Source organism: Promicromonospora panici, from assembly GCF_900608595.1.
Taxonomy (GTDB): domain Bacteria; phylum Actinomycetota; class Actinomycetes; order Actinomycetales; family Cellulomonadaceae; genus Promicromonospora; species Promicromonospora panici.
The window spans coordinates 287668-344551 of sequence record NZ_UWYY01000002.1 but is presented as its reverse complement, the minus strand read 5'-3'; the positions used below and the strand labels follow the sequence as shown (position 1 = coordinate 344551).

The window sequence follows — 56884 nt, the reverse complement described above, 5'->3', positions numbered from 1 at the left end:
CGAACGCGTGCGCCCAAGCCACCTCCGGGCCCCGGCGCCTTACGAGCTCATGACGATCTGCGCCCGACGCCGGCACACAGCGATCCGCGTGCCAGGCTGGGCGTATGACCCAGGCAACCGAGAGCCCCGCGAACCCGCGGGCCGATCGCTCTCCGCACGACGCCGGATGGGCCGCCCTCGCCGGCATCCTCGCGGGCGCCGCCGGACTGGCCCTCGCGGAGCTCGTCGCCGCTCTCGTCGCGCCCGCCGCGAGCACCCTCTTCGCGGGCGGCGCCGCCGTCGTCGACGCCGTGCCGCCGTGGCTCAAGGACTTCGCCGTGCAGGCGTTCGGCACCAACGACAAGGCGGTACTGCTCGCATCGATGGGCGTGGTGCTGGCCGCCGGCGCGGCGCTCGCGGGCTGGCTGGAGCTGCGTCGTCCGCCGGTGGGCGCGCTGCTGATCGCGGCCGTCGGCGCCGTGGGGGCGATGGTCGCGGTGCTCCGCCCGGAGGCGACGCCGTTGTGGGCGCTGCCGAGCATCATCGGGATCGGCGGCGCGGTGATCCTGCTGCGGATGGCGATCGCCCGGTTGCGGCCCGCGGCTGACCTGCGCAGGCAGGAGGGCACCACCGTGGACCGGCGCGGGTTCCTGGCCGTCACGGGCGTCGCCGCGGGCGTCGCGGTGCTGGCTCTGGTGAGCTCGCGCGTCGTGTCGGCGGGCGCGGCGGCGGTGAACGTGGTGCGCGAGAAGATCCGGCTGCCCGCCGCGCGCAAGGCCGCGGACCCGGTGCCTGCGGGCGCCGACCTGGAGCTCGACGGCCTGACCCCGTACATCACGCCGAACCCGGAGTTCTACCGCATCGACACCGCGCTGCGCGTGCCGCAGCTGGACCCGGCGGACTGGTCCCTCGAGGTGCACGGGATGGTCGACGAGCCGTTCACGATCACCTGGGACGAGCTCCTCGCGCTGCCACTCGAGGAGCACCACGTGACGCTCGCCTGCGTCAGCAACTCCGTGGGCGGCGATCTCATCGGCAACGCCCTGTGGCTGGGCTACCCGATCCGCTCCCTGCTGGAGCGTGCCAAGCCGCAGCCGGGTGCGGACATGGTGCTCTCCGTGAGCGACGACGGGTTCACCGCGGGCACGCCGCTGGAAGTGCTCCAGGACCCGGACCGCGCCAGCCTGCTCGCGATCGGTATGAACGGCGAGGCGCTCCCCGTGGACCACGGTTTCCCCGCGCGGCTGGTGGTGCCTGGCCTGTACGGGTACGTGTCCGCGACCAAGTGGGTGACGTCACTGAAAGTCACCACGTTCGAGGCCGACCAGGGCTACTGGACGCCCCGCGGCTGGTCCGCGCTGGGACCGATCAAGCTGCAGTCGCGCATCGACGTGCCGCGCGGTTCCGCGGCGCCCGGCGCGGTGACGGTCGCCGGCGTCGCCTGGGCACAGCACACCGGTATCGCCGAGGTGGAGGTCCGGGCCGACGACGGCGACTGGGTCCCCGCCGAGCTCGCCGAGACGGTGGGCCCGGACACCTGGCGCCAGTGGCGGGCCTCGATCGACCTCGACGCCGGCGACCACACGCTCGCGGTCCGCGCCACGGACGCCGACGGGCTGGTCCAGACCGAGGCCGAGGCCCCGCCCGCTCCGGACGGGGCCACGGGCTGGCACACGGTGCAGGTCAGCGTCGGCTGACCCTCAGCGTCGGGTGGCCGTGAGCAGCAGGTACTCCCAGCCCATGGCGCCGTCGGCGTCCTGGAAGCGGGTGGCCAGGTCCAGCAGGGCGGCGTCGAGCTCGGCGGTGCGCGCCGCGTCGTCGGCCACGTTGCGGTAGACCGCGATGGTGGGGCCGTACAGAGCCTTGAAGAAGTCGCGGAACTCCGCACCTGAGGCGAACCGAGTAACGGGCAGCGACCGCACCTCGGCACGCACGTCCGTGACCCCGTCGCCGAACAGGGTGCGGACGTGCGCCTCGTCGCCCCACAGCGGGGGCGGTTCCGCGCCGGGCGGCGGGGCGGGCGCGTACGGCTTCATGGTGGCGAACATCTGGCCGATAAACCCGGCGGGCGTCCAGGCGATGAGCGCGATCGTCCCGCCGGGGCGGGTCACGCGGAGAAGCTCGTCGGCGGCGGTCTGATGGAAGGGGGCGAACATGACCCCGACGCAGGACAGCACGGTGTCGAACGCCCCGTCGTCGAAGGGCAGCGCGTGGGCGTCGGCCTCGGCCCAGGTGAGCTCGGCGCCGACGGCCGCGGCGGCCGCTCGGCCGGCGTCGAACAGCTCGGGGGTGAGGTCCGAGGCGATGACGCGGGCGCCGGCGAGCGCGGCGGGGATGGCGGCGTTGCCGGAGCCCGCGGCGACGTCGAGCACGCTGTCGCCCGGCCGCACGCCGGCGGCCTCGACGAGGACTGGCCCCAGGCCGGGGATCACCTCGGCGGCGAGCATCGGGTAGTCGCCGAGCGCCCACAGCGCGCGGTGCTTGGTGCGGACGGCGGTGAGGACGTCGGGCGGGACGACGGCGGTGTCGGTCATGAGACTGCTCCTTGTCTGGGAATCCTTCTGGGAAGGGCTGGGAGCTTCACTCTCCGTCCGGGAGGCGGGTGCCCTCCAGTGCAGCATCTGTACCGGGTGAGGTTCCCGGTCTGTACTGGTGCGCGGGTCGCGACGGGGCGTTGACTTGGAGCCGCGTGGGGACGTGCGAGGAGGCACCATGACGACGTACGGCCAGTTCTGCCCCGTGGCCAAGGCCATGGAGGTGCTCGACGAGCGGTGGACGCTCCTGGTGGTTCGTGAGCTGCTGTCGGGCAGCACCCGGTTCAACGAGCTGCGTCGTGGTGTTCCCAAGATGTCGCCGGCGCTGCTCGCCAAGCGCCTGCGCAGCCTGGAGCGCGCCGGCGTGGTGCGGCGCTTCGAGGCGGGCGGCCACTCCAGGTACCTGCTCACCCAAGCGGGCGAGGAGCTGCGGCCGCTCGTGGAGGGCCTGGGTGCGTGGGGCGTGCGGTGGGTCGGCGGGCTCGGCGAGGCCGACCTGGACCCGCACCTGCTGATGTGGGACATCCGGCGCACGGTGCCCGTTGCGGCCTGGCCGCGCGAGCGCACGGTCGTAGCGTTCCGGCTCGACGGCGTCCCCGGGCCCGTCGCGCGCTGGTGGCTCGTGGTGCGCGACGGCGAGGCCGACGTCTGCGACTACGACCCCGGCTTCGAGGCGACGGTGACGGTGTCGGCCCCGCTGCGCACGCTGGTCCGGGTGTGGCGGGGCGACCTGTCCTGGCGGGACGCGTTGCGCGGGGAGGCCGTGAGTCTGGACGGGCCCGCGCAGGTGCGACGGGAGCTGCCCGGCTGGCTGGGGCAGTCGGCCCTGGCAGGGGTGCCGCGGCCGTAGCGCGACATCGGCGGCGACAGATGACTCTCGGCGGCGCTCGTCGTCCACACGGAGAACGACGAGGTACGAGCACAGTCTTGACCTCAACCAACGTTGAGGTAATGGAGTACTCCCATGAGCAACGATCAGCAGGCGGCCGACGCCGCCCCGCGTCTCCACCTCTCAGACCCGCCCGTGCGGACGTTCGTCCAGCTCCTGGTGAACGTGCTGCTGGTCGGCGTCATCAACTACACGGTGTGGTTCGCCATCACGTTCTTCGTCTTCCTGGAGACCCGCTCCGTCTTCGCGACCGGCGTGATCGCGGGCCTGTTCCTGGTCGCCATGGTCGCTACGGGTGTGTGGTTCGGCAGCCTCGTGGATCACCACCGCAAGAAGACGGTGATGCAGGCCTCCGCCCTGGTGTCGCTCGTCTTCTACGTGACATGCCTGGTCATCTACCTCGTCACCCCGGCCGAGGAGTGGACCGACCCGGGCAGCGTGCGCCTCTGGATCCTCATCGTGCTGCTCATGGGCGGCGTGATCACGGGCAACCTGCGATCGATCGCGCTGCCGACGGTGGTCACCGCACTCTTCGACGAGACGCTCCGCGACCGTGCGAACGGTCTGGTCGGCACGGTCCTCGGCATCTCGTTCCTCGTGACATCGGTGATCAGCGGTCTGCTCGTCGCCTTCGACGGCATGCGGACCTGCCTGATCCTGGCGATCGCCGTCCTGGCCGTGGCTATGGTGCACATGTACTTCGTCAAGGTCCCCGACACCCTGTCGCACGCGGCGGCCGAGGGCGAGCCCCGGAGGGTCGACCTCAAGGGCACCATGAAGGTGGTCGGCAAGATCCCGGGCATGTGGGCACTCATCGCGTTCACCGCGCTGAACAATCTGCTGGGCGGCGCGTTCATGGCACTCATGGACGCGTACGGGCTGTCGATGATGTCTGTGCAGGTGTGGGGCTTCGTCTGGGGCGCTCTCAGCGCCCTGATGATCCTGTCCGGCCTGCTCATCGCCCGCACCGGGCTCGGGTCCAACCCCGTGCGCACCATCCTGCTGGTCAACCTGGCGCTGTGGGTGGTGACCGTCGCCTTCCCGATGCGGGCCTCGGTGATCTGGCTCGTGGCGGGGCTGGCCGCGTACATGATCGCGATGCCGTACGTCGAGGCATCCGAGCAGACCGTCCTCCAGAAGGTCGTGCCGTACGAGCGGCAGGGCCGCGTGTTCGGGTTCGCGCAGTCGGTGGAGCAGGCCGCCTCGCCGCTGACGGCGTTCCTGATCAGCCCGCTCACCCAGTTCTTCTTCATCCCCTTCATGCGCGACGGCGGCACGGGTGCCCGCTGGATCGGCGACTGGTTCGGCACGGGCGACGCCCGCGGGATCGCGCTCGTGTTCGTGCTCATCGCCGTGCTGGGTGTGTTGCTGACGGTGTACGGGTTGTCGAGCAAGTACTACCGTCTCCTGAGCCGCCGCTACCGGGAGGCCCCGTCCGCCGGCCCGGAGCCAGCCGAGCCTCCTGCCGAGCCGGCCCGCCCAGGCTCCGTCTGACCCCCGGGTTGACCACAGCAGTTCCTGCCAGAAACTGGGCCGTTTGGCAGCAACTGCTGTGGTCAACGATCGGCGATCGGCGATCGGCGACAGCTGGCTCGGCGGCTCAGCTCAGGGCGAGCGTGGCCAGGAAGTCCTCGACGAACTCGGGGTCCGCCGTCGGCAGGTTCATCGAGATGATGTACCGGCCAGGACCGTCCTCCCGGTGGACGAGGATCCTGACCAGTCCGCGGCCGGGGTCCGCCTCCGGGGCCCCCGCGATCTCGCTCAGCGGCGCGCTGTCATCGACGGTCGCGACGCTCGCGCCGGGCAGGTCGAACGACCTGGCGTCGGGACCCGGCGTCTGGGTCAGGCCGGCGGCCTTCGTGTCGTAGAACTCGTAGTCGGGCGTGACGTAGGCCATCCGGAGGAACGGCGGCGAGTCGGGGTCCTCACTGCTGTGCCACATGTCGGACGTCACGCCGGGCTCGTCCTGGACCGGGCCGCTGGTCACGATCTCGGGCGGCAGGGCGTATGTGAGGCCCTCGAGCTCGTTGACGTACCACCCGGCGGGCACGTTCCCCGACTCCAACGCCCGCACTGCGGCCGCCTCCACGTCCCGGGCCCGCCGCTCCTCCGCTGACATCGACGGATCCGCCGACGCCGACGCCGCCGACCCGCCCGGGAGGAGCACGCCCGGCGCCGTCGGGCTGCCGAGGGCGAAGGCGGCGCCCGCGACGGCGGCCACCGTCATCACGCCGCCACCGGTCGCGAGGACCGCGCGGCGGGTGCGCGTACGGCGGATCGCCACGCGGGACATGGCGTGCGGGTTGGCTGAAGTGGGCGGTACGACGCCGGTGCTGAGGTCGCGCAGGTGCGCCACCCAGCTCTCGTCGACGGTCCCGTTCGCGGTCCCGTCGACCGTCTCGATGATGGTGCGACTGTTCCTGGTCATGCGTCCTGTCCTTCCGAAAGCAGCTCGCGCAGGCGGGCGAGGCCGCGTGCGCCTTGGGATTTCACGTTGCCGACGCTGACGCCGAGCTCCTCGGCGACGTCGGCCTCCGACCGGTCGAGCAGATGGCGCAGCACCACGACGCGGCGCTGGCTCGGGCCGAGCTGCCGCAGCGCGCGCACGAGCCGTTCCCGCTCGGCGATCTGCGCCCCGCTGTCGGCGCCGGGGGAGCGGCTCGCCTCGTGTGCGACGACGACGTCCTCGGGCGACTGCAGGACCTCGCGGCGCGTGCGCCGCCAGCCGTCGATCCGTGCGGTGGCCAGCACCCGGCGGGCGTACGCGAACGGGTTGCCGTCCTTGAGCCGGGACCAGCGCCGGTAGGTCCGCTCCAGCGCGATCTGGGTGAGGTCGTGGGCGCGGTGGTCGTCGCCGCACAGCAGGTAGGCGATCCGGTGCAGGGCGGCGGTGCTCTCCACGGCGAAGAGCCGGAACTGCTCCTCGGCCGACACCCCGGTGCGGACCACGGTGAATCTGGCCTCGGCGGTGACCGGTGGTCCGGTCGCCTCGCTGATTGCGTTCATGTCCCCTGGACGCACGCGGGGTGCGCTGAGGTTGCACGCCGGGCTTTTCCGGTTGCCACTGGCCGGTACGATTGCCTGACAGGCATCGACCCGGCTATCACCGGTGAGCCTCCGGAAGAACAGGTCACCCTGCCGCCGTCGGGCAGCAGAAACCCCAGTAGAACCGGACGGGTAGGCCCGTCACAGCCGTCAACGAGCGGTCGCGCGCGGGAGCGAGCGGCAAGCGGGGTGGTACCGCGGCGCACTCAGGTGTGGCGTCCTCGCAGCAGATCTGTATCGAAGTCCACCTGCTGCCGAACCGCTGAACCGCCAGGAGCAAGAAGAACCATGGCCTATCCGCTGCACCGTCACAGCGACGCCGAGGGCGCCGTGCCCGCATCGCCCAGCCTGCCCGACCTCGAGCGCGACATCCTCGAGTACTGGGAGAAGGACGACACGTTTCGCGCGTCCGTCGAGGCTCGTCCGGCCGGCGAGAACGGCTCCAACGAGTTCGTGTTCTACGACGGCCCGCCGTTCGCGAACGGCCTGCCGCACTACGGCCACCTGCTGACCGGGTACGTGAAGGACGTCGTGCCGCGCTACCGGACCATGCGGGGGCAGCGCGTCGAGCGCCGCTTCGGCTGGGACACCCACGGCCTGCCCGCGGAGCTGGAGGCCATGAGCCAGCTCGGCATCAAGACCAAGGAAGAGATCGTCGAGGTAGGCATCGACAAGTTCAACGAGGCCTGCCGCTCCAGCGTGCTCAAGTACACCGACGAGTGGCGCACCTATGTCACGCGCCAGGCCCGCTGGGTGGACTTCGACAACGACTACAAGACCCTGAACCCGACGTTCATGGAGAGCGTGCTCTGGGCCTTCCAGTCGCTGTTCGAGAAGGGCCTCATCTACGAGGGCTTCCGCGTGCTGCCCTACTGCTGGAACGACCAGACGCCGCTGAGCGCGCACGAGCTGCGCATGGACGACGACGTCTACCAGCAGCGGCAGGACCCGGCCGTGACGGTCGGTTTCCCGGTGGTCTCGACCGCCGGCGATGACGGGGTGCTCCGCGCGGGCGACCACCTGCTGATCTGGACCACCACGCCGTGGACCCTGCCGTCCAACCTGCTCGTCATGGTCGGGCCGGACGTCGACTACGTGGTCGTCGAGTCGTCCTTCACCGGTACCCCGCAGCGGTACGTGCTGGCCGAGGCGCGCGTGGACGCGTACGCGCGGGAGCTGACGGACGAGGGCGCGGAGGCGCCGAACGTCGTCGGGCGGCTCAAGGGCAGGGACCTGCTGGGTGCGACCTACACGCCGCCCTTCGACTACTTCGAGGGCCACCTGGGGGCGCACCGCGTGGTCGAGGCCGACTTCGTCACGACCACCGACGGCACCGGCCTGGTGCACAACGCCGGCGCCTTCGGTGAGGAGGACAAGCAGATCACCGACCGGGAGGGCATGGAGCCGGTCATCCCCGTGGGCCCGGACGGGCGGTTCACCTTCCCCGTCGAGGAGTACGCGGGCTTGCAGGTCTTCGACGCGAACGCGCCGATCATGGACCACCTCAAGGCGCGCACGCGCGGTGCCGCGGACGACGAGGCGGGGCGGACGACGTCGGGCACGGTGCTGCTGCGCCGTGAGCAGTACGCGCACTCCTACCCGCACTGCTGGCGCTGCCGGCAGCCGCTGATCTACATGGGTGTGTCCTCGTGGTTCGTCGAGGTGACGAAGTTCCGGGACCGGATGGTCGAGCTGAACGAGCAGATCACCTGGGTGCCGGAGCACATCAAGCAGGGCCAGTTCGGCAAGTGGCTGGAGAACGCGCGCGACTGGTCGATCACGCGCAACCGGTTCTGGGGCTCGCCCGTGCCGGTGTGGAAGTCGGACGACCCCGCCTACCCGCGCATCGACGTGTACGGGTCGTTCGAGGAGCTCGAGCGCGACTTCGGGCGGCTGCCGCGGGACAAGGACGGCAACCCCGACCTGCACCGCCCGTTCGTCGACGAGCTGACGCGGCCCAACCCGGACGACCCGTCGGGGCAGTCCACGATGCGCCGCGTCGAGGACGTCCTGGACGTGTGGTTCGACTCCGGCTCCATGTCGTACGCGCAGGTGCACTACCCGTTCGAGAACGCCGACTGGTTCGAGCACCACTACCCGGGCGACTTCATCGTCGAGTACATCGGGCAGACGCGCGGGTGGTTCTACACGATGCACGTGCTGGCCACGTCCCTGTTCGACCGGCCGGCGTTCCAGACCGCCATGTCGCACGGCATCGTGCTGGGCTCCGACGGCCGCAAGATGTCGAAGTCGCTGAAAAACTACCCGGACATCAACGAGGTCTTCGACCGTGACGGGTCCGACGCGATGCGCTGGTTCCTCATGGCGTCGCCGATCCTGCGCGGCGGCAACCTCGTGGTCACCGAGGAGGGCATCCGCGACGCGGTGCGCCAGGTGCTGCTGCCGCTGTGGAGCACGTACTACTTCTTCACCCTGTACGCCAACGCAGCGTCCGACGGCGCGGGCTACGAAGCGCAGCCCCTGACGGCGGAGCGCGTGGCCGGGCTGCCCGTCATGGACCGCTACCTGCTGGCGCGCACGCGCGGGCTGGTCGCGGACGTGACCGAGCAGCTCGACGAGTACGACATCGCCGGGGCCTGCGAGTCGGTGCGCCAGTACCTCGACGCCCTGACCAACTGGTACGTGCGCACGCAGCGCGACCGGTTCTGGGCCGAGGACGCCGACGCCTTCGACACCCTCTCGACGGCGCTCGAGGTACTGAGCCGGGTGATGGCTCCGCTGGCTCCGCTGCTCACGGAGGAGGTCTGGCGCGGCCTGACCGGCGGTCGTTCCGTGCACCTGGCGGAGTGGCCGTCCATCGGCGTCCCGGCCGAGGCACCGGAGGGCACGACCATGCGCTGCGCGGAGGCGGACGTCCTCGTGGCCGACGACGCGCTCGTCGCCGCCGTCGAGTCCGCGCGGGCCGTCGTGTCGCAGACGCTGGCGCTGCGCAAGGCGAACAAGCTGCGCGTGCGGCAGCCGCTGCGGTCGCTCGTGGTCGCCGTGGCCGACCCGGACGGCGTCGCGCCGTTCACCGGGCTGCTGGAGACGGAGCTGAACGTGAAGGAGGTGCGCCTCGTCGCGTTCTCGCCCGAGGTGGCCGCCGAGTTCGGCATCACCGAGCGGCTCGCGGTCAATGCCCGGGCCGCCGGGCCACGCCTGGGGCGCGGGGTACAGGCCGTGATCAAGGCCGCGAAGTCCGGTGCCTGGTCCACGACCGACGCCGGTGCGGTGGTGGTCGCGACGGACGGTGGCGACGTCGAGCTGCTGGAGAGCGAGTACGAGCTGACGACGGTCGTGGGCGGCGACTCCGCCGAAACGGCAGACGTCGCGGCGGCTGTGCTCACCGGCGGCGGCTTCGTGGTGCTCGATCTCGCGCTGGACGACGCGCTGCGCGCCGAGGGGTACGCCCGCGACGTCGTCCGCGACGTGCAGGACGCGCGCAAGGCGGCCGGCCTGCAGGTCGCCGACCGCATCGCGCTCGGCCTGACGGTGCCGGCCGAGTGGGTGGCCGCCGTCGAGGAGCACCGCGAGCTGGTGTCGCGCGAGACGCTGGCGACGAGCCTGACGGTGACCCCGGGCTCGGCCCGCGAGGTCTCGGTCACGAAGGCCTGACCCCCTCTGCCGAGGTAGAACCCTGCCGAGGTAGAACCCTGGCGAGGTAGGACTCTGGCGAGGTAGGACTCTGGCGAGGTAGGACTCTGGCGAGGTAGGACCGAAGTGAAGAGCTACGGTCCTACCTCGCCAGAGTCCTACCTCGGCACAGCGAGTGGGATCGTCAGTTGTCGAGGCGAGCGTTCCAGTGGTCCAGGATGTCGACCATCGGGATGCCGTAGACGTAGGAGAAGCACTGGGTCGACACGGACGTCCGGCCGCAGCTGCGGCGGTTCGAGCCGCCGTCGATCATCCCGCGGGCGTACGCCTTGCCGTCGATGACCGCATAGATCGGCCCGCCGCTGTCGCCCCCGCCCACGACGACGCCGCCGTCGTCCCGGCTCGCGCGGAAGCCGTGGCAGGTGGTGTCGCCGCAACTCCACGCGATGTCGGTGGAGCGGATCGTCGCGCAGTGCTCCCCGGTCACCGCCCCCGAGCTGCAGACGGTCTGCCCGACGGCGGGCCGCTCCACCCCGGCGACCGGGAACCGGTAGCGCGAGTTGACGCTCGTCGCGTTCCAGGGTCCGCCGAACGTCGACCGCGCCGTCTCGGGGTGGCCGCTCGGGTTGATGAGCTCGGCGTCGAGGCTCGTCGTGCGGTTGGTGACGGTGCCCAGCCGCTCGCCGGCGCCGTCCCGGACCAGTGAGCCGACGCCCTCGTTGCAATGCGCGGCGCTGATGATCCGGCGGTGTCCCGCACCCGTGACCACGGAGAACCCCGTGGTGCAGTAGTCGGTCCCGTCCTTGGTCGCCATCGCCCCGCCGGCGTGCCACGGCGCATCGTCGTCGCGGCGGCTGCCCGCCGTGGACTCGACCTGATCGTCGATCATCGTGAGCTGGACCGGCACGCCGGCGATACTCTCCAGGCGCTGAGCCAGGGCGGGCGTGCGGGCCGCGGCAGAATCGTGGCTGACCTCGACGACCAGCCCTGCGTAGTCGCTCGTCGGGAGCGCGGCGAGCACGGCGTCGGGGCCGTGCAGCGCACGCTGGCTGTCCATCAGGCGGGTGCTGGCGGCGCGCAGGTCGGCTTCACTGAGCGCCGTCTGCCGGACGTCGACGGTCACGCCGGCGGGGACCCGCTCTGTCAGGTTGCTGACCACTGATGGCGCGTCGCCCTTCCAGGAGACGGTGACGCTCCCGGTGTCGTAATCCACGGCGACCCCGGCATAGCCGGGAACCCCTGCGAGCGTGGTGGCGGCGCCGGCCGCACGGTCGACGGCTGTTTGGATATCTGCGAGATTCTGTTCGGCCTTGTTCGTCTCAGGCTGGCTGACGTCGCTGGTCCCGGCCGCCGCGGGAGCGGCGAGCGCCGTGGTCAGCGCCATGGCGCCGACGACGATCGCGCGTCGGAACGTGCTGTTACGCCTCATGCTGTCGTTTCCCCCTGACGGACCGAGCACCGCCGGCCGACGCTGCGCAGTCATCGTTCTTCACCGGGTGAAACCTCGCAACACGATGTGTGATGCGCAGGGGTCTCAAGGTTGGACCAATCAGACATTGCGGTGACCGCCGCGTAGGCTGCCGCCGTGACTGATGCCACGATGTCGTCCGGTGACCACTGGACCCAAACATTTCCCCAGGTCGCAGAGCGTGCCGCGGCGCTGCTCGGTGTCGATCTCGCGACGGTCGCGATGTATCACCGCGTGGTTCCTGAGGGAGTCCATGTATGGGTTCCAGGACGCGGCGGCGCGCAGGGGATCTTCGGGTTCGACGGCTCTGCCTATGTGCGTGAGTCGACTTTCACCGGGGAAGAGCTCCTGGCGGGCTTCCGCGAGGGGAGACGGAACGACGGGACCCTCGGCGAGGCCCCGATCAACCACGCCGCGTCGGCGGTCGCCTCGATGGTTGGTGTGCTTCGAGGAGAGGCGGCACGTCAGGCGACCCCTTCCGGGCCGGGCGAGCAGGAGCTCGCCGAGCTGATCGGCGCTCCGTTCCAGCAGACCACGCCTGACGAGCTCGCCGAGCGACTGCGGGCACGGGGGAAGGGGTCGTACGCGATCCTCGGCATCGACCGTGCACAGGGTCCGGGGCACTGGTACGTGGCCTACTTCGACGGGAGCGACGTCACGCTGCTCGACCCGATCGCGAACCGGACGGTCAACTGGCCACCAGCGGGTGACGTGGTCGGCTGGTGGGCTGACGGCGAGCCGACAAGGGCCCCGGCGACGGTCGTGCTCGAGGCGCGTTCCAGTCACGGCAGGCGGGTCTGGCTCCGGACGACGCCGCTGCTGGCCCCCTTTGCTCGCGGCCTCGTGGACTGGTTCGCTGGGCAGGCGCCCGAGCGCGTCAGGGTGGGGCCCGGAGTGTGGCACGGCTTCTGGTGGTCAGGCCTGGCGCAGAGCGGCGACGACCTCAGGATCGCTGCGACCGACCTCACCAAGCCGGGGATCGAGACCATGACGTGGGACGTCGATCCGATGCTCGAAGCTCTTCGGCAGCAGATCGAGATGGCGGCGTTCTGCAAGGTCACGCGCGAGTCGATCCACTTCAACCAGCAGGTGCGGGTCTATGAGGGCGTGTTCGACGCCCCCGAGATCCACGTCAGGCGTTACGCGGCGAGCGACGACGCCACCGGATGGGTCATCACGCCCTTCGCCGAGCAGCCGCGCGGGGGCACCGTGCTCGTGCCCGCGCACGAGATCTGGCGCAAGGCTCCGCACCTCGTCCGCTATCTCGGGCTGCCGACGGGTTTCCACGCCGTGTGGTCGAACGGAGGCACCAGCCACATCTGGGATCCGGCTGGGACCCTGGTCTGGGACGCTGAGGCCCGCGCCGCTGCCTCCCGTGCGTGATGGGTGCCCAGACCTCACGCGTGATCCTCCATCAGATGTCAAACGACTTGCGGTCGGTGGCGTCGTGCGCAAACATAGTGGGTGCGAAGGGCAATAGCCCTGAGAAGTGAGCCCGGGAGCCTGCCCGATTAGGCGGGAGGCCCGGGCTTTGCGCTGTCTGCGACCGCATCGATGCTGTGAGCGATGAGCGGCATCACGCGGTCTTTCCAATTGCCGCCGTGCTGCCAGCACCAGGCAATCGCGTCCGCAGCCCAGAGCAAAGCATCCTCATGGCGGTCTCGGTGCTCGTAACGCACGGTGCTCTTGGCCAGCTCTTCGAAGAGCCAACGACGATCACTGCGCTCGATCGTCTGGTCCCGCTCCAAGACGATGGCCTGAGCCTCCAGGTGAATCGCTTGCCGCGCCAGAGCGCGGATGCATGCTTCGCGTGGTGGAACTCGCGGATGGGGTCGATTCGTGATGATCATCGCGATCACGCCATGCACAAGTAGCGCATCGATGACCGCAGCGCGCTGTGTGTTGTTCGCCTTGTGGAAATGGATGCTCCTGCTTCCGGGAACGCGCAGGCCACGAAGCGTGGAACGGAGGGTGTGTACATCGCGCGCCGCGACGAAGTCCACCGCGAGGACGTAGTTTCGCGCCTTTGTCTCGTCTACGTAGATATTGCAGCGTCGTGGGATGCGATCAGATGGATCAGTGGCCATGGTGCCGTTCGTCTGCCGTGGTAATAAGACGAGAAGGCGAGCCCCGCAGCAGGGGTCTCGCCTTCTCTTAGGTCTCTCCACAGCGTACCGATGACCAGAGGAGTTGTCGCGACGAACTAGATCGTGCTACATGAAGTTTGCTTTCATAGGTGTACTTATCATAACTGTACTTATGAAAGGCTCGACCCCGCTCATCAAGGCGTTCAGGCCGACGGCGGCGCGAACGCCGTCTCGGTCGGTCTGAGGGTCCGATGCACTCATGGCGACGGGCTCGGACTTCGTCGGGCACGCAGTTTCCGGACGCGGTGGAGGACAAGCACGGGAAGACCCACCGACCGCCCACCTGGTCCGAACGTCCGAAGGCCCTCGCGATGCGAGGGCCTTCTAACCGGTAGCCGAAGCATCCGGGGCACGACAACGCTCGCGCATGTATGGGTAGGCGTCAAGTCAAACGGGGCGATGTGATGGTCGGTTTCGGTCGGCTCGATCATCGGGGATCCGATGCCCTGTGTCTGCAACCTCCACGCCCGAGCGAGCGCGGTCCACGCGTCCGGCGGCTCGTCGTGACCCGCTGGGGGGTCAGTCTCGGAGCCGTCTCGCCCGACTGTTGCCCATCCGAAGCCGACTCAGGCCCAGCGCGGCGGTCGCGACCGCCCCGCAGGCGAGCAGCGCCCAGTTCGGGTCATTGAGGGCAGCGCCCGCGAGCGCGAGGGAAGCGACAGGAATGACGAGGCTGTTGAGGTTCCGAGCCAATACGGACCGTGTGCTGCGGCGGACAGTGACGACGGCCGCTGCGGGCAGGTCGGTCATGTGCCGCAAGGCGGTAGGGACCCGTATCGCCAGGTGTGGCGGCATGTCGTGTGCCGGTAGGGGCTTCGTCGGGTCGGACGGGCCGGCCGTCGGCCGAGCCACACCGGGGTCGTGGTCAGCGACCGCTGCCACCTCGACTTCCGCCGTGCCCCAGCGGAGGATCACCTTGTCGCCAGAGCGGACACCCAACCGCGACAGCGCGACGTCCTGCAGGGTTGCGAAGTGCTGGTGCTCGTCGTCGGGATGCGCGGGTGCTACTCGCATCGACTGCTCCGGAGCGAGGAAGAACCAGCGCAGGCAGCCTTCGGCAGCCGATCTGATGCCGGCGCGGACTGCCGCGATCGTGCGGGCTCTCCCGGTGCGGCCGGGTTCACCGGCGACCGGACGAAAGAACACCGCATCAGAGCCGGCGGCCGTCACGGACACCGGTCCGGTCACCGCCCGTAGATGGTTGGAGATACGGACCGTCCCAGGACGTACATGGTCACGTGGCACCAGCGTGACCCATGCGGCCACGCCGTTGCGCACCATGATCTGGGAGCGGGGAACCGCGGCGGCATCGCGGGACACCTGGACCTCGCCGTTCTCGGGGATGTCGTGGACGAGCGGCAGAACTGGTGTGAGTGGATCCTGTTCGGGAATCACGAGCGAGACCGTTGTATCCAACCCCGCACCCAGACCGAGGCGCTCGATCGCCAGCCGGCTGAGCCAGAACGTCGGCGGATCTTCCGGCCTCACGGGCTGGACGGTGCCGGACGCGACTTCGGCGTCGCGCCAGGCGCGCTCCGCCCATGCCCAGGCCGTCGTTCCGCGCCCGTCGTATTTGATCTCCACCGGGACGGGTCCAGCCGTGGAAGTCAGGAGATGGTCCGGCACGACGACAACGGGAACCGACGACGGGAGTCTGGAGAGCGCGACAGTGCCCTCGATGAGCCGGTGCGGGCTGGGCGAACCGGGATCGACCAACTGCATCTCCTCGCGCGCGGTGAATCGTGCGTTATCGCAGGGTAGAGCACCGTTGCAGCTCTGGTGCCCAGCGGAAACTATCCTCTGAGGGTGGACGACTCCCAGAAGAACCCGCGGAAGAACCGGCGCGGTACCAGCCGTGGTGCCGAGAACGCGGACCCAGCGATCCAAGCGGCGCTCGACACGGTCTACAAGGAGATCTTGTCCCGGCAGCCCGAGCACGACATCGACCCCACCATGGCCCGCGTCCAACGCGTCCTCGAGCTTCTCGGCGACCCGCACCGCGCCTACCGGACCGTCCACGTCACCGGGACCAACGGCAAGTCCTCCACGGCCCGCATGGTCGAGCGCCTCGTGCGCGAGCACGGCCTGCGCACCGGCCGGTTCACCTCCCCGCACCTGACGAGCGTCACCGAGCGCATCGCCGTCGACGGCGAGCCGCTCACGCAGGAGCGGTTCGTCGAGGTGTTCGAGGACGTCGCGCCCTACATCGGCGTCGCCGACCGCGAGTCCCAGGAGCAGGGCGGCCCGCCCCTGAGCTTCTTCGAGGTGCTCACCGTCATGGCGTTCGCCGCCTTCGCGGACGCGCCCGTCGACGTCGCGATCGTCGAGGTCGGCATGGGCGGCAGGTGGGACTCCACCAACGTGGTCGACGGCGAGGTCGCGATCATCACGCCCGTCGCCATGGACCACGAGCGCTGGCTCGGCTCGACGATCGAGGAGATCGCGACCGAGAAGGCCGGCATCATCAAGGACGGCGCCGTCGCCGTGATCGCGGACCAGCCCGACGCCGCCCTCGAACAGATCCTCGGCCGCGCCCAGGCCGTGAACGCCCACCTGATCCGCGAGGGAGTCGACCTCGAGGTGGTGGACCGGCGCGTCGCCGTCGGCGGGCAGCTCGTCGACCTGCGCACCCCCGCCGGCGTCTACACCGAGATCTTCGTCCCCCTGCACGGCGCCCACCAGGCGCACAACGCCCTCCTGGCGCTCGCCGCCACCGAGGCCCTGATGAGCGGCGGGCGCGCGCTCGGCGCGGAGATCGTCGAGGCCGCGTTCGCCGACGTCGACGCGCCCGGCCGCCTGGAGGTGGTGCGCACCAGCCCCACCGTGGTGGTCGACGTCGCGCACAACCCGGCCGGCGCGGAGGCCCTGGTGGAGGCGCTGGAGGAGTCCTTCAACCTGGAGCACATCGTCGCGGTCGTCGCCGTCATGGCCGACAAGGACGCCGAAGGGCTCCTGTCCGTCCTGGAGCCGACGGTCGCGGAGGTCGTGGTCACCCGGAACTCCTCCGAGCGGTCGGCGGACCCGGAGGACCTCGCCGAGGTGGCACGCGAAGTCTTCGGGGAGGAACGCGTACACCTCGCCGGCCGCCTGGACGAGGCGCTGGCGCTCGCGGCGGACCTGGCCGAGGCCAACGACAAGCACGGCGGCGGCGTCGGCACGGGCGTGCTGGTCACGGGCTCGGTCGTCACGGTGGCAGACACCCGCATCCTGGTCGGCCGCGGCTGACCCCGCGAACCTGGTTGTGGGCGTGATGGTTGCGACTACCTGCCCGCTTTGGGCGCAACGATCACGCCCACAACAAAAGTGGTGGTGCTGTACTCCCCGCCGCACCGTGGTGTTGTATGAACTCAGGGAACCTGTGTGCGGACCCGGCGCCGGCGCCGGGTCGCGCAGCCCCGCGAGGAGGTCGCCGTGAAGAAGCTGCTGAACGATCCCGCCGATGCCGTCGCCGACTCCCTGGCCGGCTTCGCGCTCGCGCACGCCGAACTGGTCCAGGTCAGCTCGTCGCCAGTGTTCGTCAGCCGCGCCGGGGGCGCAGTGACGGGCAAGGTGGGGCTGGTCAGCGGCGGAGGCTCGGGGCACGAGCCGCTGCACGCGGGCTTCGTCGGCGCGGGCATGCTCGACGCCGCCGTCCCGGGCGCCGTGTTCACGTCTCCGACGCCCGACCAGATCCTCCCGGCGATCCTGGCGGCGGACGGCGGAGCCGGCGTCCTCACCATCGTCAAGAACTACACGGGCGACGTGCTCAACTTCGAGACCGCCGTGGAGCTCGCGGTCGAGGAGGGCGTCGAGGTCGCCTCGGTGCTCGTGAACGACGACGTCGCCGTCGAGGACTCGCTCTACACGGCCGGGCGGCGCGGGGTCGCCGGCACGCTCGCCGTCGAGAAGATTGCGGGGGCGGCGGCCGACCGGGGCGCCGACCTCGCGGGCGTCGCCGTCGTCGCCGAGCGGGTCATCGCGAACGTGCGGTCGATGGGAGTGGCGGTGGCCGCGCCCGTCGTGCCGCACGTCGGCCGCGCCAGCTTCGACCTGGGCGAGGACGAGATCGAGGTGGGGATCGGGATCCACGGCGAGCCAGGTCGTCACCGGGTGCCCGCGGGCACCGCCGACGAGGTCACCCAGATGCTGCTGGCGCCCGTGGCCGACGACCTCGCCCTGGTCAGCGGTGAGCGAGTGTTGCTGTTCGTCAACGGTATGGGCGGCACCCCACTGTCCGAGCTCTACGTGGTCTATGGTCGAGCGCGGCGCCTTCTGGAGGAGCGCGGCGTGACGGTCTCCCGGTCGCTCGTGGGCAACTACGTGACGTCTCTCGAGATGCAGGGAGCATCGGTCACCGTTCTCCGGCTGGACGACGAGCTGGAGGCCCTCTGGGACGCGCCGGTGAACACTGCAGCACTCCGGTGGTGAAACAGGAAGGGCTGAAGGACATGGCGTTGGACGCGGACTGGGCGGAGCGATGGGTCCGCCGGACGGCGGACGCGGTCGCGGACGCGAAGGACGAGCTCACGGAGCTCGACCGGCAGATCGGCGACGGCGACCACGGCGAGAACCTGCACCGCGGCTTCCGGGCGGTGGTGGTGCGGCTCGACGACGAGGCGTCCGGCCGCGGCTCCGCGGACGAGAGGACCGTCGGCGACGTCCTGAAGCTCGTGGCGACCACCTTGATGTCCACTGTCGGCGGCGCGTCCGGCCCTCTGTACGGCACGGCCTACCTGCGGGCGGCGAAGGTGTCGGGCCGCCCCCAGATCGACCCGCCGGCCGTCGTGGCGGTGCTGGAGGCCGCGCTCGAGGGCGTGTCCTCGCGCGGCAAGGCGACAGTGGGGGAGAAGACGATGGTGGACGCCTGGCACGCGGCCGTCGAGGCGGCCGAGGCCGCGGCGGGCGACGGCGGCTCCGAGGTGGACGTCCTGCGGGCCGCGGCGGAGGCCGCCGACAAGGCCGCGACCGCCACGATCCCGATGGTCGCGACCAAGGGCCGCGCGTCCTATCTCGGGGAACGCAGCGCCGGGCACGAGGACCCGGGCGCGCGGTCCACCGCACTGGTCCTGGGCGCGGCGATGGCCGCCGCCCTGTCCGGACCGACGCCGACCGACCCCCGCAGCGCGGCATGACGGCGCGCGTCGCCCTGGTGCTCGTCTCGCACTCCGCGGAGCTGGCTCGCGGCGTCGCGCAGCTCGCGGAGCAGATGGCGCCCGACGTGCTGATCCGCGGCGTGGGCGGTGGGCCCGACGGCGGGCTGGGCACGTCGCTCGACGCCGTCCAGAAGGCGCTCGCGGACGTCCTCACGATCCTGGCCGACGCCGCGCCCGACGCCGCCCCCGACGGCGGTCCGGCGGGCGCCGACGCCCTCGGCGCCGCGGTGGACGGCGGCGTCGTCGTGCTCGGGGACCTCGGGTCCTCGGTGCTCACGGTCGAGGCCGCGCTGGAGCTGGACGACTCCCTGGCCGAGCGCGTGGTGCTGGCGCGGGCCCCGTTCGTCGAGGGCGCGGTCGCCGCGGCCGTGACGGCGCACGGCGGCGCGGACCTGACCGCCGTGCTCGAGTCGGCCAGCGCATCGGTGCGGATGTTCGCCGCGGTCGAGGCGGCGCAGTCGCTCGAGGAGGACGGGGCGCCGTCGGGCGGGGAGAGCCAGACCTCGCGGACGGTGACCGTGCGCAATTCCCTCGGGCTGCACGCGCGCCCGGCGGCGCTCGTGTCGCGCAAGGTGGCCGAGCTGGGCGCGGCGGTGACCATCGACGGCGTCGACGCCTCCAGCGTGCTGCAGCTCATGGCGCTCGGCGCCACGCAGGGGCGCGAGCTGCGCGTGGAGGCCACGGGGGAGCGGGCCGCCGAGGCGGTGTCGACAGTCGTGGAGATGATCGAGGCGGGGTTCGGCGAGGTGTGACCGGCGCCTCCTCTTTTTGCAGTTGATGTAATTCTGCATGGGGTGCAAGAATCGGACCATGGTTCCCACGTCCCCCCGCGAGACAGCCGCGCCCGCAGACGCCGAAGCGCGCCCCGGCCCGCGTGAACTCGCCTCCGCGCCCGAGGGGGCGCCCGCCGAGCAGGGGCTGCGCGAACGCAAGAAGCGGGCCCGCCGCGCGGCCCTGATCGACGCGGCACAAGAACTGGTCGCGGAGCACGGCCTCGACGCCGTGACCGTCGAGATGATCAGCGCCGAGGCCGGCGTCTCGGCCCGCACCTTCTTCAACTACTTCGAGTCCAAGGACGACGCCGTGCTAGGCGCCGAGGACACCGGCATCCCTGAGGACGTCGTCCGGACCTTCGTCGAGGGCGGCCCCACCGGCCGGCTGCTGACCGACGTCCAGGCGGTGGTCGCCTCGCTGCTCGCCTCGGCCGGCGAGTCCCACGACCGGGTGATGCGGGCCATGGACCTCATGCAGCAGGAGCCGCGCCTGCTGCAGCGCCACGTGATCTGGATGGACCGGCACAAGACCCGGCTCACCGAGCTCTTCGACGCTCGCCGCGCGACCGCCCCGTTCAGCGCCTCCAACGAGCTGCTGACGATGCTCGTCCTGCTCCTTCTCCGCACCGCGCTCGTCGCCTGGGAGCACGCCGGGTACACCGGCGACCCGGCCGACCACCTGCCCGCCGCCGTCGCGCAGCTCATCGACGTCGTCGCGCACGACCTGGACTCCTAACCATCCAGCCCACAGCCAAGCCTGATCCCCAGAAAGGCACACCCTTCATGAGCCACGCCGTCACCACGGCGCCGGACAAGCCGCTGGTCGTCCTCAACCAGCGCACGATCTGGCTGATCTTCGGGGCCCTGATGGCCTCGATGTTCCTGTCCTCCCTGGACCAGACCATCGTCGGCACCGCGATGCCCACCATCGTGGGCGAGCTGAACGGCGTGGAGCACCAGGGCTGGGTCATCACCTCGTACATCCTGGCGATCGCCATCGCCATGCCGCTCTACGGCAAGTTCGGCGACCTCTACGGGCGGCGCTGGCCGTTCCTCGTGGCGGTCGGCCTGTTCGTCGTCGCCTCGCTGGGCGGCGGCATGGCGCAGACGTTCGAGTCGCTCGTGGCCTGGCGCGCCGTGCAGGGCCTGGGCGGCGGCGGCCTGATGATCCTGTCGCAGGCGATCATCGCCGACATCATCCCGGCGTCCGACCGCGGTAAGTACATGGGCCCCATGGGTGCCCTGTTCGGCATCTCCGCCGTCGCGGGCCCGCTGCTCGGCGGCTGGCTCACCGACGGCCCCGGCTGGCGCTGGACGTTCTGGATCAACGTGCCGATCGGCATCGCCGCCTGGTTCATCGCGTACTTCGCGCTCAAGCTGCCCTCGCACCGCTCGGACCGGCCGACCGACTGGGGCGGCATCCTCACCATGGCGCTGGGCACCACCGGCATCGTGCTGCTGACCAGCTGGGAGTCGCTCGGCAACGACGGCTACGACTGGGCCGACCCGATGCTGCTCGGGGTGCTGATCGGCACCGTGGTCCTGGTCGGCCTGTTCGTGCTCATCGAGAACCGGGCGGCGGAGCCGCTGATCCCGCTGCGGCTGTTCAAGAACCCCACGTTCACCATCACCACGCTCATCGGCCTGGTGCTCGGCATGGGCATGTTCTCCGCCATGGCGATGCTGCCGACGTTCCTGCAGATGTCGGCCGGCGCCGGCGTCACGGAGTCCGGCCTGCTGATGCTCCCGATGATGGCTGGCGTGATGCTGACCTCCATCGTCTCCGGCATCGCGATCTCGAAGACCGGCCGCTACAAGATGTACCCGGTGGCGGGCCTGGCGATCACGATCCTCGGCATGATCTGGCTGACGACCATCGAGGGCGGCATGTCCCTGTGGCTGTTCGGCGCGATGATCTTCGTGCTCGGCGCCGGGATGGGCCTCATCATGCAGACCATCGTGCTCGCGGTGCAGAACTCGGTGGACCCGCGCGAGCTGGGCACGGCGACGTCGTCGAACAACTTCTTCCGGGAGATCGGCGCCGCGGTGGGTACCGCGGCGTTCACGACCGTGTTCACGTCGCGGCTGACGGACAACCTGGGCGGGGTCTTCGAGGGCCTGCCCGAGGGTTCCGCGCCTGCCGGTGGCGGTTCCAGTCTGACGCCGGCGCTCGTCGACCAGCTGCCCGAGCCGCTGCGCAGCGGCGTGGTCGACGCGTTCGCCGACTCCCTCGCCCCGGCGTTCTGGTACCTCGTGCCGCTGGTCGCGGTCGGCCTCGTGCTCGCGCTCTTCCTCAGGGAGGTCAAGCTGTCCAACGAGGCCGGCATGGTCGCCCGCGGCGAGGCGGTCATGGAGGACGCCGCCCAGCCCAAGGAGACGGATATCCTGAACCGGTGAGCAAGGATCAACCCGCCCCCGGCGACCGCATCAAGCCCAGGAAGTCCGCGCTGGTGCAGTTCACGTCCACCACGTTGCTGCTCGAGGTGTTCGTGGTGATCTTCGCGACGCTGGCGGTGTGGGGACTACGCGACTCGGAGTTCGGGCGCGGGCCGCTCCGGATCGAGTCAAGCGCGGCGATCTGGGTGCTGGGCGGCGTCCTTGCCCTGGTGCTCCTGATCCTGTCCCGGGCGCAGGGCTCGACCGCCGGACGGGCGGCCGGCTCGGTGGCACAGATCCCGGTGCTCGCCATGGGTCTGCTGGTGCCGATGATGTACCTGGTCGGCGGGATCTTCGTGGTGCTGTGGTTCTACGCGGTGCGCCTGGGCGCACGCGTGGACCGAGAGCGTGCGGAGTACGACGCGGCCCACCCGGAGACGGCGCCGAACGTCTGAGCTCGTCGGGTGGGCGTGCGGTCATCGGGGCGCTTTGGGCCCGGATAAGGTTGCGTCATGACCGACGTCGCAGAGAAGACCCTGCCCACGGAGGCCTCGACGCAGCCCGTGGCCGAGCGCACCCTCGTCCTCGTCAAGCCGGACGGCGTCCGCCGCGGCCTGTCCGGCGAGATCCTGCGCCGCATCGAAACCAAGGGCTACACGCTCCGGGCCGTGGAGCTGAAGAACGCCACCACCGAGCTGCTCGCCGCCCACTACGCCGAGCACGAGGGCAAGCCGTTCTACGCTCCGCTGGTCGAGTTCATGATGTCGGGCCCGGTCCTGGCCGTCGTGGCCGAGGGCGAGGGCGTCATCCCCGGCTTCCGCTCGCTGGCGGGCGCCACGAACCCGACCGACGCCGCCCCCGGTACGATCCGCGGCGACCTGGGCCGGAACTGGGGCACCAAGGTGCAGCAGAACCTGGTGCACGGTTCGGACTCCGCGGAGTCCGCAGCCCGCGAGATCGCCCTCTGGTTCCCGGAACTCGGCTGACCCCCTCCCGACACTCCCGCCCCCTCTCGCCGAGGTAGAACTGTGGCGAGGTAGAACTGCAGCGAAGTAGAACTCTGGCATCGCTGCGGTCCTATTTCGCCACAGTTCTACTTCGCTGCGCTTCTACCTCGCCACAGTTCTACTTCGGCGTTACCTCGCGTACGTCCGACGTTTGGCCCGCATCCACCGTTAGGCTCACCCAGTGCACCTCAAGACGCTCACGCTCCGGGGATTCAAGTCCTTCGCGTCGGCGACCACCCTCGAGCTGGAGCCGGGCATCACCTGCGTGGTGGGCCCCAACGGCTCCGGCAAGTCCAACGTGGTCGACGCGCTGTCCTGGGTCATGGGTGAGCAGGGCGCCAAGTCGCTGCGCGGCGGCAAGATGGACGACGTCATCTTCGCCGGCACGTCCGGTCGCGCGCCGCTGGGCCGCGCCGAGGTCGCCCTGACGATCGACAACACCGACGGCGCGCTGCCGATCGACTACACCGAGGTCACGATCTCCCGCACGCTGTTCCGCAGCGGCGGTTCCGAGTACGCGATCAACGGCAACAGCTGCCGCCTGCTGGACATCCAGGAGCTGCTGAGCGACTCCGGCATCGGGCGCGAGATGCACGTCGTGGTGGGCCAGGGCCAGCTCGACGCCGTACTGCGCGCGACGCCGGAGGAGCGCCGCGGCTTCATCGAGGAGGCCGCGGGCGTCCTCAAGCACCGCAAGCGCAAGGAGAAGGCGCTCCGCAAGCTGGACGCGATGCAGGGCAACCTCGCGCGCCTGGGTGACCTGACCGCCGAGCTGCGGCGCCAGCTGGGCCCGCTGGGCCGGCAGGCCGAGGCGGCCCGCAAGGCCCAGACCGTCCAGCGCGACCTGCGCGATGCCAAGTCCCGCCTGCTCGCCGACGACCTCGCGCAGCTCACCGCGCAGCTCGAGCAGGAGCGCGCGGACGAGCGGTCCCTCAAGGAGCGGCAGGCCGAGACCGAGGCGGCGTTGACCGAGGCCCGGGGCACCCTGGCCCGCCTGGAGGCGGCGATGTCGGCGGAGTCGCAGCAGGTCAGCCAGGCGGGTGACACGGTCTTCGCGCTGTCCCAGACGCGGGAGCGCCTGCGCAGCCTGCAGTCCTTGGCGGGGGAGCGCGCCCGCCTGCTCGGCACCGCCGAGCCCGCGCACCAGGGCCAGGACCCGGACGACCTCGAGGCGCAGGCCGCCCGCGCCCGTGCGAGCGAGGAGGAGCTCGTCACCGAGGTCGAGATGGCCCATGAGGTGGTGGAGACCGCTGTCGACGCGCGCGCCGAGGCCGAGGCTGCCGCGCAGGCCGCCGAGCGTTCGCACGCCGCGCTGCTGCGGGCCGCTGCCGACCGCCGGGAGGGCCTCGCCCGCCTGGCGGGCCAGGTCGCGGCGCGCCGCAGCCGCGTGGAGGCCGCGGAGTCCGAGCTGGACCGCCTGCGTGAAGCCCTCCTGGAGGCCGAGCAGCGGGTGGAGAGCACGTCGCGCGAGCTCGGGGCGCTCGAGTCCGAGGTCGGCGGTGGCGGCGAGGACGGCGCGGAAGGGCTCGACGTCGCCCACGAGGCGGCGTCGGAGGTGCTCGAGCTGGCGAAGGCCGAAGTCCGGCACCTGCAGGAGCAGGTGACGACCGCGCAGCGGGACCGCAGCTCCGCCGCCGCGAAGGTCGAGGCGCTCGAGCTCAGCCTGGACCGCAAGGACGGCGCGGGCACGCTCCTGGCCGCGAACCAGGCGGGTGTGCTCGGTTCGGTGGCGGCGCTGCTGGGCATCGAGGCGGGTTTCGAGGACGCGGTCGCCGCAGCCCTCGGCCCCGTGGCGGACGCCGTCGCCGTGGCAGGCGTCGACGAGGCCGTGGACGCCCTGCGGCTGCTGCGGGACGAGGACGCCGGCCGGGCCAGCCTGGTCGTGGGCGCCGAGCGCCCGGCGCCCGGCGCCGGCGCGGACCGTCCGGCGGTCGACCTCCCGGCGGGTGCTCGGTGGGCCACGGACGTGGTGCAGGTGGCGGGACCGGCGTCGGCCGCGCTGCTGACGATCCTGCGCGACGTCGTGGTGGTGGACGACCTGGCGCGCGCCCGTGCCCTCGTGCGCGACCAGCCCGTGGTCGCGGTGACGCGGGCCGGCGACCTGCTGGGCACGACGCGCGCCTGGGGCGGGTCGGCGGCCGCGCCCAGCGTGCTGCACCTGCAGTCGGCCCTGGACGAGGCCAAGGCCGCTCGCGACGAGGCCGCGGCCCGGGAGACGGACGGCTCGGCGCACCTGGAGCGCGCCCGGGCCGAACGCGCGGCGGCGCAGGAGCGCTACGACGAGACGCTTGCCCGGCTCGGGGAGGCGGACGCCGCGCGCGCGGCCGCCGCCGAACAGCTCGGCTCGCTGGGCGCGGCCGCACGCGCCGCCCAGGCCGAGGCCGACAGGCACCGCGCCGCGCTCGAGCAGGCGCAGGCCCGGCGCGCCGAGGACGAGATCGAGCTCGAGGCGCTCGTCGAGCGCATGACGATCGCCGAGGAGGAGCCCTCTGACGACGAGGGCTCCGTCGACGAGGTCCAGGCCCAGCGCGACGAAGCTGCGGCCGCGGCGACGGCGGCCCGGGCACGCGAGACGGAGGCGCGGCTCGCGCTGCGCACCGCGGAGGAGCGGGCCCGTGCCGTGTCGGGCCGCGCGCAGGCGCTGGCCGCTGCGGCCGAGCAGGAGCGCGAGGCCCGCGCCCGGGCCGCCGAGCGCGAGGAGTCCCGGCGGCGTGACGCGTCGCGTGCGCTGCAGGTGCAGCAGGCCGTTGCGGTGGCGCTCGAGGCGATCGCTCGGTCACTGGACCGGGCGACGGCGGACAAGGCAGCCGCCGAGGAGGCGCGTGCCGCGGGTTCGGAGCAGCTGCTCGCCGTGCGGGGGAGCGTGGAGTCCCTGACGGGCGAGCTGCGCGAGCTCACCGACGTCGCGCACCGCGACGAGGTGGCCCGCGCGCAGCAGCTGCTGCGCCTGGAGCAGCTGCAGTCGCGCGCGACCGACGAGCTCGGCATGGACCCGGACGTGCTCATCGAGGAGTTCGGCCCGCACCAGCAGGTGCCCGTCTACGAGGGCGAAGCGGCGGTGCGCGGCCGCAAGCGCCGCGCCGTGGTCGAGCGTGACGACGAGGGCAACCCGATCCGGTACGACGGCGATCCGGCGCTGCCGCGTGGTGCCGCCGCGCGCGAGGACGCCCTCATCGCGCGCACGCGCGCCCTGCACGAGGCCGGTCTCCGGCCGGACGACCCCGCCGCGACCGCTGTGATCGTCGCGGCGGCCGGGGCGGAGCCGGACGAGGCCCCCGCCGAGGGCGAGGTCGCCACCGCCGAGGAACCCGAGTCCACCGAGCCGAAGCCGGACCGGATGGTCCCGTACGTCCGCGAGGAGCAGGAGGCCCGGCTCGCGAAGGCCGAGAAGGCGCTGTCGCGGATCGGCGCCGTGAACCCGCTGGCGCTGGAGGAGTTCGCGGCGCTGGAGGAGCGGCACCAGTTCCTCGTGGACCAGCTCGCCGACCTGAAGAAGTCGCGCGAGGACCTGCTGCAGATCGTCGACGACATCGACGAGCGTGTGCAGCAGGTGTTCGCCGAGGCGTTCCAGGACACGGCGGCGAAGTTCCTCGAGATCTTCCCGCGCCTGTTCCCCGGCGGCGAGGGCAAGCTCACGCTCACGGAGCCGGAGAACCTGCTGACCACCGGCATCGAGGTCGAGGCGCGCCCCGCCGGCAAGAAGGTCAAGCGGCTGTCGCTGCTCTCGGGTGGCGAACGCTCGCTCGCGGCGGTGGCGTTCCTCGTCTCGATCTTCAAGGCCCGGCCGAGCCCGTTCTACATCATGGACGAGGTCGAGGCCGCGCTCGACGACGTCAACCTCGGCCGGCTGATCGAGATCTTCAAGGAGCTGCAGAAGGACAGCCAGCTCATCGTGATCACGCACCAGAAGCGCACGATGGAGGTCGCCGACGCCCTGTACGGCGTGACGATGCGGGGCGACGGCGTCACGACGCTGATCAGCCAGCGCATGGGCGACCGCGAGACGGTCACCGCCTAGGACGTCCCAGCGGGTGATTTTCCGCACGCCACGGCCGGGAAACTGCAGGTGTGAGAGATTTCTCCTCGCGAAACCGTGCGTGTTGCGCGGCGTGTCGCGGTCGTCTGCGCGGCACGACCGGACAAGACACGACACAATAGCCCTATGTGGTGGTCGGTCATTCTGCTCGTGGTGTGCCTGGTCCTGGCGGTGGGTGTCTTCGTCGTGGCCAGCCAGATGGACGCGCCCACGAACAAGGCCGAGCAGGTCTCGTTCGTCCAGTGGTTCAGGTCCGGCCTCGCTCAACTGCGCGGTGACGTGAAGAGGCGCCGGGACGGCCGCCGGCGCGGCGCCTCCGCGGTCGCGACGCACGCAGTAGGCGCCCCGTCCGTCTGGGTCGGTAAGCCGCCCGTGATCAAGCCCGACACCAAGCCGGTGGACATGGGGATGTCCGAGTTCTTTGCCGCGACCATCGAGTCCAAGCCCGGCTACGTCGACGCCGAGGAGCTGACCGACGTCCTGAACCGCGCGCGGGACCAGGCGCAGAAGACGCTGCACGTGCCGCTCGGCACGGTCCCGCTCAAGCCGGTCAACCGCGTTCCTGGCCAGCTACGGGCGGTGCGTCCGGTGCAGAGCGTGCAGAAGATCTCGCAGGAGCCGCCGGCGGACCAGGGCCCGGCCCAGGCCGCGAGCTAGCCGCTCGCGCAGGTCCCGGCCGGCGCGCGGTCAGCCCTGCACCGTCCGGTGCGAGACGATCACCGGCGTCCCGCTGAGCGGATCCGCGAGGATCGACGCCTCGACCGAGAACACGTCGCGCAGGAGGTCCGCCGTGACCACCTCGGCGGGCGCGCCCTCCGCGACGATCTCGCCGTCGCGCATGGCGACGATGTGGTGGGCGTAGCGGCACGCGAGGTTGAGGTCGTGCAGCACCATGACCACCGTCCGGCCGTGATCCCGGTTGAGCGTGGCGACCAGCTCCAGGACGTCCAGCTGGTGGGCCATGTCGAGGTACGTCGTCGGCTCGTCGAGGAGCAGCAGGTCGGTGCGCTGGGCGACCGCCATCGCGATCCAGGCCCGCTGGCGCTGCCCGCCGGACAGCTCGTCCACGTCCCGCCCGGCCAGCTCTTCGGTGCCGGTGGCACGCAGCGCGTCCGCCACCGCCTCCGTGTCGGACTCGCCCCACTGGTGCCACCAGCTCTGGTGCGGGTGCCGTCCTCGGGAGACGAGGTCCCGCACCGTGATCCCCTCGGGCGAGACGGGCGACTGCGGCAGCATGCCCATGACGCGCGCCACCTCGCGGGTCGGCAGCTCCGAGATGGCCCGACCATCCAGGAGCACGGTCCCGCTCGCCGGCGGCAGGAGGCGGGCGAGGCCGCGCAGCAGGGTCGACTTGCCGCACGCGTTGGGCCCGACGATGACGGTGACCTTCTGGTCGGGCACGTCGAGCGACAGCTCCCGCACCACGGCCCGGTCGCCGTAGCCAAGGTTGACGGCGTCGGCCCGCAGGCGGGCGTCGGACGTGATGACCGTGTTCATCAGGGGGTCCCTCTCGTGGAGCGGCGGCGCTGCAGCAGGTACAGCAGGTAGGGCGCGCCGACCAGCCCGGTCAGCACGCCCACGGGAAGCTGGGACGGCAGCGCGGTGCGGGCGACGGTGTCCGCCACCAGCACGAGCGAGGCGCCGGCGGCGCCCGCCAGGAGCGGCGGGATGTCGGGGACGGCGGCGAGCCGACGCGCCACCTGCCCCGAGACCAGCGCGACGAACGCCACGGGGCCGGCCGCCGACGTGGCGAGCGCCGCCAGGCAGACCGCGATCACCAGCAGCACGGCACGGGCGCGACCCGGCCGGACGCCCCAGCCGGCCACGACGTCGTCCTCGAAGAGGAGGGCGCGGTTGGTATGGGCCAGCACGAGGGCGGCGGGCACCAGCACCGCCACGCCGACGAGCACCGGCATGGCCTCGCCCCAGCCGCGCGCGTTCAGGCTGCCGGTGAGCCAGGCCGCCGAGCGCTGCGCGTCGTAGACGTCGATGCGGGTCAGCAGGAACTGCGTCAGCGCGGTGAGCGCGGCGGACAGCGCGATGCCGACCAGGAGGATGCGGCGGCCGCGCAGGGCGCCGCCCAGGGCGAGCAGCGCGATCAGTGCGGCCGCGCCGAGCCCGCCCACCAGGGCGGCGACCGGGACCGGGACGACGCCGACGGGCCCGCCCAGCGAGCCGATGGCGATGACGGCGACGACCGCCACCGAGGCGCCCGCGCTGATGCCGAGGACGTCGGGGCTGGCCAGCGGGTTGCGCAGCACGCTCTGGCTGAGCCCGCCGGACACGCCGAAGGCGGCGCCCACGACCATGGCCAGGACCACTCGGGGCAGCCGGACCTCGAGCACCGCGTACACGGTGTTCTCCGGCCCGCGGCCCTGGAGCGCCGCCCACAGCGCCGCGGGTGACGTGGCCTCGTCGCCGAGGCTCAGGGCGACGGCGGTCACGACGACCAGGAACAGCCACGCGCCGAGGACGGCGGCGACCACCCGGCTCCGGGGCCGCGGCCGGGGGAGCAGGGAGCGCAGGGCTCGCGGCGAACGCCTGGTGCGCGGCGGGGCGGCGATCACTGGGCACGCTCCTTCGCGCGGCGGGTCAGCCAGATGAAGAACGGGGTGCCCAGCAGCGCCGTCACGACGCCTACCTGCACCTCGGCGGGGCGGGCGACCAGGCGGCCCACGACGTCGGCCGTGACCAGCAGCAGCGGCCCGAGCACGGCCGAGAGGGCGAGCACGCGGCGCACGTCGGTACCCACCAGGGCCCTGGCGATGTGCGGGATGACCAAACCCACGAACGCGATGGGCCCGGCCAGGGCCACCGCCGTGCCCGACAGCAGCACCACTGCCGCGCCCGCGAGCAGCCGCGTGCGCACGACGGCGACGCCGAGCGCCGCTGCCGTGTCGTCGCCCAGGGCCAGGGCGTTGAGCGAGCCGGACACGACCATCGCGAGGATCGCGCCCGCCACGGCCGGCGGGATCGCGGGCAGCAGCACCGCGGGATCGGGCAGGTCGAGCGCCCCCACGACCCAGAACCGGTACTGGTCCATGGTGGACGCGCTGAGCAGCACGGTCGCCGAGACGGCCGCGGCGAGGAAGGCGGTCATGGCCATCCCGGCGAGCGTCATGTTCACGGGCGTGAGCCCCTCGGGCGAACGGCTCGCGAACAGGTACACGGCGGCCGTGGCCAGTGCCGCGCCAGCCAGTGCGAGCAGCACGCGGGGGATCCCCGCGCCGAGGCCCAGGAAGGCACTGCCCGCCACCACGGCCACAGCGCCTCCGGCGGAGATGCCGAGCAGGCCGGGGTCGGCCAGGGGATTGCGGGTCACCGCCTGCGCGAGCACCCCCGCCACCCCCAGCGCGCACCCGACCAGCAGGCCGAGCAGGGTCCGGGGCAGCCGCAGCTCCCAGATGACCGTCGCGGCCACGCCCTCGTGGCCCAGCAGGCCGGCGAAGGTCTCGGCCGGGGACAGTACCCGGGTGCCGACGGTCACGCTGGCGAGCGTGGCGACCGCGAGCAGGACGAGCGCGCCGAGCAGGACCGCGGTGAGTGCGGTCCTGCTCGCCGGAAGGGTCCGGGGTGCGCTCACCGCTGGTCGGCGGCGATGGCTTCCAGGTCGTCGAGGACCAGCTCGGCCCCCGCCACACCCAGACCCAGGTACCAGGTCTCGTCCGGCACCTCCCGCACGACGCCGCGGTTCGCCACCGCGGGGACCTGGTCCCACAGGGGGCCGTCGACGACCGCCGCCTGCTCGGTCGAGTCGGGCTCGCCGTAGGTGCCCCACAGCAGCCAGTCGCCCTCGGCGAGGGTGATCTCCTCCGCCGAGATCTCCACGGCGAGGTCGGCGATGTCCTCGGTCTCGGGCCGGGGCAGCCCGGCATCGGCGAGGACGATGCCGATGAACGAGTCGTTCGCGTACAGCCGGATCTGCCCCGCCATGAAGCGCAGCATGGAGATGGTCGGGGCGGTCCCGCCGTTCGCCTCGGTGACGGCGGCGCCGACCTCGGCCGCGCGCTCCTCGTAGGCGTCCAGCAGCTCCTGGGCGCGCTCCTCCTCGCCGACGGCGGCCGCGTTCAGGAGAAAGTTCTCCTTCCACAGGACGCCGGGGCGCGGCGCGAGCACGGTCGGCGCGATCTCCTGCAGCTTGCGCTTGAGCTCGTCGTCGTCGATCCGCAGCGACGTGCCGAGAATGAGGTCCGGCTCGAGGTTCTTGATCTGCTCGAGGTCGAGGGCGTCGTAGGCGCCCAGGTCGACGGCGTCGCCGACGTCCAGGTAGTCGGGCGCCATGCCGACGTCGGCCGGGTGGGCGATGCCGACCGGCTCGATGCCCAGGGCAGCCATGTTGTCCAGCTCGCCCGTGTCGAGCACGACGACGCGCTCCGGCTTGGCCGGGATCTCGGTCTCGCCGACCTCCTCGTTGGCCACGAGGTTGCGCACGGTGCGGGGGAACTCGCCGGGGGCGGCATCGGTGCCGAGCTGGGCGGCGAGCTCGCGGACGTCCGCGAACCCCTCCTGGCCGGTGGCGACGTTCGACTTGTTGTCGCCGGTGCCGGAGTCGTCCGTCGGGCCGCAGCCGGTGAGCAGAGCGGCGCCCAGGACGAGGGCGGCGACGGTCGCGGAAACTGCGCGGGGCATGGTTGTTCCTCTGTCTGTGGTGACGGCCGCGCACGGCCGTGGTTCCGGGCCGGCGCGGGCTTCAGGCTCGTTCCCGCGCGGCCACGTCACCCTACACTCGCGAATTAGGCAAGCCTAAGCAGGGCTCGGTTGCCGGACGCCGTCGCACCGGCTCCCGCACCCCGTCCGCGGGATGAAAGAATCTGGGCGTGAACGAGCTTCCCTGGATCGAGATCATCTCCGCCGTCGTCGTCCTCGCGGGCGGTGGCGGCATCGCCGGACTCCTCGTCGCCCGACGCCGGAGGCGCGGCCAGGACCAGGGCGGCGGTCAGGCGACCGTCGAGCGTGCGCCGGAGGTGGCGGTCGAGCCGGAGGTGTCGACGGACGCGGCTGGTGGGGCACCGGTCGAGGCCCCGGCTCCACCCCGCGAAGCCGTCGAGACCCCCGCGCCCACCGCCGGCCGCCTGGTGCGGCTCCGCGACCGCCTCGCGCGCTCGGGTTCGCCGCTGGGCGCCCGGCTGCTGTCCGTCCTGTCCCGGGACGCGCTCACCGAGGACGACTGGGACGAGATCGAGGAGGAGCTGCTCCTCGCGGACGTCGGCGCCGGCCCGACCACGGAGCTGCTGGACGCACTGCGCACCAAGGTCCGCGTGCTCGGCGTGCGTGAGCCCGTCGCCGTACGCGACCTGCTGCGCTCCGAGCTCGTGACGCTCCTGGAGCCGGGCCTGGACCGGACGCTCAAGACCGAGCCGAGCACCACCGCGGACGGCACGCACCTGCCCGCCGTGACCCTCGTGGTCGGTGTGAACGGCACCGGCAAGACGACGACGGTCGGCAAGCTCGCCCGGGTGCTCGTGGCGGACGGCCGCAGCGTCGTGCTCGGCGCCGCCGACACCTTCCGCGCCGCGGCTGCCGACCAGCTCACCACGTGGGGCAACCGGGTGGGCGTGCCGACGGTGCGCTCCGACCGTGAGGGCGCGGACCCGGCGTCCGTCGCGTTCGAGGCCGTCGCGCGCGGGCGCGACGAGAAGATCGACGTCGTGCTCGTGGACACCGCGGGGCGCCTGCAGAACAAGGCCGGCCTCATGGACGAGCTCGGCAAGATCGTGCGGGTCTCCAGCAAGGTCGCCGCGCCGAGCGAGGTGCTGCTGGTGCTGGACGCGACGACCGGGCAGAACGGGCTCTCGCAGGCGCGCGTCTTCGCGGAGGTCGCCGGCGTCACGGGCATCGTGCTGACCAAGCTGGACGGCACCGCCAAGGGCGGGATCGTGGTGCAGGTGCAGCGGGAGCTCGGCGTGCCGGTCAAGCTCATCGGCCTCGGTGAGGGACCGGACGATCTGGCGCCGTTCGACGTCGAGGAGTTCGTCGACGGCATTCTTGGATAGGTTTCGCGCGCGGGAATTATGTAGTGCTTTTCCTCGCGCCGAGGAACCGTCCAATATGTGAGAAGATTCCCGCTTGTGGCACGACATCACAGGCGCGTCGCGCTCGAATCACGATCAGATCACGGTTGGCCCGAATATTTAGCCCAATTCGACCGCGAAATGAGACGTTTACATTCTCCCCGCCTGCGTCACGTATTCGTAACCTCAGTGCAGGTCACGCGTAACGCCTTCCCGCGACGGTAGTCGCGGTGGGCCGAGTCAAGAGGACCGGTCCGGGGAGAGAGGCATCTGATGGAATTCGAACTGGACAGTGGAAACACTGCCTGGATGATCACGGCCTCCTCGCTCGTGCTGCTGATGACGCCGGGCCTGGCGTTCTTCTACGGCGGCATGGTGCGCGGGAAGAGCGTCCTCAACATGATGATGATGAGCTTCAGCTCGATCGGCGTCGTCGGTCTGATCTGGGTGCTCTACGGCTACTCGCTGACCTTCGGCACCGACATCGGTGGCGTCATCGGCAACCCGGCGGACTTCTTCGGCCTCGCGATCACCGACGCCGAGTCCCTGATGGCCGCCGTCGGGGTTCCCGCCACCGTCGCGGCGGGCTACCAGGCCACGTTCGCGATCATCACGGTCGCCCTAATCTCCGGCGCCATCGCCGACCGCGCGAAGTTCGGCACCTGGATCGCCTTCGCCGCCCTGTGGGTCACGCTGGTCTACAGCCCCGTCGCGCACATGGTGTGGGGCGGCGGCCTCCTCGGACCCGAGGGCCCGATCGCCACGGCCCTGTCGGTCCCGATCGACTTCGCCGGCGGCACCGTGGTGCACATCAACGCCGGCGCCGCCGGTCTGGCGCTCGCGCTGATCATCGGCAAGCGCAAGGGCTTCGGCACGGTGGCCATGCGTCCGCACAACCTGCCGTTCGTCATGCTCGGCGCCGCCCTCCTGTGGTTCGGCTGGTTCGGCTTTAACGCCGGCTCGGAGTTCGCTGCCGACGGCACCGCCGGCCGCGCCTGGCTGAACACCCTCGTCGCGACCGGCGTCGCGATGCTGGCCTGGATGGCCACCGAGAAGTTCCGTGACGGCGCGCCCACCACGCTCGGTGCCGCCTCCGGTGTTGTTGCCGGCCTGGTCGCCATCACCCCGGCCGCCGCCGCTGTCGACACCTACGGCTCGATCGCCATCGGCCTCGTGGCCGGCATCCTCTGCGCCCTCGCCGTGGGTCTGAAGTACAAGTTCGGCTACGACGACTCGCTCGACGTCGTCGGCGTGCACCTGGTCGGTGGCCTCGTCGGCACCGTCATGATCGGTCTCTTCGCCACCGACAACGCCGAGTCCTTCGGCGTCTGGTACCCGGAGGGAGCGCTCAACGGCCTGTTCTACGGCGGCGGCGCCGTGCAGCTCGTCACCCAGATCGTCGCCGCGCTGATCGCCGTCGTGTTCAGCTTCGTCGTCACCGCGATCATCGCGTACGCGCTCAAGGCCATCATGGGCTGGCGCATCTCCGAGGAGGCGGAGGTCAGCGGTATCGACCTGGCCTCCCATGACGAGACGGCGTACGAGGTAGCGACCGGCTCCACCGTCACCGAAGTGCGCTGACCGTGACTACGGTGCAGCAACCGACTCTGAAGGAGGTACGCGCATGAAGCTCGTCACGGGTGTCATCCAGCCCCACCGTCTCGACGACGTGAAGACGGCGTTGGAGGGTGCGGGGGTTCGCGGTATGACCGTGAGCGAGGCCAGCGGCTACGGCCGGCAGAAGGGCCACACTGAGGTCTACCGCGGTGCTGAGTACACCGTCGACCTGGTGCCGAAGGTCCGCATCGAGGTGCTCGTCACGGACGAGGACGTCACCGCGGTGACGGACGCGATCGTCGGCGCAGCCCAGACCGGCAAGATCGGTGACGGCAAGGTGTGGGTCGTGTCGGTCGACGACGTGGCCCGCGTGCGCACCGGCGAGCACGGCGACGCCGCCCTCTGACCGGGAGTGTTCCTCGACGCATGACAGATGACCCGGTGCCTGGGGGCACCCGGGAGCAGGCGGAGGCCCCGCACCCCACCGCAGGGGTGCGGGGCCTCCGCGACGAACTCCTCTCCATCGCCGCCGACCTGACGGGTCCCGGCCGCTCGGGCCTGGCCCGGCGGTCCGCCGTCGGGCAGCGGGTCACCGAACGCCTGGGCGCCCTGTTCGCGGAGGCGACCGACGACGTCGACCCGTCGGGCATCGCCCTGGCCGCTGTCGGGAGCCTGGGCCGGGGCGAGCTCGGCCCGCTGAGCGACCTCGACCTGGTCCTGGTGCACGACGGCCGCACCCACGGCGCGGACGAGCTGCAGCAGGTGGCCGAGCGGCTCTGGTACCCGCTGTGGGACTCCGGCGTCGACATCGACCACGCCGTGCGGTCCCTGAGCCAGTCGCGGCAGGTGGCGGCGAGCGACCTGCCGGCGGTGATCGGCTGGCTCAGCGTGCGGGCGGTGGCGGGCGACGCCGTCGTCGTGCACCGGGCGGCGTCCGCCGTGCTGACGGACTGGCGCGCCGCCGCGCGGCGGCGTCTGCCCGAGCTGATCACCTCCACGCGCGACCGCGCGCAGCGCGCGGGGGAGCTGGCCTACCTGATCGAGCCCGACCTCAAGGAAACGCGCGGCGGCATGCGGGACGCGATCCTGCTCTCCGCCCTGGCCGCCACCTGGCTCACCGACCGCCCGCACGGCGCGGTCGACGCCGCCTACACGCACCTGCTCGACGTGCGCGACACCCTGCAGGTGGTCACGCGTCGGCGGACCAGCCGCCTTCTGCTGGCCGACCTCGAGGACGTCGCCGAGCGCACCGGGCACGACGACGGCGACGAGCTGCTGGCGAGCCTCGCGGAGTCGGGCCGGGTCATCTCGTACGCGCTCGACATGACGGTCCGCCGGGCCCGGCAGGCCCTGTCCCGCCCGGTGGGCGTGGGCAAGCCGATGGTGGTGCGCGGACGGCGCACGCCGCCGCGCCTGCGGTCCGTGGGCGACGGCCTGGTGGAGCACGACGGCGAGCTCGTGCTCGGGGTCGGCACCCGGCCGGCGGAGGACCCGCTGCTGCCCCTGCGCGCCGCGGCGACGGCGGCCCGGACGGGGCTCGTGCTGTCGCCCGTGACCATCCGGAGCCTGGAGCAGTGCCCGCCCCTGCCCGAGCCGTGGCCGCCGGCCGCGCGCGAGAGCCTGCTCGCGCTGCTCGCCGCGGGGCCGGCGCAGATCCCGGTCTGGGAGGCGCTGGACCTCGCCGGGGTCGTCACCTCGTGGTTCCCGGAGTGGGCCGACGTGCGCAACCGGCCGCAGCGCGCGGCGATCCACCGGCACACCGTGGACCGGCACCTCGTCGAGACGGCCGCCGTGGCGGCCAAGCTGCGGCGTCGGCTGCCGGAGCTCGCGCCCGGTGCCGGGCAGCGCGGAGGAGTGTCGCCCGGTGACCTCCTGCTGCTCTCTGCGCTCCTGCACGACATCGGCAAGGTGCGCGGCGCGGCCGACCACTCGGTGGAGGGCGCCCGGCTGGTTCCGGGCATCCTGGTCCGGGCGGGCTTCGGCACCGAGGTGGTCGACGACGTCACGCGGCTCGTGCGGCACCACCTCACGCTCGCGGACCTGGCGACCAGAGCCGACCCCGACGACCCGGACACGGTGACGACGCTGCTGGAGGCCGTGGACCACCGCCGCGACCTGCTCGACGTGCTGCGCGCCCTGACCGAGGCGGACACGACGTCGCTGGGGCCGAAGCACTGGACGGAATGGCGGGCCCGGCTCGTGGACGGGCTCACGGAGCGGGCCCGGCTGGCGCTGGCCGGATGAACGGGTGGTCACCCTTCTCGTTTAGGCTGTGTCCGTGTTCAATTCCCTGTCCGACCGGCTTACCTCGACGTTCAAGAACCTGCGCACGCGGGGCCGTCTCTCCGAGGCGGACATCGACGCGACCGTGCGGGAGATCCGCCGCGCCCTCCTCGACGCCGACGTCGCGGTACCCGTGGTGCGCGAGTTCACGGCGGCGGTGCGCGAGCGCGCGCTGTCGTCGGAGGTCTCCGGTGCGCTGAACCCGGCCCAGCAGGTCGTCAAGATCGTCAACGAGGAGCTCGTCGGCATCCTCGGCGGGGCCACGCGTCCGCTCACGCTGGCCAAGACGCCGCCGACCGTGATCATGCTCGCGGGTCTGCAGGGCGCCGGTAAGACCACGCTGGCCGGAAAGCTCGCGCACGCCCTGAAGGGGCAGGGCCACACGCCGGTGCTGGTCGCCGCCGACCTCCAGCGGCCCAACGCCGTGACCCAGCTGTCCGTGGTGGCCGAGCGCGCCGGCGTGCCGGTGTTCGCGCCGCACCCGGGCAACACGTCGGAGGCCGACGACCCCGCGGCCGACGCGCCGCTCATCGGTGACCCGGTGGGTGTGGCGAGGGATGGTGTCGCCTATGCGAAGGAGCGCCAGCACGACGTCGTGATCGTGGACACCGCGGGCCGCCTCGGTATCGACGAGGTGCTCATGCAGCAGGCCTCGGACATCCGCGCCGCGGTGAACCCGGACGAGGTCCTGTTCGTCATCGACGCGATGATCGGCCAGGACGCGGTGAACACCGCCAAGGCGTTCGCCGACGGCGTCGACTTCACGGGCGTGGTGCTCTCGAAGCTGGACGGTGACGCCCGCGGTGGCGCCGCCCTGTCGGTCGCCAAGGTGACCGGCCGGCCCATCATGTTCGCGTCCACGGGCGAGAAGCTCACGGACTTCGAGGTCTTCCACCCCGACCGCATGGCGAGCCGCATCCTCGACATGGGTGACGTGCTCACCCTGATCGAGCAGGCCGAGAAGGCGTTCGACGCCGGCGAGGCCGAGAAGATGGCGGCCAAGGTCGCCAGCGGCGAGGACTTCTCGCTCTCGGACTTCCTGGTGCAGATGCAGCAGCTGAAGAACATGGGCTCGATGAAGAAGATGCTCGGCATGCTGCCGGGCATGGCCCAGATGCGCGACCAGCTCGACCAGTTCGACGAGCGCGAGGTGGGCCGCATCGAGGCGATCATCCACTCGATGACGCCGGCCGAGCGCGACAACCCGAAGATCATCAACGGCTCGCGCCGCGCCCGCATCGCCAAGGGTTCCGGCACCACGACGACCGCCATCAACCAGCTCCTGGAGCGGTTCGAGAACGCCCAGAAGATGATGCGCCAGATGTCGAAGGGCGGCGGCATGGGCCCGGGTGGGATGCCCGCGATGCCCGGCGGCCCCGGCATGGGCATGGGCAAGAAGTCGCGCGGCAAGACGCAGCCGCCCAAGAAGGGCAAGAAGGGCAAGTCCGGGAACCCGGCCAAGCGCGCCCAGCAGGAGAAGGAAGCCATGCAGCGCGCCCTCGGCGGCGGCCCCGCCGCCGCGCCGTCAGCGCCGGCCGGCTCGGCCTTCGGCGTCGGCCAGAAGAAGGACGAGGCGCCCGACCTGAGCAACCTCGAGCTGCCGGCGGGCCTGGAGAAGTTCCTGGGCCGGTGACGGCCGGGTGGGTCCCGCCGTAGGGCGGGGTTTTGTGGTTCCGAGGGGTGCCTCCGGCGCCCGAGGTAGGCCCCGAGCGGGGCAGGGCGTGTCCACAGGGCGAATCGGGGAGAACGAAGGAGCCGGATGTCTGCGCTGGAAGGTCCGACCGTGGCGATCCGTGGGCGCGTCCTGCTGGGTGACGACCGCGAGGCCGAGGAGCTCTGGGTCCGTGGCGGCCGCGTCAGCCTGACCCGCCCGTCGGCGCAGGGCACCAACATGCGGGTGCTCGAGGGCTGGGCGCTGCCCGGCCTGGTCGACGTGCACTGTCACATCGGGCTCGCCGCCGACGGCGCGGTGCCCGACGAGGAGGCCGAGAAGCAGGCGGTGGCCGACCGGGACTCCGGGGTGCTGCTGATCCGCGACGCCGGCTCGCCGCTGGACACGGCGTGGGTGCACGAGCGCAGCGACCTGCCGCACCTGCTCCGGGCGGGCATGCACCTGGCCCTGCCGAAGCGGTACCTGCGCAACTACGGGCTCGAGCTCGAGTCCCCGGAGCTGCTCCCGGCGGCCGTGCGTACGCAGGCCCGCCGGGGCGACGGCTGGGTCAAGATCGTGGGCGACTGGATCGACCGCGCGCTCGGGGCCGACGGCGACCTGCGGCCCCTGTGGCCCGACGACCTGCTCGCCGAGGCGGTAGCCGTCGCGCACGCCGAGGCGGCCCGGGTGACGGTGCACGCCTTCGCCACCGAGACCATCGACGGGCTGCTGGCCGCCGGCGTCGACTGCATCGAGCACGGCACCGGGATGACCGCCGACCACATGGCAGAGGCCGCCGAGCGCGGCATCGCCGTCACGCCCACGCTGCTGCAGGTCGGCCAGTTCGAGAACATCGCGGCCCAGGCCGACGGCAAGTACCCCGTGTACGCAGAGCGGATGCGCGCCATGCATGCGCGCCGTTACCAACAGGTGCGCGACCTGCACGAGGCGGGTGTGCAGCTCCTGGTCGGCACCGACGCCGGCGGAACCATCTCGCACGGCCGGATCGCCGACGAGTGCGCCGAGCTGGTCGCGGCCGGCATCCCGGCGTCCGAGGTGGTGGCCATGGCATCCTGGCGGGCCCGCGACTACCTGGGCTTCGGGGCCGTCGTCGAGGGCTCGAGCGCGGACCTCGTCGTGTACCCGGCGGATCCCCGCGAGGACATCGAGGTCCTGCGCCACCCGACCGCGGTGATCCTCCGCGGCACGGTCTACCCCGCCACGTCCTGACCCGACCCCGATCCGCCGAGGTAGAACCCTGGCGAGGTAGGACTGTGGCGAGGTAGAACTCTGGCGAGGTAGAACTGCAGCGCGAAGCTGCAGTTCTACCTCGCCACAGTTCTACCTCGCGGTCGTGGAGTGTGACGCAGGCGCGGTTGGTGGGGCCTCTCGGCGTCTGGCACAATGTGCAGGTACTCGGCGTGCCCGGGCCCCTCTCACCCGGCCAGGCTGCGTCTCGGTCCTCCACACTGCTTCACCCCACGTCGCGGTGCTCGGACCATCCCATCAGAACCAGGAGAGACCACTTCGTGGCTGTCAAGATTCGTCTCAAGCGCCTCGGCAAGATCCGGGCACCGTACTACCGCGTCGTCGTCATGGACTCGCGCACCAAGCGCGACGGCCGTGCGATCGAGGAGATCGGCAAGTACCACCCGACCGAGGAGCCGTCGCTCATCGAGATCAAGTCGGAGCGCGCGCAGTACTGGCTCGGCGTCGGCGCGCAGCCGACCGAGCAGGTCGCCGCGCTCCTCAAGGTGACCGGTGACTGGCAGAAGTTCAAGGGCCTGCCGGGTGCCGAGGGCACCCTGAAGGTCAAGGGCGAGAAGGCCGACGCCACCGCCGCCATCGAGGCCGTCAACACCGACGCCGAGAAGGCCAAGGCCAAGGCTGCCGAGAAGGCTGCTGCTGCCGCCGCCGAGGCCCCGGCTGCGCCGGCCGAGGGCGACGAGGCCTGATGCTCTCGGAGGCCCTCGAGCACCTGGTGCGCGGCATCGTGGACAACCCGGAGGACGTTCGCGTCTCCGCGAAGACGCTGCGCCGTGGTGACCTGCTCGAGGTCCGCGTGCACCCCGACGACCTGGGCCGTGTCATCGGCCGAGGTGGTCGCACGGCTCGCGCTCTGCGCACCGTGATCGGTGCGCTCGCCACCGGTGGCCCGGTGCGGGTCGACGTCGTGGACGTCGACCGGCGCTGAGCCCCGGCTGCTCAGCACGACGACGAGGCCCGGTCCGAACTCGGACCGGGCCTTGCTCATTCATTCTTCGAGGAGAGACATGCAGCTCACCGTGGCCCGCGTCAGCAAGGCGCACGGGCTGAAGGGCGAGGTCGCCCTGGACCTGCGCACCGACGACCCGGAGACCCGGCTCGCGGTGGGCGAGCGCCTCGAGACGGTGCCGGCCGACGTCGGCCCGCTGACCGTGACGCACTCGCGCGAGCACCAGGGCCGGTGGTTGGTCACGTTCGCCGAGATCACCGGCAGGACCGCGGCGGAGGAGCTGCGCGGAACAGAGCTCGTCGTCGAGGCGGACGCCTCCGACGAGGAGGACGCCTGGTACCCGCACGAGCTGGAGGGCCTGCGCGCCGAGCTCGCCGACGGCACGGTCGTGGGCAAGGTTGTCACGCTGGAGTACCAGCCCGCCCACGAGGCGCTGCTGATCGAGGAGACACTCCCCGACGGCGGCACCGCACGCACGCTGGTCCCGTTCGTCATGGCGATAGTGCCCGTGGTCGACGTCGCGGGCGGCCGCGTGGTGCTGACCCCGCCCGGCGGCCTGCTGGCCCGTGATGCGGACGCCGCGATCGTCGACCGGGAAGACGACCTCGACCGGGAAGACGACTGAGGTGCGCGTCGACGTCGTCTCGATCTTCCCGGACTACCTGTCCGTGCTCGACCTGTCGCTGGTCGGCAAGGCGCGGCAGCGCGGCCTGCTGGACCTGCGGGTGCACGACCTGCGCGACTGGACGACCGACCGGCACCGCACCGTGGACGACACCCCGTTCGGCGGGGGAGCGGGCATGGTCATGCGGCCGGACGTCTGGGGCCTTGCGATCGACGAGGTCTTGGACGCCAACGCGGCAGGCGCCCACCTGATCGTCCCGACGCCGTCCGGCGAGGTGTTCACCCAGCGGCACGCCGAGGAGCTGGCGTCGGCCGAGCAGCTCGTGTTCGCGTGCGGTCGGTACGAGGGCATCGACGCCCGCGTGGCCGAGCACTACCGCGCCGCGGGCGTCACGGTGCGGGAGCTGTCGATCGGCGACTACGTGCTCAACGGCGGCGAGGTCGCCTCGCTCGTCATGATCGAGGCCGTGGCGCGGCTGATCCCCGGCATGGTCGGCAACCCGGACTCCCTGGTCGAGGAGTCGCACGGGGCCGCGGGGCTGCTGGAGTACCCCGTGTACACGAAGCCGCCGTCGTGGGCGGACCTGGAGATCCCCGAGGTACTGCTGTCGGGGCACCACGCGAAGATCGAGCGCTGGCGTCGCGACCGCGCGCTGGAGCGGACGGCGCGCCTGCGCCCCGACATGATCGCGGCGCTGGACGTCGCAGGCCTGGACAAGCACGACCTGTCGCTGCTCGCTGAGCTCGGCTGGGTGCCCGCCCCGGACGACGGCGGTGGGCTGACGCGGGCCTGACGTCCGGCGTGCCGCCGTGCGCCGGACGTCACACCTGCTCGGGGCGCCGGTCCGCACATTCGTGTGGCAGAATTACCCGTCGGTGCGTCGCCGGTCAGGTCTCTGCCACAGGGGACGACCGGGGCGGTCAACCGCCCCTGACCGGGCCAAGCCGCACCGCGATCATCATCATCCTTCGGGACCCTGACGGCCTGACCGGCCGGGGCAGGGCCCACGATATTCGCGCCTGACCTGTGGCAGGCCCGGAGAGAACAATGCAGAAGCTCGACATGATCGACACCGCCTCACTGCGGTCCGACATCCCGGAGTTCCGCGCCGGCGACACGGTCAAGGTCAACGTCAAGGTCGTCGAGGGCAACCGCTCTCGTATCCAGGCGTTCCAGGGCGTCGTCATCTCCCGCCACGGCGGCGGGATCGGCGAGACGTTCGCGGTCCGCAAGGTCAGCTTCGGCGTGGGCGTGGAGCGCAAGTTCCCGCTGCACGCGCCGACCATCGAGTCGATCGAGGTCGTGACCCGCGGTGACGTCCGCCGCGCGAAGCTGTACTACCTGCGCGAGCTGCGCGGCAAGAAGGCGAAGATCCGCGAGAAGCGCGACGCCTGACGCTTTCAGCACGCAAATCGGCGCCGGCCGTCATCCTCGGTTCGAGGGTGGCGGCCGACGTCGTACCTGCCCCGGTCTGTGGTGATATCCGACGGGGTCCGTGTTCACCCGCGAGACCATTTCGCCGGGGACGCTTCGAGGTGACAGAGTTACCTCGTGACGAGTTTCGACCGGGTGGCGCCGCCCACCCCTATCGATGGGACGCCCTTGAGCGCAGCAGATCCGTGGGAGAACAGCGGGGCGCATCGTCGGGGTGGGGCAGCGCACGGTCGGGAGCCGAGGAAGCAGCAGTCGGGCCTGGTCGCGATGCTCAAGGAGATCGGGATCATCGTGGTCAGCGCGCTGATCCTGTCCTGGCTCATCAAGACCTTGCTGGTCCAGCCGTTCTACATTCCGAGCGCCTCCATGGAGGACACGCTCACGGAGGGCGACCGCGTCATGGCGTCGCGGCTGACGCCGGGGCCGTTCGACCTGCAGCACGGGGACATCGTCGTCTTCGTGGACCCGGGCGACTGGCTGCCGCCGTACGTCCCGCCGGAGCGCGGGCCGGTCGGCGACGCCCTGGTCTCGTTCCTGACCACCGTGGGCCTGCTGCCGCAGGACACCGGCGACCACCTCATCAAGCGCCTGATCGGGCTGCCCGGTGACAAGGTCGTCTGCTGCGACGCCGAGGGGCGCGTGTCGGTGAACGGCACGCCGATCGACGAGACGAGCTACATCAAGCCCGGGTCGATCCCGAGCCAGGACCAGTTCGACGTCACCGTGCCCGAGGACATGCTGTGGGTGATGGGCGACAACCGCCAGGACTCGATGGACTCGCGCTACAACCGCGGCAAGCCGGGGGGCGGGTTCGTGCCCGTCGAGAACGTGGTGGGGACGGCGTTCGCCACCGTGTGGCCGCTGAACCGGCTGGACTGGCAGAGCCGGCCCGACGACGTCTTCAGCGCTGTCCCCGACGCGCCTCCCGCGGGGGAGTAGGTGGTCCGGACGGTACCCACGCTGCGACAGGAACGAGCACTTCTCGCCTCCGGCGCCCGCCTCGTGGCGGGCATGGACGAGGTGGGCCGTGGCGCCCTCGCCGGCCCCGTCAGCGTGGGCGTCGTGGTGGTGGACGCCGCCACGCGCACCGGGCCGAAGGGCGTTGCCGACTCGAAGCTCCTGACGCCGGCCGCGCGTGAGGCCATCGCGCCGGCCGTGCGGCGGTGGGCGGTGGCCTGGGGTGTCGGCCACGCCGGGCCGGCCGAGATCGACGAGATCGGGATCATCGCGGCCCTGCGCAAGGCCGGACGCCGCGCGCTCGCGCAGGTACGGCTCATGTGCGGCGACATCGACGTCGTCGTGCTGGACGGCAAGCACGACTGGCTCTCCGCGCCGTCGCTCGACCTGTTCGCTGCGACGGACGCCCTGGACGACGACCTCCCGGCGCCCGCCGTCCGGACGCTGATCAAGGCTGATATGACCTGCACCTCCGTGGCCGCCGCGAGCGTGCTGGCCAAGGTGGAGCGTGACGCGATCCTGGTCGAGCTGGCGCAGCGACATCCCGAGTACGCCTGGGACCAGAACAAGGGCTACAGCACGGAGTCCCATATGGACGCCCTCGGGCTGCACGGGCCGACGCCGCAGCACCGCAGATCCTGGAACCTGCCCGGAACCGAGGCGTCGGTGGGATGATGTCGTCGTGAGCGCCGAAGACCTCGAGAACTACGAGACGGAGATGGAGCTCGCGCTCTATCGCGAGTACCGCGACGTGGTGGGCCTGTTTTCCTACGTGGTGGAGACCGAACGCCGGTTCTACCTGGCCAACCAGGTGGACCTGCAGGTGCGGTCCGCGGCGGGCGAGGTGTACTTCGAGCTGCGGCTCGGTGATGCCTGGGTGTGGGACGTCTATCGCTCCGCGCGCTTCGTGAAGTCGGTGCGCGTCGTGACGTTCAAGGACGTGAACGTCGAGGAGCTGGCGAAGGCGGAGCTCGCGCTCTGACCGTGCGCGGTCGTGGCCGGACCGGCTCGCCTCGCCCGTCCGCCTGAAACTCGTCGAGGGCCGGCACAGACCCTCCTGACGGGATTCCAACGGTCCGAGCGTTACCTCGTACCTGTGGATCGTCGATCTGTGCACAGACGGGAGAGCGGTGCCGCCGGGCGGCCCCCTTCGTGACCAAGGCTGGTCACGGAGGTGGACGCGATGGCGAAGAAGGACGGCGTGGGCCGGTACGGCGAGCGGGTAGCCCTGCGGCACGTGGCGGAGCGCGGCTGGGAGGTGCTGGACACCAACTGGCGCGGCAAGGACGGGGAGCTCGACATCGTCGCCCTCGACGGTGACGTGCTCGTGGTGGTCGAGGTCAAGACGCGGTCGGGGCACGGGTTCGGCCACCCGGCGGAGGCGGTCACGCCCCGCAAGCTGGCTCGCATCAAACGGCTCACGGGGCAGTGGCTCACCGTGTTCCGGGAGCGGCTCGCCGCGGCGCGGCTGGCCGAGGAGGCGACGCCGGGCAGCCCGGTACCGGTGCTGTCGGATCAGCGCACGCGCTTCGGGGCCATCCGGATCGACGTCGTGGCGGTGACGCTGCAGCAGCAGGGTCGCGCCGTCGTCGAGCACATCGAGTCGGTGGCCTGATGGGCATCGCGACCACGCGGGCGGTGTCGCTCGTCGGGATGCAGGGCCACGTGGTGGAGGTGCAGGCGCACCTCGCGGCGTCGGTCCCCGGGTTCACGCTGGTGGGGCTGCCCGACGCCGCCCTCAGCGAGTCCCGCGACCGGGTGCGGGCGGCGGTGACCTCCACCGGGCTGCCGTGGCCCGTCCGGAAGATCACGGTGAACCTGTCGCCGGCGTCGCTGCGCAAGCAGGGCAGCGCGTACGACCTGGCGATCGCGGTGGCGATCCTGGCGGGTGCTGAGGGACCGTCGTCCGCCGGGCTGAGCCGGCAGGGCCTGGACCGGGTGGTGCACCTCGGCGAGCTGGGGCTCGACGGGCGGCTCCAGCCGGTGCGCGGGGTGCTGCCCTCGGTCGCGGCGGCCGTGGACGCCGGGTACCCGGACGTCGTGGTGGCGGCGGGCGACCTCGACGAGGCGCGGCTGGTGCCCGGAGCGCGCGTCGTGGGCGCGGCGAGCCTGGCCGAGGTGGTGGCGCTGCACGGCGGCCCGCCCGAGCTCGTGCGTGATGTGGTGGCCGTCCGGCCGACCCGCACCGCGCTGTCCGCGCGGCTGCCCGGCGACCTGGCGGACGTGATGGGGCAGGAACGTCCCCGCGCCGCCCTGGAGGTGGCTGCCGCGGGCGGCCATCACCTGCTGCTCGTCGGGCCGCCGGGTGCGGGCAAGACCATGCTCGCGTCCCGCCTGCCGGGGATCCTGCCCGACCTGACGGACCGGGAGGCCGTCGAGGTCACCGCCGTGCACTCCGTGGCGGGTACCTTCGACCCGGGCGGGGGACTGATCCGCCGGCCGCCGTTCGAGGACCCGCACCATACGGCCACCCAGGCGGCGGTCGTGGGTGGTGGGTCCGGCATCCCTCGTCCGGGGGCGGTGTCGCGGGCGCACCGCGGCGTGCTGTTCTTGGATGAAGCTCCGGAATTCGGCAGCAAGGTGCTGGAGACGCTGCGCCAGCCGCTGGAGCAGGGCGAGCTCGTGATCCACCGGTCGGGCGGCGCGGCGCGCTACCCGGCCCGGTTCCAGCTCGTGCTCGCCGCCAACCCCTGTCCGTGCGGTCTTGCGGTCGGCAAAGGGCTGGAGTGCAGCTGCTCGCCCACGGTGCGGCGCCGGTACTTCGCGCGGCTGTCCGGTCCGCTGCTGGACCGGGTGGACGTGCAGGTCGAGGTGCAGCCCGTCGACCGCGTCGAGCGGCTGGAGGGCACGTCCGAGGCGACGTCGTCGGTGGCCGCCCGGGTGCTGGCGGCGCGGGAGGCGGCGCGGGCGCGCCTCGCGGAGACCCCCTGGTCGACCAACGCCGAGATGCCGGGGCGGTTCCTGCGGGACCTGCTCAGGCCGCGGCCCGGCCTGCTTTCGCCGATCGAGTCGGCGATGACGGACGGCCGGCTCAGCCTGCGCGGCGTGGACCGCGTGCTGCGGATGGCCTGGACCATCGCGGACCTCGCGGGGCGCGCGGCGCCCACGGTGTCTGACGTCGGGAACGCGCTGCTGCTGCGCACGGGGGGCGACCATGGCTGAACCGCTCTTCGAGCTGCCCCGCGCCGGCCTCGGGTTCGACGCCGACGACCCGGTGCTGGCCCGGGCCGCGTGGAGCCGGATCGCCGAGCCCGGGGATCCGGTGGCCGGCGCGCTGGTCGGCAACCTCGGGCCCGTCGAGGCGCTCGACTGGCTGGTCGACGCCGCTCGGGCGCCCGAGCGCGCCGGCGCCGTGCTCCGGCGGATCGGCGGCGGCGCGGCGAACCCGGGCGGCCGGGCCGACGCGCCGGGACACCTGCCCGGGCCGGCCGTGGAGGGACCGTCCGGCGGAGGGGCGCGAGCGGCCGGTCTGGTCGTGGCCGCCGTGCAGCGCTGGGCACCTCGGCTCGAACGTCTCGACCCCGAGGGCGAGCTCGCGGTGCTCGGCCGGTACGGCGGCACGTTCCTGATTCCGGACGACTCGCGCTGGCCGACGGCGTTTGCCGGCCTCGGCGCCATGGCCCCGCTGTCGCTGTGGGTTCGTGGCGACCCGGACCTGGCACGGCTGGCGGAGCGTTCGGTGTCGCTGGTGGGTTCGCGCGCCTGCACCGACTACGGCATCCGCGTGACGCGGGCGCTGTCGTGCGGCCTGGCCGACCGCGGGTTCACGGTGGTCTCCGGCGGTGCGAACGGCATCGACGCGGAGGCGCACCGGGGTGCGCTCGTGTCGGGGGCGCCGACCGTGGCGTTCCTGGCGGGTGGCGTCGACCGGCTGTACCCCGCGAGCAACACCGACCTGCTGCGGCGGACCATCGAGCAGGGCGCGGTGGTGGCGGAGGCCCCGCCCGGGTCGGTGCCGGGCAAACAGCGGTTCCTGAAGCGCAACCGGCTGATCGCGGCGCTGACGTCGGGCACCGTGGTGATCGAGGCCTCGGTCCGGTCCGGCGCCCTGTCCACGGCCAACCATGCGGTGACGCTGCTGCGACCGCTGGGGGCCGTACCGGGGCCGGTCACGTCGATGGCGTCCGCGGGCTGTCACGAGCTGCTGCGCCGCGGTGCGGCAGTGTGCGTCACGGACGCGGCCGAGGCTGCGGAGCTGGTCGGTGACGTGGGCGAGACCGCGCCGCGGCGGCGCGGCGAGTCGCGACCCGGCGACGACTTGGACGCTGCGGGCAAGGCCGTGCTCGATGCCCTGCCCGTGCGCAAGCCGGCGCACGAACGCTCGATCGCCCGCGCGGCAGGACTGGCGCTCGGCGACGCGACGGGGGCGCTCGGGCTGCTGGAGCTGATGGGCCTGGCCGAGCAGAAGGGCGGAGGCTGGCTCAGGCGCTGAGCGCGGCGGCGCGCCTTCTTCGCCCGGCGGCGAGCGAGTTGCACACTGGCAAACGTGGACCTTACCGACCTGTCCGGCCTGCCTCGGCTACCCGAGCCGCTGTCCGACGCCGTCTCCCGGTTCGCCAGCTACCTCGACGCGCAGCGCGGGCACTCCGCCCACACGCGGCGCGCCTACGTGGCGGACGTGACCGACCTCCTGCGGTACGCGATGCGGCACGGCAGCACGCGGCTCGATGCCATCGACCTGACCCTGCTGCGCGGCTGGCTCGCCTCGCAGTCCGACCGTGGGCTCGCCCGCTCCACGCTCGCCCGCCGGGGCGCCTCCGCTCGCGCGTTCCTGCGCTGGGCGCACCGCTCGGGGCTGGTGCCCGTGGACCCCTCGGCCCGCCTGGCGAGCCCCAAGGTGCCCCGCACCCTGCCTACGGTGCTCGACGTGGAGGCGGCGAGCCGCCTGCTCGACGGCGCCCGGGCCGCCGCGGACGAGGCCGACGACGCGTCGCGGCCGGCGGCCCTGCGCTCGTGGGTCGCCGCCGAGCTGCTGTACGGCGCGGGGATCCGTGTGGGCGAGCTGGTGTCGGTCGACGTCGGGCACGTCGACTCCCGGGACCGGCTCGTGCGCGTGCTCGGCAAGGGCGGCAAGGAGCGGGTGGTGCCGTTCGGCATCCCGGCGGCCCGGTCCGTCGAGGCGTGGCTGACCCATGGCCGGCCCGCGCTGGCGACGGCCGCCACGGGCGACGCCCTGCTCGTGGGGGAGCGTGGCGGACGCTGGGGGCAGCGGCAGGTGCGGGAGGCGGTACACCGCCTCGCGGCCCAGGCCGGGGTCGACGACGTCGCGCCGCACGCACTCCGGCACTCCGCCGCCACGCACCTGCTGCAGGGCGGCTCCGACCTGCGCGCCGTGCAGGAAGTGCTGGGCCACGCCAACCTGGCGACCACCCAGCGCTACACCCACGTGGACGCCGAGCGGCTGCGTAGCGTCTACGCCCAGGCCTTCCCCCGCGCCTGACCCGCACCCCCACAGGACCTCGGCGGCCTCCCGGGGTGGTCAGTGGTCCGGGAGGAGGACTATCGGCGGGCGGTCCAGGAGCGACAGCGGGTCGATGTAGCGCTCGCCCCGGCGCACGCCCCAGTGCACGCAGGACCGGGGCGCGCAGTGGTTCGGCGTCGTGCCGTCCCCTCCGCCCGCGGGCTTGCCCTCCACGACGCCGATCGCGCTGCCCGCGGCGACGGCGGTCCCGACCGGCACGGACGCCGCGACCGGCTCCAGGCTGGTGCGGAGGCCGTCCGGATGGGTGACCACGACGACGCCGCGCCGCGCCACCTGCCCGGCGAACGTCACGACTCCCGGTCCCGGGGACAGGACCGGCGAGCCCTCCGGTGCCGTGAGGTCGACGCCGCGGTGTCCGGCGCCCCACTCCTCCTCGGGCGGGTCGAACGTGTGCTCCACGCCCGACGGCGGATCGACGCCAGGCACGGGCGGGACGTAACCGGTCGCGGTGGGCGGGGTGTACCCGGTCGCCGCCGGCGGGATGCCGCTCGCCGGAATTACCGGAACGTCGCCGTCCGCCGGAACGCCCACCCCCGCCGCGACCGCGACGTCGGGCCCGGAGCGCAGCGCGGCAGCGGGGGCGCCTGCCGAGAGCGCGACGAGAACGACGGCGAGCAGCACGGTCAGGACCGATGCGCGGAACCGGCCGAGAGCGGGTCCGGGGGTGCGGGTCAGGAGAGTTGTCATGCGGCGAGCATCACCCGTCGCGGCGACCCAGAGCGGCCGCCGGAGGGCCGCCTGTGCACAAGTGAGCCCAAGTGCCTCCTGTGGTCGCGCTCGCCTCCTGATCCCGCCGCCGCGAGGGTCTCTCCGAGGGCGGGAGACGTCACAGCCGCGCCCCGGCGGCAGGGTCCTCGTACCAAGGACTGTTCGGGTAGACTTCCATCCGCGACCGGCATGCACCTGCCATCGGGCGGACGGACAGCTTCGGCTGACAGCCTGCCCGCAGGGAGAACCCGGTCGACAACGCGCGTCACATCAAGTCGCGTCCGGCAGCGGTCCGGCCCACAGGGTCGGCGTCGGGCACGGCGTGGCGCCAGGGGCACCGAGCAACGAGGGTGCCGATCCAACCCAACCGCGCCCCGGGCACCATTCCGGGCCGCCTGAAATGCGTGCGGAGTCCCCGAGATGATCTCGGACCGCACCGAAAGGACGTGTCATGGCCGTCGTGTCCATGCGCCAGCTCCTCGAGAGCGGTGTCCACTTCGGACACCAGACCCGCCGTTGGAACCCGAAGATGAAGCGCTTCATCTTCACGGAGCGCAACGGCATCTACATCGTCGACCTGCAGCAGTCGCTGCACTTCATCGACAGCGCCTACGACTTCGTCAAGGAGACGGTCGCCCACGGCGGCTCGATCCTCTTCGTCGGCACCAAGAAGCAGGCACAGGAGCCGGTTGCCGAGCAGGCCGCCCGCGTCGGGATGCCGTACGTGAACCACCGCTGGCTCGGTGGCATGCTCACGAACTTCACCACCGTGCACAAGCGCCTCCAGCGCCTCAAGGAGCTCGAGGAGATCGACTTCGACGACGTGGCCGCCTCGGGCCTCACGAAGAAGGAGCTCCTGGTCCTGCGTCGCGAGAAGGACAAGCTCGCACGCACGCTCGGCGGTATCCGCGACATGGCCAAGGTTCCCTCGGCCGTCTGGATCGTCGACACGAACAAGGAGCACCTCGCGGTGGACGAGGCCCGCAAGCTGGGCATCCCCGTCGTCGCGATCCTCGACACCAACTGCGACCCCGACATGGTCGACTACGCGATCCCGGGCAACGACGACGCGATCCGCTCCGTCACGCTGCTCACCCGCGTGATCGCGGACGCCGCCGCCGAGGGCCTCATGCAGCGCCACTCGGGTGGCAGCAAGACGGGTGCTGAGGCCGAGGCCGCCGCCGAGCCGCTGGCCGAGTGGGAGCGCGAGCTCCTGGCCGGTAGCGAGGGCACCGTCGATGCTCCGGCCGAGGCCGGCGAGGGCACCGTCGCCGCGGCGTCCGCCGCTGCCGCCGAGGCCGCCACCCCGGCCGCTCCCGCCGAGGTCGTCGAGGCCGCGGAGGCCGTCGAGGCCGCTCCGGCCGCCGCCCCCGAGGTCACCGAGGCTGCCGCAGAGGCCGCCCCGGAGGCTGCCGAGGCCGAGGCCGAGACCGAGAAGTGACGCGTCGCGCTGACCGGGTCCGCATCGGGCGGGCCCGGTCGGCGCACCGCTCCTCGGGTCGTATGACCTCCCACGAACACCACGACTGCACGGAGGACCAGAACAATGGCGAACTACACCGCCGCTGACATCAAGGCGCTGCGTGAGCGGACCGGCGCCGGCATGCTCGACGTCAAGAAGGCCCTCGACGCCGCCGACGGCGACGCCGAGAAGGCCATCGAGATCATCCGCACCAAGGGCCTCGCCCGCGCCGCCAAGCGCGAGGGCAACACCGCCTCGGAGGGCCTCGTGGCCGTCAAGGTCGAGGACACCGCGGCCGGCCAGGTCGCCACGATGATCGAGCTGAACGCCGAGACCGACTTCGTCGTGAAGAACGAGAAGTTCATCGCGCTGGCCGAGTCCGTTCTCGAGGCCGCTGCGGCCGCCGGGGCTACCGACGAGGTCGCGGCATCCGCCGCGCCGTCCGCCGAGGGCACTGTCGCCGACCTCATCGCCTCGCAGGGCGCCACGCTGGGCGAGAAGATCGTCCTGCGCCGCGTCGCGCGCGTCGAGGGCCCCAAGGTCACGACCTACCTGCACAAGACGGCCAAGGACCTGCCGCCGTCGATCGGCGTCCTCGTCGTCACCGACGAGGCCGGTGCGGCGGTCGCCAAGGACGTCGCGCAGCACGTCGCGGCGATGGCCCCGAAGTACCTCTCCCGCGAGGACGTCCCGGCGGACGTCGTCGAGAAGGAGCGTGCGATCGCTCTGGAGACCTCGAAGAACGAGGGCAAGCCCGAGGCCGCCCTGCCGAAGATCGTCGAGGGGCGCCTGAACGGCTTCTTCAAGGAGGTCGTTCTCATCGACCAGCCGCTGGCCAAGGACCCGAAGACCACGGTCGGCAAGCACGTCTCCGCCGCGAACGGTTCCCTGACCGCGTTCGTGCGTTTCCGCGTCGGTTCCTGACGCAGCTCGTTCGGCCCGGTCCGCGCTTCTGCGCGGGCCGGGCCGACGCATACGCGGGCCGGTTCCGTACCTCCGCGCAGAGGTGTGATGCCCGCGAGTCGGGCAGTATTCCGAGTGGACAGGGTTCCCGCGAGGGCCAGTGTCCCGGCAGTGACGACCGAAGGGTGACGGACCAGTGAGTGACGAGGCGACCCAGAACTTCGCGGTGGACGTGGAGGGCAAGCCTGCCCGGCGCGTGCTCCTGAAGCTGTCGGGCGAGGCGTTCGGCGGCGGCAGCGTAGGGCTCGACGCCGACGTCGTGCGGCGTATTGCGAAGGAGATCGGTGTGGCCGTGCGCGACGGCGTGCAGGTCGCCATCGTCGTCGGCGGCGGGAACTTCTTCCGCGGCGCCGAGCTGAGCGTGGCCGGCATGGACCGCGCCCGCGCGGACTACATGGGCATGCTCGGCACGGTCATGAACTGTCTGGCCCTGCAGGACTTCCTGGAGCAGGCCGGCGTCAAGACGCGCGTGCAGACCGCCATCACGATGGGCCAGGTCGCGGAGCCGTACATCCCGCTGCGCGCGATCCGGCACATGGAGAAGGGCCGCGTCGTCATCTTCGGCGCGGGAGCCGGCATGCCGTACTTCTCGACCGACACCGTCTCGGTGCAGCGCGCGCTGGAGACGCACTGCGAGCAGGTGGTCATGGGCAAGAACGGCGTCGACGGCGTCTACGACTCCGACCCGCGCCGCAACCCCGACGCGAAGAAGCTCGACCACCTCACGTACACCGATGCCCTCGTGAACCGGCTCGGCGTCATGGACGACACGGCCCTGGCCATGTGCCGCGACAACGATGTCCAGATGCGGGTCTTCGGCATGGAGGGCGAGGGCAACGTCACCCGTGCGCTGGCCGGCGAGCCCATCGGCACGCTGATCACCACGCGCTGAACCTCCGCGCGCCCCGTCGACCGGCGGGCTAGTCAACCTTTTCGGCCAGCCGGGCAGCGAACCTTTCGGTAGCCGGGCAAAAGTGTCCGTAGAGTGGCCCCGGCACCACCCGTAGACGAATGAAGGAGCAGTGGTGATCGACGAGACCCTCCTCGAAGCCGAGGAAAAGATGGAGAAGGCGATCGAGGTCGCCAAGGAGGACTTCGCGGGTATCCGCACCGGCCGCGCCAACGCGGGGATGTTCAGCAAGATCACCGTCGACTACTACGGTGCGCCGACCCCGCTGCAGCAGCTGGCGTCGTTCAACATCCCGGACGCCCGCACCGTGATGGTCGCCCCGTTCGACAAGACCTCGCTGCCCGCGGTCGAGAAGGCGCTGCGCGACTCCGACCTGGGCGTGAACCCGGCAACTGACGGCAACGTCGTCCGCATCGTGCTGCCCTCCCTCACTGAGGAGCGCCGCCGTGACTACGTGAAGCTCGCCAAGTCGAAGGCGGAGGAGTCGCGCGTCTCGGTGCGCAACATCCGGCGCAAGGCCAAGGAGACGCTGGACCGCATCGTCAAGGCCGGCGAGGCCGGCGAGGACGAGGTCGTGCGCGCGGAGAAGGAGCTGGACAAGCTCACCAAGAGCCACGTCGACCAGATCGACCAGCTGCTCTCCAGCAAGGAGAGCGAGCTGCTCGAGGTCTGATGTCCGCACCGCCTCGAGAAAGCACAGAACGCAATGCCCACACCGCCGTGAGCCCCGAGTCCGAGTCCGAGCCCGTACCGGCCGGAAAGCAGTCGCGCGCGGGCCGCAACCTGCCTGCGGCGATCCTCGTCGGCCTCGGGCTGCTCGCGCTCGTCGGTGTGTCGCTCTACTGGCGGCCGGAGCCGTTCGTGCTCTTCGTGATCGTCCTGCTGTGGGCGGGGCTCTGGGAGCTGCGGCAGGCGTTCGCGCGCCGTGACCTGCGCCTGCCGATGGTGCCCCTGTTCGTGGGGACGGCCGGGATGCTCGTCTCGGCGTACCGGGGCGGCGCCGAGGCGCTCTTCGTCGCGTTCGTGCTGACGGTGGCCGCGATGGTGGTCTGGCGGGCGCTCGACGGCTCCGGCCTCGGCGCCGTGCGGGACTCCGCCGCCGCCGTCTTCGCCGCCGCGTATCTCCCGTTCCTCGCCGGGTTCGTCGTCCTCATGCTGGCGCAGCCCGACGGCGAGATCCGCGTGGTGCTGTTCATCCTCCTGGCGGTCGCCAACGACACGGGCGGCTACATCGCCGGCGTCATGCTGGGCCGGCATCCGCTGGCGCCGACCGTGAGCCCCAAGAAGTCGTGGGAGGGCCTGGCCGGCTCGATCCTGCTGGCCACCGCCGTGGGCGTGCTCGGAGCGGTGTACGGGCTGGGCGAGAGCCCGGTGCTCGGCATAGCGCTCGGCGCCATGACCGCCATCACCGCGACTGTGGGCGATCTCGCTGAATCGCTCCTCAAGCGTGACCTAGAATTGAAGGACATGGGCTCATTGCTCCCGGGGCACGGGGGCGTGCTGGACCGTCTCGACTCGATGCTGATCACAGCGCCCTTCGTCTATCTTGTGCTCTCGGTGGTTGCCTGATGAAAACTCCCCTCGCCCAGCCGACAGTCCGGCCCTCGGACGAGACCCCTGCGATCCCGCTGCAGATGGCGCCCAAGCGCCGCGGCAAGCCGCCGAAGCACTTCGCCGACCTCACACCCGAGGAGCGCGTCGCCTCGGTCGTCGAGGCGGGGGAGCCGGCGTTCCGGGCCAAGCAGCTCGCCACGCACTACTTCACGCACTTCACGAGCGACGCGACGAAGATGACGGACCTCCCGGCGAAGTCCCGGGAGGCCCTCGCGACCACCATGTTCCCCGAGCTGATGCGGCCCACCCGCAAGCTCGAGGCCGACGGCGGCACCACGGTCAAGACACTGTGGCACCTGTTCGACGAGGCCAAGGTCGAGTCCGTCCTCATGCGCTACCCGCAGCGCACCACGCTGTGCGTCTCGAGCCAGGCCGGCTGCGGCATGGCCTGCCCGTTCTGCGCCACCGGCCAGCTCGGCCTGACCCGCAACCTGTCGACGGCGGAGATCCTCGAACAGGTCCGCGCGGCGTTCCGCTCGCTGGCAGAGGGCGAGATCCCCGGCGGGGCCACCCGGCTGAACAACCTGGTGTTCATGGGCATGGGCGAGCCGCTGGCCAACTACAAGGCGGTCATCGAGACGGTGCGGACCCTCGTGGCGCCGCAGCCGGAGGGCTTCGGCATGTCGGCCCGCAACATCACCGTCTCGACGGTGGGCCTGGTCCCGGCGATGCAGAAGCTCACCAAGGAGGGCATCCCGGTGACGCTCGCGCTGTCGCTGCACGCGCCCGACGACGACCTGCGCTCCGAGCTGGTGCCGATCAACACGCGCTGGAGCGTGGACGAGACCCTCGACACCGCGCGGAACTACTTCGAGGTGACCGGGCGTCGCGTGTCCATCGAGTACGCGCTGATCAAGGACATGAACGACCACGCGTGGCGCGCGGACCTGCTGGGCGAGAAGCTCAACGCCCGCGGCCGCGGCTGGGTGCACGTGAACCCGATCCCGCTCAACCCGACGCCGGGTTCGATCTGGACCGCGAGCGACCGTGAGGTCGAGGACGAGTTTGTGGCACGATTGCGCGGTCACGGGATCCCGACCACGATCCGTGATACCCGCGGGAGCGATATCGACGGAGCCTGCGGGCAGCTTGCGGCTGAGGAGGACGACGAGTGAGTGGGATGTTCAACAGCGTTCCCGCGCTGCGCACCGGGTACGACAAGGACGAGGTCGACGAGTTCTTCGAGCACGCCCGGCAGGCGTACGAAGGACGCACCGCGGACCGGCTGACGAGCGCCGACATCCAGGCGTCCACGTTCGACCTGACCCGCGGCGGGTACAACACGCACGAGGTCGATGCGGCGCTCGACCGGCTCGAGGCGGCGTTCATCGCCCGGCAGCGTGCGGAGTACGCGGCGGCACACGGTCAGCAGGCGTGGATGAACGCGCTCGCCGAGCGCGCGCGTTCCCTGTACGGGCGCCTGGGCCGGCCCGACGGCGAGAAGTTCGCCCCCGCCGACCGTGGTACGCAGGGCTACGACAAGGACGACGTCGACGACCTGTGCGACCGGCTCATCGGGTACTTCGACCGTCAGGAGCCGCTGACGGCCGGCGACATCCGGTCGGCCACGTTCGGCCGCGCCCGTGGCGCCGACGCCTACGACGAGGCTTCGGTGGACGCGTTCCTGAGCCGCGCGGTAGAGGTCCTGCTCGGCGTCGAGTGACCCTGCGCCGAACAACTGTGGCGAGGTAGAACTCTGGCGAGGTAGAACCAGGGCGAAGTAGAACTGCAGATGCTGCGGTTCTATCTCGCCCTGGTTCTACCTCGCCACAGTTCTACCTCGCCCTGGTTCTACTTCGGCGGAGCGGGGTCAGACGGCTACCGCGGGTTCCTGGGCCTCGCGGAGCAGGACCTCGTGCTGGGTGGCCGTCAGGAAGCTGCGGATCGCGTCGCGGCTCTTGGTGAGGCAGTCGATGCGCGCCTGAACACCGACCAGCTCCGTAGCGAGCTGCTCCGCGATCTCTCTGGGGCAGGTCGGTTCCGCGCGGGCCGCGGCGTCCTCGGTCTCGAGGAGCACCTTGACGAGCCGGGT

At 71.7% G+C, this 56884-nt stretch carries 52 protein-coding genes (1 of these 52 cut by a window edge); 40 read left to right on the top strand and 12 right to left on the bottom strand.

Annotated elements, in window-relative coordinates; genetic code table 11:
• Positions 1-104: 104 nt before the first annotated feature.
• Positions 105-1676 carry a molybdopterin-dependent oxidoreductase gene (locus EW117_RS03375; RefSeq protein WP_129783631.1) on the top strand — a complete coding sequence of 524 codons (1572 nt, stop codon included), beginning with the start codon at positions 105-107 and terminating at the stop codon, positions 1674-1676.
• A 3-nt stretch (positions 1677-1679) separates the two neighbouring features.
• Here EW117_RS03375 and EW117_RS03370 read toward each other — a convergent pair whose 3' ends face one another.
• Positions 1680-2513, bottom strand: coding sequence for a class I SAM-dependent methyltransferase (locus EW117_RS03370; protein ID WP_129783629.1), 834 nt, complete (start codon positions 2511-2513; stop codon positions 1680-1682).
• 178 nt (positions 2514-2691) lie between these two features.
• Here EW117_RS03370 and EW117_RS03365 point away from each other — a divergent pair, with 178 nt between their 5' ends.
• Positions 2692-3363, top strand: coding sequence for a winged helix-turn-helix transcriptional regulator (locus tag EW117_RS03365; RefSeq protein ID WP_129783627.1), 672 nt, complete (start codon positions 2692-2694; stop codon positions 3361-3363).
• Positions 3364-3477: 114 nt separating this feature from the next.
• On the top strand, positions 3478-4896 hold the full coding sequence (locus EW117_RS03360) for an MFS transporter (RefSeq protein ID WP_129783625.1): 1419 nt from the start codon (positions 3478-3480) through the stop codon (positions 4894-4896).
• Positions 4897-5002: 106 nt separating this feature from the next.
• On the opposite strand, the gene EW117_RS03355 is transcribed toward EW117_RS03360, so the two are convergent.
• Positions 5003-5830: a hypothetical protein gene (locus EW117_RS03355; RefSeq protein WP_129783623.1), complete on the bottom strand. Its 828-nt coding sequence runs from the start codon at positions 5828-5830 to the stop codon at positions 5003-5005.
• Positions 5827-6408: a SigE family RNA polymerase sigma factor gene (locus EW117_RS03350; protein ID WP_129783621.1), complete on the bottom strand. Its 582-nt coding sequence runs from the start codon at positions 6406-6408 to the stop codon at positions 5827-5829. The genes EW117_RS03355 and EW117_RS03350 overlap by 4 nt, the downstream gene beginning before the upstream one ends.
• A 327-nt stretch (positions 6409-6735) precedes the next feature.
• Here EW117_RS03350 and ileS point away from each other — a divergent pair, with 327 nt between their 5' ends.
• On the top strand, positions 6736-10062 hold the full coding sequence (gene ileS, locus EW117_RS03345; RefSeq protein WP_129783619.1) for an isoleucine--tRNA ligase: 3327 nt from the start codon (positions 6736-6738) through the stop codon (positions 10060-10062).
• A 163-nt stretch (positions 10063-10225) separates the two neighbouring features.
• Here the strand turns inward: ileS and EW117_RS03340 are convergent, their stop codons facing one another.
• On the bottom strand, positions 10226-11470 hold the full coding sequence (locus EW117_RS03340; RefSeq protein ID WP_129783617.1) for a chymotrypsin family serine protease: 1245 nt from the start codon (positions 11468-11470) through the stop codon (positions 10226-10228).
• A 156-nt stretch (positions 11471-11626) separates the two neighbouring features.
• On the opposite strand from EW117_RS03340, the gene EW117_RS03335 reads away from it, so the two are divergent.
• A complete protein-coding gene (locus EW117_RS03335; protein ID WP_129783615.1) occupies positions 11627-12892 on the top strand; it encodes an immunity protein Imm33 domain-containing protein in 1266 nt (421 codons plus the stop codon).
• 128 nt (positions 12893-13020) lie between these two features.
• On the opposite strand, the gene EW117_RS03330 is transcribed toward EW117_RS03335, so the two are convergent.
• Positions 13021-13596, bottom strand: a complete 576-nt coding sequence (locus tag EW117_RS03330) for a hypothetical protein (RefSeq protein ID WP_129783613.1) — start codon at positions 13594-13596, stop codon at positions 13021-13023.
• Between the two features lie 579 nt (positions 13597-14175).
• Positions 14176-15372, bottom strand: a complete 1197-nt coding sequence (locus EW117_RS03325; RefSeq protein WP_165362429.1) for a hypothetical protein — start codon at positions 15370-15372, stop codon at positions 14176-14178.
• Between the two features lie 237 nt (positions 15373-15609).
• Here EW117_RS03325 and EW117_RS03320 point away from each other — a divergent pair, with 237 nt between their 5' ends.
• From EW117_RS03320 to EW117_RS03275, 10 genes are all read left to right on the top strand, one after another.
• Positions 15610-16881, top strand: a complete 1272-nt coding sequence (locus EW117_RS03320) for a bifunctional folylpolyglutamate synthase/dihydrofolate synthase (protein ID WP_129783803.1) — start codon at positions 15610-15612, stop codon at positions 16879-16881.
• A 186-nt stretch (positions 16882-17067) separates the two neighbouring features.
• The gene (dhaK, locus tag EW117_RS03315; protein WP_129783609.1) at positions 17068-18063 is read left to right on the top strand and encodes a dihydroxyacetone kinase subunit DhaK; all 996 of its coding nucleotides are present in this window, start codon (positions 17068-17070) and stop codon (positions 18061-18063) included.
• Between the two features lie 20 nt (positions 18064-18083).
• Entirely contained in the window at positions 18084-18767 is a 684-nt protein-coding gene (gene dhaL, locus EW117_RS03310; RefSeq protein WP_129783607.1) for a dihydroxyacetone kinase subunit DhaL, read from the top strand.
• Positions 18764-19540 (top strand): HPr family phosphocarrier protein, encoded by a 777-nt coding sequence (locus EW117_RS03305; RefSeq protein WP_129783605.1) that lies wholly within the window; start codon positions 18764-18766, stop codon positions 19538-19540. The genes dhaL and EW117_RS03305 overlap by 4 nt, the downstream gene beginning before the upstream one ends.
• A 58-nt stretch (positions 19541-19598) precedes the next feature.
• Positions 19599-20297 carry a TetR/AcrR family transcriptional regulator gene (locus EW117_RS03300; RefSeq protein ID WP_129783603.1) on the top strand — a complete coding sequence of 233 codons (699 nt, stop codon included), beginning with the start codon at positions 19599-19601 and terminating at the stop codon, positions 20295-20297.
• 47 nt (positions 20298-20344) lie between these two features.
• Positions 20345-21958 carry an MDR family MFS transporter gene (locus tag EW117_RS03295; protein ID WP_129783601.1) on the top strand — a complete coding sequence of 538 codons (1614 nt, stop codon included), beginning with the start codon at positions 20345-20347 and terminating at the stop codon, positions 21956-21958.
• Positions 21955-22392, top strand: coding sequence for a DUF4233 domain-containing protein (locus EW117_RS03290; RefSeq protein WP_129783599.1), 438 nt, complete (start codon positions 21955-21957; stop codon positions 22390-22392). Before EW117_RS03295 ends, EW117_RS03290 begins: the two co-directional genes overlap by 4 nt.
• Positions 22393-22449: 57 nt before the next feature.
• Positions 22450-22923 (top strand): nucleoside-diphosphate kinase, encoded by a 474-nt coding sequence (gene ndk, locus EW117_RS03285; protein WP_129783597.1) that lies wholly within the window; start codon positions 22450-22452, stop codon positions 22921-22923.
• 202 nt (positions 22924-23125) lie between these two features.
• A complete protein-coding gene (smc, locus tag EW117_RS03280; protein WP_129783595.1) occupies positions 23126-26962 on the top strand; it encodes a chromosome segregation protein SMC in 3837 nt (1278 codons plus the stop codon).
• A 144-nt stretch (positions 26963-27106) separates the two neighbouring features.
• Positions 27107-27637 carry a hypothetical protein gene (locus tag EW117_RS03275; RefSeq protein ID WP_129783593.1) on the top strand — a complete coding sequence of 177 codons (531 nt, stop codon included), beginning with the start codon at positions 27107-27109 and terminating at the stop codon, positions 27635-27637.
• A 30-nt stretch (positions 27638-27667) separates the two neighbouring features.
• Here the strand turns inward: EW117_RS03275 and EW117_RS03270 are convergent, their stop codons facing one another.
• Genes EW117_RS03270 through EW117_RS03255 form a run of 4 tightly spaced genes read right to left on the bottom strand, consistent with a single transcriptional unit; the run spans position 27668 to position 31609 of the window.
• Positions 27668-28477, bottom strand: coding sequence for an ABC transporter ATP-binding protein (locus EW117_RS03270; RefSeq protein ID WP_129783591.1), 810 nt, complete (start codon positions 28475-28477; stop codon positions 27668-27670).
• Complete coding sequence (locus tag EW117_RS03265) at positions 28477-29547, bottom strand: FecCD family ABC transporter permease (protein WP_207211727.1); 1071 nt, start codon at positions 29545-29547, stop codon at positions 28477-28479. The genes EW117_RS03270 and EW117_RS03265 overlap by 1 nt, the downstream gene beginning before the upstream one ends.
• The gene (locus EW117_RS03260; protein ID WP_129783589.1) at positions 29544-30563 is read right to left on the bottom strand and encodes a FecCD family ABC transporter permease; all 1020 of its coding nucleotides are present in this window, start codon (positions 30561-30563) and stop codon (positions 29544-29546) included. The genes EW117_RS03265 and EW117_RS03260 overlap by 4 nt, the downstream gene beginning before the upstream one ends.
• Positions 30560-31609 carry an ABC transporter substrate-binding protein gene (locus EW117_RS03255; RefSeq protein WP_129783587.1) on the bottom strand — a complete coding sequence of 350 codons (1050 nt, stop codon included), beginning with the start codon at positions 31607-31609 and terminating at the stop codon, positions 30560-30562. Before EW117_RS03255 ends, EW117_RS03260 begins: the two co-directional genes overlap by 4 nt.
• A gap of 188 nt (positions 31610-31797) precedes the next feature.
• Between EW117_RS03255 and ftsY the strand changes: the two genes are divergently transcribed.
• The 18 genes from ftsY (at position 31798) to EW117_RS03165 (ending at position 49153) form a co-directional block, all read left to right on the top strand.
• Positions 31798-32973: a signal recognition particle-docking protein FtsY gene (gene ftsY / locus EW117_RS03250; RefSeq protein WP_129783585.1), complete on the top strand. Its 1176-nt coding sequence runs from the start codon at positions 31798-31800 to the stop codon at positions 32971-32973.
• 291 nt (positions 32974-33264) lie between these two features.
• Positions 33265-34572: an ammonium transporter gene (locus EW117_RS03245; RefSeq protein WP_129783583.1), complete on the top strand. Its 1308-nt coding sequence runs from the start codon at positions 33265-33267 to the stop codon at positions 34570-34572.
• 43 nt (positions 34573-34615) lie between these two features.
• Positions 34616-34954: a P-II family nitrogen regulator gene (locus EW117_RS03240; protein WP_129783581.1), complete on the top strand. Its 339-nt coding sequence runs from the start codon at positions 34616-34618 to the stop codon at positions 34952-34954.
• A 20-nt stretch (positions 34955-34974) separates the two neighbouring features.
• A complete protein-coding gene (locus EW117_RS03235) occupies positions 34975-36792 on the top strand; it encodes a [protein-PII] uridylyltransferase family protein (RefSeq protein ID WP_129783579.1) in 1818 nt (605 codons plus the stop codon).
• Positions 36793-36826: 34 nt separating this feature from the next.
• Positions 36827-38464, top strand: a complete 1638-nt coding sequence (gene ffh, locus EW117_RS03230) for a signal recognition particle protein (protein ID WP_129783577.1) — start codon at positions 36827-36829, stop codon at positions 38462-38464.
• 126 nt (positions 38465-38590) lie between these two features.
• A complete protein-coding gene (locus tag EW117_RS03225; protein ID WP_129783575.1) occupies positions 38591-39712 on the top strand; it encodes an amidohydrolase family protein in 1122 nt (373 codons plus the stop codon).
• A 299-nt stretch (positions 39713-40011) separates the two neighbouring features.
• A complete protein-coding gene (rpsP, locus tag EW117_RS03220; protein ID WP_129783573.1) occupies positions 40012-40437 on the top strand; it encodes a 30S ribosomal protein S16 in 426 nt (141 codons plus the stop codon).
• Positions 40437-40676, top strand: coding sequence for an RNA-binding protein (locus tag EW117_RS03215; RefSeq protein ID WP_129783571.1), 240 nt, complete (start codon positions 40437-40439; stop codon positions 40674-40676). Before rpsP ends, EW117_RS03215 begins: the two co-directional genes overlap by 1 nt.
• A 79-nt stretch (positions 40677-40755) precedes the next feature.
• Positions 40756-41322, top strand: a complete 567-nt coding sequence (gene rimM, locus EW117_RS03210) for a ribosome maturation factor RimM (RefSeq protein WP_129783569.1) — start codon at positions 40756-40758, stop codon at positions 41320-41322.
• A 1-nt stretch (position 41323) separates the two neighbouring features.
• Positions 41324-42115, top strand: a complete 792-nt coding sequence (trmD, locus tag EW117_RS03205; RefSeq protein WP_129783567.1) for a tRNA (guanosine(37)-N1)-methyltransferase TrmD — start codon at positions 41324-41326, stop codon at positions 42113-42115.
• A gap of 254 nt (positions 42116-42369) precedes the next feature.
• Positions 42370-42717: a 50S ribosomal protein L19 gene (gene rplS / locus EW117_RS03200; protein WP_129783565.1), complete on the top strand. Its 348-nt coding sequence runs from the start codon at positions 42370-42372 to the stop codon at positions 42715-42717.
• A gap of 156 nt (positions 42718-42873) precedes the next feature.
• Positions 42874-43695, top strand: coding sequence for a signal peptidase I (lepB, locus tag EW117_RS03195; RefSeq protein WP_242504060.1), 822 nt, complete (start codon positions 42874-42876; stop codon positions 43693-43695).
• Complete coding sequence (locus tag EW117_RS03190; RefSeq protein ID WP_129783563.1) at positions 43696-44388, top strand: ribonuclease HII; 693 nt, start codon at positions 43696-43698, stop codon at positions 44386-44388. It begins immediately after the preceding gene.
• Positions 44389-44395: 7 nt separating this feature from the next.
• Positions 44396-44695 carry a DUF2469 domain-containing protein gene (locus tag EW117_RS03185; RefSeq protein ID WP_119137991.1) on the top strand — a complete coding sequence of 100 codons (300 nt, stop codon included), beginning with the start codon at positions 44396-44398 and terminating at the stop codon, positions 44693-44695.
• A 201-nt stretch (positions 44696-44896) separates the two neighbouring features.
• A complete protein-coding gene (locus EW117_RS03180; RefSeq protein ID WP_129783561.1) occupies positions 44897-45328 on the top strand; it encodes a YraN family protein in 432 nt (143 codons plus the stop codon).
• Positions 45328-46875 (top strand): YifB family Mg chelatase-like AAA ATPase, encoded by a 1548-nt coding sequence (locus tag EW117_RS03175; protein WP_129783559.1) that lies wholly within the window; start codon positions 45328-45330, stop codon positions 46873-46875. Before EW117_RS03180 ends, EW117_RS03175 begins: the two co-directional genes overlap by 1 nt.
• Positions 46868-48145, top strand: coding sequence for a DNA-processing protein DprA (gene dprA, locus EW117_RS03170; RefSeq protein WP_129783557.1), 1278 nt, complete (start codon positions 46868-46870; stop codon positions 48143-48145). Before EW117_RS03175 ends, dprA begins: the two co-directional genes overlap by 8 nt.
• A 54-nt stretch (positions 48146-48199) precedes the next feature.
• Entirely contained in the window at positions 48200-49153 is a 954-nt protein-coding gene (locus EW117_RS03165) for a tyrosine recombinase XerC (RefSeq protein ID WP_422890111.1), read from the top strand.
• A 39-nt stretch (positions 49154-49192) separates the two neighbouring features.
• On the opposite strand, the gene EW117_RS03160 is transcribed toward EW117_RS03165, so the two are convergent.
• Positions 49193-49882: a M23 family metallopeptidase gene (locus EW117_RS03160; protein ID WP_242504059.1), complete on the bottom strand. Its 690-nt coding sequence runs from the start codon at positions 49880-49882 to the stop codon at positions 49193-49195.
• A gap of 472 nt (positions 49883-50354) precedes the next feature.
• On the opposite strand from EW117_RS03160, the gene rpsB reads away from it, so the two are divergent.
• The 7 genes from rpsB (at position 50355) to EW117_RS03125 (ending at position 56515) form a co-directional block, all read left to right on the top strand.
• Entirely contained in the window at positions 50355-51344 is a 990-nt protein-coding gene (gene rpsB / locus EW117_RS03155) for a 30S ribosomal protein S2 (protein ID WP_129783555.1), read from the top strand.
• A gap of 105 nt (positions 51345-51449) precedes the next feature.
• Positions 51450-52289: a translation elongation factor Ts gene (tsf, locus tag EW117_RS03150; RefSeq protein ID WP_129783553.1), complete on the top strand. Its 840-nt coding sequence runs from the start codon at positions 51450-51452 to the stop codon at positions 52287-52289.
• A 175-nt stretch (positions 52290-52464) separates the two neighbouring features.
• Positions 52465-53220, top strand: coding sequence for a UMP kinase (gene pyrH, locus EW117_RS03145; RefSeq protein ID WP_129783551.1), 756 nt, complete (start codon positions 52465-52467; stop codon positions 53218-53220).
• A gap of 133 nt (positions 53221-53353) precedes the next feature.
• Positions 53354-53911, top strand: coding sequence for a ribosome recycling factor (gene frr, locus EW117_RS03140; protein WP_129783549.1), 558 nt, complete (start codon positions 53354-53356; stop codon positions 53909-53911).
• A 47-nt stretch (positions 53912-53958) separates the two neighbouring features.
• A complete protein-coding gene (locus EW117_RS03135) occupies positions 53959-54807 on the top strand; it encodes a phosphatidate cytidylyltransferase (RefSeq protein WP_129783547.1) in 849 nt (282 codons plus the stop codon).
• The gene (gene rlmN, locus EW117_RS03130) at positions 54807-55967 is read left to right on the top strand and encodes a dual-specificity RNA methyltransferase RlmN (RefSeq protein ID WP_129783545.1); all 1161 of its coding nucleotides are present in this window, start codon (positions 54807-54809) and stop codon (positions 55965-55967) included. Before EW117_RS03135 ends, rlmN begins: the two co-directional genes overlap by 1 nt.
• A 5-nt stretch (positions 55968-55972) precedes the next feature.
• A complete protein-coding gene (locus EW117_RS03125) occupies positions 55973-56515 on the top strand; it encodes a DivIVA domain-containing protein (RefSeq protein ID WP_129783794.1) in 543 nt (180 codons plus the stop codon).
• Between the two features lie 147 nt (positions 56516-56662).
• On the opposite strand, the gene EW117_RS03120 is transcribed toward EW117_RS03125, so the two are convergent.
• Positions 56663-56884 carry the 3' portion of a MerR family transcriptional regulator gene (locus tag EW117_RS03120; protein WP_129783543.1) on the bottom strand. 174 nt of this gene lie beyond the right edge of the window, so only the last 222 of its 396 coding nucleotides appear in the window; its start codon lies off the right edge, out of view — the gene reads right to left on this strand; its stop codon occupies positions 56663-56665.

What these genes read in the sequence shown, in the direction of transcription:
- EW117_RS03375 (WP_129783631.1), top strand. Translation starts at nt 105, where the DNA reads ATGACCCAGGCAACCGAGAGCCCCGCGAACCCGCGGGCCGATCGCTCT.
- EW117_RS03370 (WP_129783629.1), bottom strand. Translation starts at nt 2,513, where the DNA reads ATGACCGACACCGCCGTCGTCCCGCCCGACGTCCTCACCGCCGTCCGC.
- EW117_RS03365 (WP_129783627.1), top strand. Translation starts at nt 2,692, where the DNA reads ATGACGACGTACGGCCAGTTCTGCCCCGTGGCCAAGGCCATGGAGGTG.
- EW117_RS03360 (WP_129783625.1), top strand. Translation starts at nt 3,478, where the DNA reads ATGAGCAACGATCAGCAGGCGGCCGACGCCGCCCCGCGTCTCCACCTC.
- EW117_RS03355 (WP_129783623.1), bottom strand. Translation starts at nt 5,830, where the DNA reads ATGACCAGGAACAGTCGCACCATCATCGAGACGGTCGACGGGACCGCG.
- EW117_RS03350 (WP_129783621.1), bottom strand. Translation starts at nt 6,408, where the DNA reads ATGAACGCAATCAGCGAGGCGACCGGACCACCGGTCACCGCCGAGGCC.
- ileS (WP_129783619.1), top strand. Translation starts at nt 6,736, where the DNA reads ATGGCCTATCCGCTGCACCGTCACAGCGACGCCGAGGGCGCCGTGCCC.
- EW117_RS03340 (WP_129783617.1), bottom strand. Translation starts at nt 11,470, where the DNA reads ATGAGGCGTAACAGCACGTTCCGACGCGCGATCGTCGTCGGCGCCATG.
- EW117_RS03330 (WP_129783613.1), bottom strand. Translation starts at nt 13,596, where the DNA reads ATGGCCACTGATCCATCTGATCGCATCCCACGACGCTGCAATATCTAC.
- EW117_RS03320 (WP_129783803.1), top strand. Translation starts at nt 15,610, where the DNA reads ATGGCCCGCGTCCAACGCGTCCTCGAGCTTCTCGGCGACCCGCACCGC.
- dhaL (WP_129783607.1), top strand. Translation starts at nt 18,084, where the DNA reads ATGGCGTTGGACGCGGACTGGGCGGAGCGATGGGTCCGCCGGACGGCG.
- EW117_RS03305 (WP_129783605.1), top strand. Translation starts at nt 18,764, where the DNA reads ATGACGGCGCGCGTCGCCCTGGTGCTCGTCTCGCACTCCGCGGAGCTG.
- EW117_RS03300 (WP_129783603.1), top strand. Translation starts at nt 19,599, where the DNA reads ATGGTTCCCACGTCCCCCCGCGAGACAGCCGCGCCCGCAGACGCCGAA.
- EW117_RS03295 (WP_129783601.1), top strand. Translation starts at nt 20,345, where the DNA reads ATGAGCCACGCCGTCACCACGGCGCCGGACAAGCCGCTGGTCGTCCTC.
- ndk (WP_129783597.1), top strand. Translation starts at nt 22,450, where the DNA reads ATGACCGACGTCGCAGAGAAGACCCTGCCCACGGAGGCCTCGACGCAG.
- EW117_RS03275 (WP_129783593.1), top strand. Translation starts at nt 27,107, where the DNA reads ATGTGGTGGTCGGTCATTCTGCTCGTGGTGTGCCTGGTCCTGGCGGTG.
- EW117_RS03270 (WP_129783591.1), bottom strand. Translation starts at nt 28,477, where the DNA reads ATGAACACGGTCATCACGTCCGACGCCCGCCTGCGGGCCGACGCCGTC.
- EW117_RS03255 (WP_129783587.1), bottom strand. Translation starts at nt 31,609, where the DNA reads ATGCCCCGCGCAGTTTCCGCGACCGTCGCCGCCCTCGTCCTGGGCGCC.
- EW117_RS03245 (WP_129783583.1), top strand. Translation starts at nt 33,265, where the DNA reads ATGGAATTCGAACTGGACAGTGGAAACACTGCCTGGATGATCACGGCC.
- EW117_RS03240 (WP_129783581.1), top strand. Translation starts at nt 34,616, where the DNA reads ATGAAGCTCGTCACGGGTGTCATCCAGCCCCACCGTCTCGACGACGTG.
- EW117_RS03235 (WP_129783579.1), top strand. Translation starts at nt 34,975, where the DNA reads ATGACAGATGACCCGGTGCCTGGGGGCACCCGGGAGCAGGCGGAGGCC.
- EW117_RS03225 (WP_129783575.1), top strand. Translation starts at nt 38,591, where the DNA reads ATGTCTGCGCTGGAAGGTCCGACCGTGGCGATCCGTGGGCGCGTCCTG.
- EW117_RS03215 (WP_129783571.1), top strand. Translation starts at nt 40,437, where the DNA reads ATGCTCTCGGAGGCCCTCGAGCACCTGGTGCGCGGCATCGTGGACAAC.
- rimM (WP_129783569.1), top strand. Translation starts at nt 40,756, where the DNA reads ATGCAGCTCACCGTGGCCCGCGTCAGCAAGGCGCACGGGCTGAAGGGC.
- rplS (WP_129783565.1), top strand. Translation starts at nt 42,370, where the DNA reads ATGCAGAAGCTCGACATGATCGACACCGCCTCACTGCGGTCCGACATC.
- EW117_RS03180 (WP_129783561.1), top strand. Translation starts at nt 44,897, where the DNA reads ATGGCGAAGAAGGACGGCGTGGGCCGGTACGGCGAGCGGGTAGCCCTG.
- EW117_RS03175 (WP_129783559.1), top strand. Translation starts at nt 45,328, where the DNA reads ATGGGCATCGCGACCACGCGGGCGGTGTCGCTCGTCGGGATGCAGGGC.
- dprA (WP_129783557.1), top strand. Translation starts at nt 46,868, where the DNA reads ATGGCTGAACCGCTCTTCGAGCTGCCCCGCGCCGGCCTCGGGTTCGAC.
- EW117_RS03160 (WP_242504059.1), bottom strand. Translation starts at nt 49,882, where the DNA reads ATGACAACTCTCCTGACCCGCACCCCCGGACCCGCTCTCGGCCGGTTC.
- rpsB (WP_129783555.1), top strand. Translation starts at nt 50,355, where the DNA reads ATGGCCGTCGTGTCCATGCGCCAGCTCCTCGAGAGCGGTGTCCACTTC.
- tsf (WP_129783553.1), top strand. Translation starts at nt 51,450, where the DNA reads ATGGCGAACTACACCGCCGCTGACATCAAGGCGCTGCGTGAGCGGACC.
- rlmN (WP_129783545.1), top strand. Translation starts at nt 54,807, where the DNA reads ATGAAAACTCCCCTCGCCCAGCCGACAGTCCGGCCCTCGGACGAGACC.
- EW117_RS03125 (WP_129783794.1), top strand. Translation starts at nt 55,973, where the DNA reads ATGTTCAACAGCGTTCCCGCGCTGCGCACCGGGTACGACAAGGACGAG.